Origin of the sequence: Amycolatopsis sp. NPDC051373, assembly GCF_040689465.1 — a bacterium.
Taxonomy (GTDB): Bacteria; Actinomycetota; Actinomycetes; order Mycobacteriales; family Pseudonocardiaceae; genus Amycolatopsis.
Map to the genome: position 1 here is coordinate 230,687 of NZ_JBFBAE010000005.1, position 42,919 is coordinate 273,605.

At 70.5% G+C, this 42,919-nt stretch carries 45 protein-coding genes and 1 tRNA gene (1 of these 46 only partly in view); 22 read left to right on the forward strand and 24 right to left on the reverse strand.

What is annotated here, in order from left to right; translation table 11 throughout:
• Positions 1-37, forward strand: the 3' portion of a protein-coding gene (locus tag AB0383_RS11490; RefSeq protein WP_220244907.1) for an aspartate-semialdehyde dehydrogenase. Its footprint begins 1,004 nt before the window's first position; 37 of the gene's 1,041 nt are visible here — the last part of the coding sequence; its start codon lies off the left edge, out of view; it ends in the stop codon at positions 35-37.
• 48 nt (positions 38-85) lie between these two features.
• On the opposite strand, the gene AB0383_RS11495 is transcribed toward AB0383_RS11490, so the two are convergent.
• The 4 genes from AB0383_RS11495 to AB0383_RS11510 form a co-directional block, all read right to left on the reverse strand.
• Entirely contained in the window at positions 86-1,309 is a 1,224-nt protein-coding gene (locus tag AB0383_RS11495; protein WP_366186773.1) for a hypothetical protein, read from the reverse strand.
• 66 nt (positions 1,310-1,375) lie between these two features.
• Positions 1,376-2,512, reverse strand: coding sequence for a DUF4034 domain-containing protein (locus AB0383_RS11500; protein ID WP_366186775.1), 1,137 nt, complete (start codon positions 2,510-2,512; stop codon positions 1,376-1,378).
• 10 nt (positions 2,513-2,522) lie between these two features.
• Entirely contained in the window at positions 2,523-3,995 is a 1,473-nt protein-coding gene (locus AB0383_RS11505; RefSeq protein ID WP_364170326.1) for a M48 family metalloprotease, read from the reverse strand.
• 186 nt (positions 3,996-4,181) lie between these two features.
• Positions 4,182-5,639 (reverse strand): M48 family metallopeptidase, encoded by a 1,458-nt coding sequence (locus AB0383_RS11510; RefSeq protein ID WP_366186777.1) that lies wholly within the window; start codon positions 5,637-5,639, stop codon positions 4,182-4,184.
• A gap of 172 nt (positions 5,640-5,811) precedes the next feature.
• Here AB0383_RS11510 and AB0383_RS11515 point away from each other — a divergent pair, with 172 nt between their 5' ends.
• Both AB0383_RS11515 and AB0383_RS11520 read left to right on the forward strand, forming a co-directional pair.
• Positions 5,812-7,002, forward strand: coding sequence for an RtcB family protein (locus tag AB0383_RS11515; protein WP_366186779.1), 1,191 nt, complete (start codon positions 5,812-5,814; stop codon positions 7,000-7,002).
• A gap of 50 nt (positions 7,003-7,052) precedes the next feature.
• Positions 7,053-7,430 (forward strand): hypothetical protein, encoded by a 378-nt coding sequence (locus tag AB0383_RS11520; RefSeq protein WP_364170335.1) that lies wholly within the window; start codon positions 7,053-7,055, stop codon positions 7,428-7,430.
• 108 nt (positions 7,431-7,538) lie between these two features.
• Here the strand turns inward: AB0383_RS11520 and AB0383_RS11525 are convergent, their stop codons facing one another.
• The gene (locus AB0383_RS11525) at positions 7,539-8,696 is read right to left on the reverse strand and encodes an MFS transporter (RefSeq protein ID WP_366186931.1); all 1,158 of its coding nucleotides are present in this window, start codon (positions 8,694-8,696) and stop codon (positions 7,539-7,541) included.
• Positions 8,697-8,850: 154 nt separating this feature from the next.
• On the opposite strand from AB0383_RS11525, the gene AB0383_RS11530 reads away from it, so the two are divergent.
• Entirely contained in the window at positions 8,851-9,444 is a 594-nt protein-coding gene (locus tag AB0383_RS11530) for a TetR family transcriptional regulator (protein WP_220244903.1), read from the forward strand.
• 492 nt (positions 9,445-9,936) lie between these two features.
• Positions 9,937-10,461 carry a hypothetical protein gene (locus AB0383_RS11535; protein WP_366186781.1) on the forward strand — a complete coding sequence of 175 codons (525 nt, stop codon included), beginning with the start codon at positions 9,937-9,939 and terminating at the stop codon, positions 10,459-10,461.
• Positions 10,462-10,534: 73 nt separating this feature from the next.
• Here the strand turns inward: AB0383_RS11535 and AB0383_RS11540 are convergent, their stop codons facing one another.
• Positions 10,535-11,596 (reverse strand): alpha/beta hydrolase, encoded by a 1,062-nt coding sequence (locus tag AB0383_RS11540; RefSeq protein WP_366186783.1) that lies wholly within the window; start codon positions 11,594-11,596, stop codon positions 10,535-10,537.
• Positions 11,597-11,717: 121 nt separating this feature from the next.
• Here AB0383_RS11540 and AB0383_RS11545 point away from each other — a divergent pair, with 121 nt between their 5' ends.
• From AB0383_RS11545 to AB0383_RS11555, 3 genes are all read left to right on the forward strand, one after another.
• Positions 11,718-12,284, forward strand: a complete 567-nt coding sequence (locus AB0383_RS11545; RefSeq protein WP_364170343.1) for an NAD(P)H-dependent oxidoreductase — start codon at positions 11,718-11,720, stop codon at positions 12,282-12,284.
• A gap of 132 nt (positions 12,285-12,416) precedes the next feature.
• Positions 12,417-12,839, forward strand: a complete 423-nt coding sequence (locus AB0383_RS11550) for an organic hydroperoxide resistance protein (protein ID WP_364170346.1) — start codon at positions 12,417-12,419, stop codon at positions 12,837-12,839.
• A gap of 49 nt (positions 12,840-12,888) precedes the next feature.
• Positions 12,889-13,365, forward strand: a complete 477-nt coding sequence (locus AB0383_RS11555) for a DNA starvation/stationary phase protection protein (protein WP_364170348.1) — start codon at positions 12,889-12,891, stop codon at positions 13,363-13,365.
• A gap of 58 nt (positions 13,366-13,423) precedes the next feature.
• On the opposite strand, the gene AB0383_RS11560 is transcribed toward AB0383_RS11555, so the two are convergent.
• Positions 13,424-13,669 carry a hypothetical protein gene (locus AB0383_RS11560; RefSeq protein WP_364170351.1) on the reverse strand — a complete coding sequence of 82 codons (246 nt, stop codon included), beginning with the start codon at positions 13,667-13,669 and terminating at the stop codon, positions 13,424-13,426.
• A gap of 71 nt (positions 13,670-13,740) precedes the next feature.
• Here AB0383_RS11560 and AB0383_RS11565 point away from each other — a divergent pair, with 71 nt between their 5' ends.
• Positions 13,741-15,222, forward strand: a complete 1,482-nt coding sequence (locus AB0383_RS11565) for a hypothetical protein (RefSeq protein WP_364170354.1) — start codon at positions 13,741-13,743, stop codon at positions 15,220-15,222.
• Positions 15,223-15,285: 63 nt separating this feature from the next.
• Positions 15,286-16,677 (forward strand): glutamate decarboxylase, encoded by a 1,392-nt coding sequence (locus AB0383_RS11570; RefSeq protein ID WP_366186787.1) that lies wholly within the window; start codon positions 15,286-15,288, stop codon positions 16,675-16,677.
• 206 nt (positions 16,678-16,883) lie between these two features.
• Here AB0383_RS11570 and AB0383_RS11575 read toward each other — a convergent pair whose 3' ends face one another.
• The gene (locus AB0383_RS11575; RefSeq protein ID WP_220244895.1) at positions 16,884-17,951 is read right to left on the reverse strand and encodes an NADH:flavin oxidoreductase/NADH oxidase; all 1,068 of its coding nucleotides are present in this window, start codon (positions 17,949-17,951) and stop codon (positions 16,884-16,886) included.
• 72 nt (positions 17,952-18,023) lie between these two features.
• Here AB0383_RS11575 and AB0383_RS11580 point away from each other — a divergent pair, with 72 nt between their 5' ends.
• Positions 18,024-18,650, forward strand: a complete 627-nt coding sequence (locus AB0383_RS11580; protein WP_364170359.1) for a TIGR03085 family metal-binding protein — start codon at positions 18,024-18,026, stop codon at positions 18,648-18,650.
• A 7-nt stretch (positions 18,651-18,657) separates the two neighbouring features.
• Here AB0383_RS11580 and AB0383_RS11585 read toward each other — a convergent pair whose 3' ends face one another.
• From AB0383_RS11585 to AB0383_RS11595, 3 genes are all read right to left on the reverse strand, one after another.
• Positions 18,658-18,837 carry a hypothetical protein gene (locus AB0383_RS11585; protein ID WP_366186789.1) on the reverse strand — a complete coding sequence of 60 codons (180 nt, stop codon included), beginning with the start codon at positions 18,835-18,837 and terminating at the stop codon, positions 18,658-18,660.
• A 396-nt stretch (positions 18,838-19,233) separates the two neighbouring features.
• Positions 19,234-19,635: a hypothetical protein gene (locus AB0383_RS11590; protein ID WP_364170362.1), complete on the reverse strand. Its 402-nt coding sequence runs from the start codon at positions 19,633-19,635 to the stop codon at positions 19,234-19,236.
• 88 nt (positions 19,636-19,723) lie between these two features.
• The gene (locus tag AB0383_RS11595) at positions 19,724-21,565 is read right to left on the reverse strand and encodes a prolyl oligopeptidase family serine peptidase (protein WP_364170364.1); all 1,842 of its coding nucleotides are present in this window, start codon (positions 21,563-21,565) and stop codon (positions 19,724-19,726) included.
• A gap of 40 nt (positions 21,566-21,605) precedes the next feature.
• Here AB0383_RS11595 and AB0383_RS11600 point away from each other — a divergent pair, with 40 nt between their 5' ends.
• Positions 21,606-22,292 carry a methyltransferase domain-containing protein gene (locus tag AB0383_RS11600; RefSeq protein ID WP_364170367.1) on the forward strand — a complete coding sequence of 229 codons (687 nt, stop codon included), beginning with the start codon at positions 21,606-21,608 and terminating at the stop codon, positions 22,290-22,292.
• 255 nt (positions 22,293-22,547) lie between these two features.
• On the opposite strand, the gene AB0383_RS11605 is transcribed toward AB0383_RS11600, so the two are convergent.
• Together AB0383_RS11605 and AB0383_RS11610 are read right to left on the reverse strand one after the other, a co-directional pair.
• Positions 22,548-22,621, reverse strand: a tRNA-Pro gene (locus tag AB0383_RS11605).
• Positions 22,622-22,650: 29 nt separating this feature from the next.
• Positions 22,651-23,619: a metallophosphoesterase gene (locus AB0383_RS11610; protein ID WP_364170370.1), complete on the reverse strand. Its 969-nt coding sequence runs from the start codon at positions 23,617-23,619 to the stop codon at positions 22,651-22,653.
• Positions 23,620-23,697: 78 nt separating this feature from the next.
• On the opposite strand from AB0383_RS11610, the gene AB0383_RS11615 reads away from it, so the two are divergent.
• On the forward strand, positions 23,698-25,473 hold the full coding sequence (locus AB0383_RS11615; protein WP_364170373.1) for a hypothetical protein: 1,776 nt from the start codon (positions 23,698-23,700) through the stop codon (positions 25,471-25,473).
• Positions 25,474-25,485: 12 nt separating this feature from the next.
• Here AB0383_RS11615 and AB0383_RS11620 read toward each other — a convergent pair whose 3' ends face one another.
• The 4 genes from AB0383_RS11620 to AB0383_RS11635 all read right to left on the reverse strand — a co-directional run bounded on the left by AB0383_RS11620 (position 25,486) and on the right by AB0383_RS11635 (position 28,703).
• Positions 25,486-25,761 (reverse strand): hypothetical protein, encoded by a 276-nt coding sequence (locus tag AB0383_RS11620; RefSeq protein ID WP_364170376.1) that lies wholly within the window; start codon positions 25,759-25,761, stop codon positions 25,486-25,488.
• Between the two features lie 39 nt (positions 25,762-25,800).
• On the reverse strand, positions 25,801-26,013 hold the full coding sequence (locus AB0383_RS11625) for a hypothetical protein (RefSeq protein ID WP_364170378.1): 213 nt from the start codon (positions 26,011-26,013) through the stop codon (positions 25,801-25,803).
• A gap of 150 nt (positions 26,014-26,163) precedes the next feature.
• Positions 26,164-26,439, reverse strand: a complete 276-nt coding sequence (locus AB0383_RS11630) for a hypothetical protein (RefSeq protein WP_364170381.1) — start codon at positions 26,437-26,439, stop codon at positions 26,164-26,166.
• A 119-nt stretch (positions 26,440-26,558) separates the two neighbouring features.
• Positions 26,559-28,703: a transglycosylase domain-containing protein gene (locus AB0383_RS11635; RefSeq protein WP_364170383.1), complete on the reverse strand. Its 2,145-nt coding sequence runs from the start codon at positions 28,701-28,703 to the stop codon at positions 26,559-26,561.
• Between the two features lie 345 nt (positions 28,704-29,048).
• Between AB0383_RS11635 and AB0383_RS11640 the strand changes: the two genes are divergently transcribed.
• Positions 29,049-29,345 carry a WhiB family transcriptional regulator gene (locus AB0383_RS11640; protein ID WP_364170386.1) on the forward strand — a complete coding sequence of 99 codons (297 nt, stop codon included), beginning with the start codon at positions 29,049-29,051 and terminating at the stop codon, positions 29,343-29,345.
• A 26-nt stretch (positions 29,346-29,371) separates the two neighbouring features.
• Here AB0383_RS11640 and AB0383_RS11645 read toward each other — a convergent pair whose 3' ends face one another.
• From AB0383_RS11645 to AB0383_RS11655, 3 genes are read right to left on the reverse strand one after another with little or no spacing between them, the layout of a single operon-like run.
• On the reverse strand, positions 29,372-30,496 hold the full coding sequence (locus AB0383_RS11645) for an ArsA family ATPase (RefSeq protein WP_364170388.1): 1,125 nt from the start codon (positions 30,494-30,496) through the stop codon (positions 29,372-29,374).
• Positions 30,496-31,500, reverse strand: coding sequence for an ArsA-related P-loop ATPase (locus AB0383_RS11650; protein ID WP_364170390.1), 1,005 nt, complete (start codon positions 31,498-31,500; stop codon positions 30,496-30,498). Before AB0383_RS11650 ends, AB0383_RS11645 begins: the two co-directional genes overlap by 1 nt.
• A 22-nt stretch (positions 31,501-31,522) precedes the next feature.
• Positions 31,523-31,771 carry a hypothetical protein gene (locus tag AB0383_RS11655; protein ID WP_364170392.1) on the reverse strand — a complete coding sequence of 83 codons (249 nt, stop codon included), beginning with the start codon at positions 31,769-31,771 and terminating at the stop codon, positions 31,523-31,525.
• A gap of 296 nt (positions 31,772-32,067) precedes the next feature.
• On the opposite strand from AB0383_RS11655, the gene AB0383_RS11660 reads away from it, so the two are divergent.
• The 7 genes from AB0383_RS11660 (at position 32,068) to AB0383_RS11690 (ending at position 36,476) form a co-directional block, all read left to right on the forward strand.
• Positions 32,068-32,229 carry a DUF4177 domain-containing protein gene (locus AB0383_RS11660; protein WP_006238837.1) on the forward strand — a complete coding sequence of 54 codons (162 nt, stop codon included), beginning with the start codon at positions 32,068-32,070 and terminating at the stop codon, positions 32,227-32,229.
• A gap of 11 nt (positions 32,230-32,240) precedes the next feature.
• Positions 32,241-32,696: a RidA family protein gene (locus tag AB0383_RS11665; RefSeq protein ID WP_220244881.1), complete on the forward strand. Its 456-nt coding sequence runs from the start codon at positions 32,241-32,243 to the stop codon at positions 32,694-32,696.
• Positions 32,696-33,325 carry a hypothetical protein gene (locus tag AB0383_RS11670; protein WP_220244880.1) on the forward strand — a complete coding sequence of 210 codons (630 nt, stop codon included), beginning with the start codon at positions 32,696-32,698 and terminating at the stop codon, positions 33,323-33,325. Before AB0383_RS11665 ends, AB0383_RS11670 begins: the two co-directional genes overlap by 1 nt.
• 37 nt (positions 33,326-33,362) lie before the next feature.
• Complete coding sequence (locus AB0383_RS11675; protein WP_364170397.1) at positions 33,363-34,508, forward strand: hypothetical protein; 1,146 nt, start codon at positions 33,363-33,365, stop codon at positions 34,506-34,508.
• 115 nt (positions 34,509-34,623) lie between these two features.
• Positions 34,624-35,448, forward strand: a complete 825-nt coding sequence (locus AB0383_RS11680; RefSeq protein WP_366186796.1) for an NUDIX hydrolase — start codon at positions 34,624-34,626, stop codon at positions 35,446-35,448.
• Positions 35,449-35,451: 3 nt separating this feature from the next.
• Positions 35,452-36,225 carry an MBL fold metallo-hydrolase gene (locus tag AB0383_RS11685; RefSeq protein WP_364170400.1) on the forward strand — a complete coding sequence of 258 codons (774 nt, stop codon included), beginning with the start codon at positions 35,452-35,454 and terminating at the stop codon, positions 36,223-36,225.
• Positions 36,222-36,476, forward strand: coding sequence for a glutaredoxin domain-containing protein (locus AB0383_RS11690; RefSeq protein ID WP_220244876.1), 255 nt, complete (start codon positions 36,222-36,224; stop codon positions 36,474-36,476). The genes AB0383_RS11685 and AB0383_RS11690 overlap by 4 nt, the downstream gene beginning before the upstream one ends.
• Before the next feature lie 59 nt (positions 36,477-36,535).
• Here the strand turns inward: AB0383_RS11690 and AB0383_RS11695 are convergent, their stop codons facing one another.
• Both AB0383_RS11695 and AB0383_RS11700 read right to left on the reverse strand, forming a co-directional pair.
• Positions 36,536-37,738, reverse strand: a complete 1,203-nt coding sequence (locus AB0383_RS11695; protein WP_366186798.1) for a carboxylesterase family protein — start codon at positions 37,736-37,738, stop codon at positions 36,536-36,538.
• A 5-nt stretch (positions 37,739-37,743) separates the two neighbouring features.
• Positions 37,744-38,595, reverse strand: coding sequence for a VOC family protein (locus tag AB0383_RS11700; protein ID WP_366186800.1), 852 nt, complete (start codon positions 38,593-38,595; stop codon positions 37,744-37,746).
• Between the two features lie 101 nt (positions 38,596-38,696).
• Here AB0383_RS11700 and AB0383_RS11705 point away from each other — a divergent pair, with 101 nt between their 5' ends.
• On the forward strand, positions 38,697-39,680 hold the full coding sequence (locus AB0383_RS11705) for an AsnC family transcriptional regulator (protein WP_366186802.1): 984 nt from the start codon (positions 38,697-38,699) through the stop codon (positions 39,678-39,680).
• A gap of 98 nt (positions 39,681-39,778) precedes the next feature.
• On the opposite strand, the gene AB0383_RS11710 is transcribed toward AB0383_RS11705, so the two are convergent.
• Together AB0383_RS11710 and AB0383_RS11715 are read right to left on the reverse strand one after the other, a co-directional pair.
• Positions 39,779-40,843 (reverse strand): DNA polymerase III subunit beta, encoded by a 1,065-nt coding sequence (locus AB0383_RS11710; protein WP_366186804.1) that lies wholly within the window; start codon positions 40,841-40,843, stop codon positions 39,779-39,781.
• 64 nt (positions 40,844-40,907) lie between these two features.
• The gene (locus tag AB0383_RS11715; RefSeq protein WP_366186806.1) at positions 40,908-42,170 is read right to left on the reverse strand and encodes an MFS transporter; all 1,263 of its coding nucleotides are present in this window, start codon (positions 42,168-42,170) and stop codon (positions 40,908-40,910) included.
• Positions 42,171-42,919: the final 749 nt, after the last annotated feature.

The window sequence follows — 42,919 nt, forward strand, 5'->3', positions numbered from 1 at the left end:
GGTGCAGATCGCGGAGCTGGTGGCGAGCAACCGCTGATTTTCTCGTGTGACCAGGGCCGTCTTCCTCCGGGAAGGCGGCCCTGTCTCATCGGGGCGAGCTCAGCTGCCGAACCGGCCGGAAGTCCGGTGGCACGCCGGAAACCACGAGCAGCATTCGCAGCGGCAACACCTCCGGCGTCAGCGCTGCCGCTTCGTCGAGCGCGGTCGTGATCGCCTCCGCCCCCGGATCGTCCACGACCAGCTCCGGCGGCCCGGGCCACGCCATGCGCCAGCGCACGACTCCCACGTCCGCCAGGGCCGCCGTGACGACCAGGGCCAGGCGGTAGCGGACGGAAGCCACGACGTCCGTGGCGCCGGGCTTCGCGAGGAACGCGAGCTCGCCCGCGGCCAGCCGGTCGAGCGCCGCTCCGAGGGTGAGGCCGCCGAGGACCTCCAGGGCCGAGCGCGTGACCTCGTGGCGCTGGGACAAATCGGCGAGCGTGTCCCAGTCGGCCCGCGGCATGGCGCGCTGCTCCTCGGAGAGCAGCTGCGCGAAGGCGTGGTCGAGCGTCTCGCCCTCGGCGAGCAGTGCGCTGGCCCGAGCCTCGTCGCCGAGGGGGAGCTCGGCGTCGAGCAGCCGCCGGAAGCCCGCCATCGGCCGCGCCGGCAGGAATCCCGCTCGCAGGCCGAGCGCGGCGTAGCGGACCAGGAAGAGCTCCCAGAGCTCTTCGATCACCTCGCGTTCCCACCGCACCTCCGCCGAGTCCGACGTGGTCAGCGCTTGTTCGGCGACGCGCAGGTAGTACGCGGTGAAGGCCCGCACCGCGGGCCGGGCCGGCGCGTTCCAGCGCGGCGTGCGGGCCAGGGTGTCGCGCGTGCGGGAGAGGAACCGCACTCCCCACGCGATCGCCGGCCGGAAGCGGACGTCCTCGCTGAGCGCGCGGCGCACCAACACGCTCAGCTGCCCCGGGTTCACCGCCGCGAGCAACGGGACTCCGATGACGAGCCGACGGCGCGACGCGAGCCGCACCGCGACGCCGGCGTCGAGCTGGACGGACGTCGGAGCCTCGACGCCGACGTCGTCCGCCGCGGAGTGCACCAGTTCCCACAGCCGCGTCGACGCGGGCGTGAGCCGGATCGTCGGCGTGGGGCCGGCGCGCGAGCACAGCGCCGTCACGAGTGTCGCGAGTCCTGGCGCCACGACGAGCAAGGCCAGCGACGCGGGGGACATCGCCACGCACAGCACGGCCTCCGCCGCGACGAACCCGCCGACGACGAGGACCACCGCCAGCCAGAACGCGACCAGGAGCCCCATGGCACGCAGTGCCATCCGGACCTCCTCCCCAGCCGAGCTCGGTCCTGTCGGATATCGCTCGTGGCGGGGACAACGTTTCCGTCACTCCACTGTGGACTTCGCCTTCTCGGCGAGGTGGCAGGCCAGGTACCGGATCTTCCGGAACTCGACGATCGGTCCCTTGTTGCTGTACGCCCACATATTGGCGTCCGCGTGCACGCCGAGGTACCGGAACTGTTCCACGGCCTCTTCGCCGCGCCCGAGCTCCACGAGCGCCCGCGCGGCGTACGCCCGGCTCGTCGCCGTGCCCGGCGCGTCGCGGCCCTCTCCTTCGAGCCAGGGCAGCAGCCGGTCGACGGCCGGCGCGACCAGCGGGTTCCGCCACGCGTCCTCGACCCCGCGGTACTCCGCCTCGTGCGCCGCGACCAGCGGCAGAACCGCCAGCTTCGGGTGCTTCGCCGCGCCTTCCTCGGCGAACGCCCACATCAGCTCATGCGACCCGAACCACTTCTCGCACCAGTACTGCAGCGCGGAGCTGTGCGCGGGCAGGTTCACCGGGTCGCGGGCGACCAGCTGCTCCCACACTTCGCGAAACGCGTCGTTGTCGTACTGCCGGCCGCGAGCGACCGCGAGCATCGTCACCCACGGCGTGGGGTCTTCGGGCGCCAGCGCCGCCACTTCGTGGGCCGCGGGCACGGCGGACTCGAGGATGGCGAAGAACTTCTGGAACTGCTCGCGGCTCACGTGCTCGGCCCCCAGCCCGCTGCGGACCTGCCAGGCCAGCTGCACGAGACTCTCGGCGTTGACGGCGGCGGCGTCCGCGTCGCCCGGCCGCTCGCTCTGCCAATGATCCAGCCCGATCTCGTCGTTCGCGACGACCTCACCGAGGTGGCGCACGAGAGTGACGCGCCGGTCCCAGTCGGCACCGATCTCGGAGAGCAGCTGCGCCGCCGGCTGCCAGCCACCGGTCACGAGCGCCTGCCGGGCCTCGTCGATCTCGCGGTCGCGGATGAACTCGGCCCGCGTGACGTCAGCGTCCGACGGCAGGCCGAACAGCGCCACGTCGGGCATCTCGACCTTGGGCGCCTTCTTGTCCGGCGCGACGTACCGGGCCAGGTCCTCACGGCTGAGCGAAGCGGTGAACTCGGCCACGCTCATGCCGCGTTCCCGCGCGGCTTTGGCCAGCGCCAGCGCGGTCTTCCGGCGTCTCGGATTGAACAGCAGGCTTACGAGTCCCATGGGTTTCCTCTCAGGAACGGATCGGGTCGGGTTCCGCCGCGGGCAGCAGCGCCCGCAGCCCGGCGGTGTCCCCGGTGACGGCGGCGTCGAGCGCCGGGTCGAGTGCTTTGTCGTACGCCTCGTCGAGCGCCAGCTCGGCCGGCCCGGACCACGAGAGCGTCCAGTGTGCGAGCCCGGCGGTGGCGAGTTCCGAGACGACCACAGTGGACAGTCGCTCACGGACGGACTGGCCGAGAAGCTCGCGGCGGGCCCGAGCGCCGGCGCCGGTGGGCACCTTCAGGCCGGGGTCGGCCACGTCGTCGAGCCGGCCGGCGTCGAGTGCGTCGAGCAGGTCGTGCGGCGAACGTCCGCGCAGGATCTTCGTGGCGTTCTCGCTGAACTGGTGGCGGGTGGCGGCGTCGACGAGGGTCGGCCAGTCCGTGGGCTTCTTCCGGCGGGCTTCGGTCGACAGGCCCGTGAGCAGGGTGGCGTCGAGAGTCTTGGCCGCCTCGCGCAGGATCTCGGTCGCCGGTCGCTCGCCGCCTTCCGCTACCGGCACGACAGGCGCCGCTTCGAGCAGTGCGATGCGCTCGAGAGTGGGCGGGTGGCTGTCGTACGGGGAGGTCTTGTGCTTCGGGGGATTGCGCCGCACCTTGTCGATCTCCTCGGCGCGACCGCCGTCGGCCAGCAGGTGGAGGTACCCCTCGGCCAGCCGGGCCGGTAGATAGCCTGCTTTCCAGCCCATCGTCGCATAGGTGTTCAGGAAAAACCGCCAGACGACGTCCAGCGCCTCGACCTCGCGCAACGCACTGCTCGCCGCCGCAGTGCCCGCGACCCGGGCGGCCGCGGCGTCGGCGGCGAGCTCGCGGTCGCGGCTCACCCGCATAGACACGGCGAAGTAGAGCTTGGCATAGGCGTGGAACAACTTCCGCAGCATATGGCCGAACCACGTGCTGCCGTTCAGTCCGTTCACGACTCGGCCGATCGCCTGCCTGCCACGGTAAGTCGTGCCGGCGAAGCGGGTGTCGCGGTTGCTGTAGTGCGCGAGTTCGTGGCCCAGCACCGAGCGGAACTGGTCGGTCCGCAGCCCGGCGAACAGTTGCGCACCGATGAACAACCGGCGACGTTTCACCCGCAGGCCGAGCCACCGCGTCTGCTCCTCGACGCTCGCGTTGACCTGCGGCACCAGGTAGATCTCGTCCGGCGGCCGGGTGCCGACGGCGTCGGCGAGCTCGTGGACGAGTGCCCACAGTTCAGGCTGCGCCTCGGGGGTCACCGGCAGGCCGGAGACTTCGTCGTCGCCGGAGCGTTCGATGGTGAAAAGGGCCTGCAGCAGCACGTAAACCACCGGTACGACGATGATCGCGAGCCGCAGCCCGATCGCGGGCCGGTCTTGGAACGCGTAGATCTCCAGCGCCACGAGCGCGGCGATGATCGCCAGCACGAGTACCGGGAACCCGGCCAGCAGGATGACAGCGAGCAATGCTCGCGATGAGTTCTTCATGGAAAAGCGGAATCCTCCCCGAGTGGCGCACCGAGCGCCGGGCTCGATCATCGTGCCCGATATCGGCCGGAACCTCGATTTCGTTTCGCTCACGAAACGAAGTTCTCCGAGTTAATCCGGCAAATCGTGCTATTCGGACGGTTCCCGGTTGATCCATTGTGGAGCGGACGCCGTTCGCCGCGGTAATCAAGCAGACGGAACGCGGCCGGGTTCGCTCAGGAGCGCGCGCAGGGCGGCAGTGTCACCGGCCACGGCGGCGTCGATCGCGGGGAAGAGCGTTCCGCTGTACCGCGGGGTCAGCCGGAGCGCGGTCACCTCCGACCACGAGATGGTCCACCGCGCGCCGCCCGCGCCGGCGGCCTGCGACAGGGCCACGAACGACAGCCGGATGCGAGCGGATTCGGACACGAGCTCCCGGCGAGTCCGCTGGTCCGCCTCAGCCGGGATCGGCAGGTCGGGATCGACCACGTCTGCCGGCCGCCCGGCGTCCAGCGCGTCGAGCAGGTCGCCCACCGAGCGGCCTCGCAGGACTTGCGCCGCCAGTTCACCGAACTCGTGCCGTGAAGAGACGTCGGCGAGTGTCTCCCAGCCGGTGCGCTGCTTTGCGCGGCCTTCGTCCGACAGCTCGGCGAACCACGCGGCGTCGAGGATCTCTTCGGCGTCGCGGAGGAGCTCGCTCGCCGGCCGGTCCTCAACCTCGGGCATCGGGTTGACGCCGGCCGCTTCGAGGACCCTGATGCGCTCGTCCGTGCGTGGATGGTTGTCCAACGGCGACGCCTCGGGTGGGTTCTGCCGCGGTCGTGCCGGTTCCTGGGCGCGGGTTTCGTCGGTCAGCAGCAGCCGGTACCCCTCGGCGGGCCGGTCGGGCAGGTAACCGGCGTTCCAGCCCATCACCAGGTACTGGCGGGTGGAAACTCGCCACACGGCGTCGAGCGCCTCGATCTCGCGAAGAGCGGCGGTCGCCGCCGCCGTGCCCGCGACCCGCGCCGCCGCGACGTCGGCGGCCAGCTCCTGGTCGCGGCTCACCCGACCTGACACGGCGAAGTACACCCAGCCGTAGACCTGGAACAGCGGCCGCAGCAGCCGGCTGAACCAGGACGCCCCGTCGAGTCCACTCAGGACTCGCAGGATCGCCACCCGGCCACGGTAGGTCGCGCCGGCGAACCGGGTGTCGCTGCTGCTGTAGTGCGCGAACTCGTGGCCGAGCACGGCCCGGAGCTCGGCCACCCCCAGCCCCGCGAACAGCGGGGCGCCGATGAACAGCGTGCGCTCCGTGACGCGCAGACCGAACCAGCGCGTTCGTTCGTGTACCGCCGCGTTCACCCGGTTCATGATCCGGACCTCGTCGGGCGGGGCGGTGCCGACGGTTTCGGCCAGTTCGCGGACCAGGGCCCGCAACTCGGGTTGGGTCTCCGCGGTGACCAGAAGACCGGGGGCTTCGCCTGCGCGGTCGAACGTGAGCAGCGCCCGCAGCAGCACGTAGGTCGCGGGCGCGGCGAAGACGGCGAACTCCAGCCCGTGGGAAAGCCGGTTGCGGAACGCGAACACCTCGACCACCACGATCGCGGCGACAAGCGCCAGTACCAGCACCGGAAACCCGGCCAGCAAGGTGACCGCGGCCGGCGCTCGAAACGAGTTCTTCATGGACGGACGGTTCCTCCCGCTGGGCGCTTCGGGCCCCGGGCCTGGCATCCTGCCCGATATCGCTGGGAGCCTCGATTTCGTTTCCGCCACGAATCCGCCGCGGAAAACCCGTGGCGCCATATCGCCCTCCGGGGGATGCTATTCGAAGAATCCCAGCCAGGAAAGGAAAGTCATGTACACGGCGGTAGACGGTGCTCGCGTCCCGATCCGGATGTGGGCCGACCCCACGTCGGTCGAGGAACAAGCCATGCGCCAGCTGCACAACGTCGCCAATCTGCCTTGGGTGCACGGCGTCGCGGTGATGCCGGACGTCCACTACGGCAAGGGCGCCACCGTGGGCAGCGTGATCGCCATGCGTGACGCGGTGTCGCCGGCGGCGGTAGGTGTCGACATCGGGTGCGGGATGAGTGCGGTGCGCACGTCGCTCACCGCGGCGGACCTGCCCGACGACCTCGGCCGGCTGCGGCGCCGGATCGAGTCGGCTGTGCCGGTGGGGTTCGGGCTGCACAAGACGCCCGTGAACCCCGCGAAGGTCCACGGCGTGGGCGGCTGGGACGCGTTCTGGAAGTCGTTCGGCGACCTCCACGAGGGCGTGCAGGGCCTGCACGACCGCGCGGCGCGCCAGGTCGGGAGCCTCGGCGGCGGGAACCACTTCATCGAGGTCTGCCTCGAACAGGGCGGCGCCGACGAAGGCCGCGTGTGGCTGATGCTGCACTCGGGTTCGCGCAACATCGGCAAGGAGCTCGCGGAGCGGCACATGGCCGTCGCGCGCAAGCTGCCGCACAACGCGGACCTGCCCGACCGCGACCTGGCCGTGTTCGTCGCGGACACGCCCGAGATGGCGGCCTATCGGCGTGACCTGTTCTGGGCGCAGGACTACGCGGCGCGCAACCGGGCCACGATGGTGGCGCTGGTCAAGCTCGCCGTCGCCGAGGTGATCCCGGGGACCACGTTCGACGACGCGATCTCGTGCCACCACAACTACGTCGCCGAGGAGACCTACGACGGCGTCGACCTGCTCGTCACCCGCAAGGGCGCGATCCGGGCCGGCGCGGGTGACCTCGGGATCATCCCGGGCAGCATGGGCACCGGCTCGTACATCGTGCGCGGGCTCGGGAACACGGCGTCGTTCGAGTCGGCTTCGCACGGCGCGGGGCGGCGGATGTCGCGGACGAAGGCGCGCAAGACCTTCACCGCGGCTGACCTCGCGGCCCAGACCGACGGAGTCGAGTGCCGCAAGGACACCGGCGTGGTCGACGAGATCCCGGCGGCCTACAAGGACATCGACGCGGTGATCGAGGCGCAGACCGACCTCGTGGCGGTCGTGGCGCACCTCAAGCAGGTCGTCTGCGTGAAGGGGTGAAGGTGCTCGCGGGGCCGGTTCGGGCCCCGCGAGCCCGCTACGCTGGATCCATGACGAGGTGGGGAGCGGTGGTCGCGCTGGCGGCCGCCGGAACGTTGCTGGCCGGATGCGACCAGGTCGACTCGGCGGTGGACACGGCCAACTCGACGGCCGACAAGGTCAGCGCGTGCACGCAGGCGCTGGGGCTGGCGGACCTCAATCCGCTGGTCGACCCCGACAAGCTGAAGGCCCGCGCGCAGGACAAGGAGCAGCGCCTGCGCGCGCTGGCGGCCGACGTGCAGGAGCAGGACGTGAAGAACGCGCTGCTCGGCATGGCGGACTCCTACGTCGAGGTGCAGAAGGAGCACATCCAGGACGCCGGTGTGGTCGCCGCGTGGGCCAAGCGGAACGTCGCGAAGCTCGACGCACTGCGTAAGGCGTGTAGCTGACCCCCACGCCTCGCCCCAGCACCCGACGGGGCAGGCGCGCGGAGCACCTCCGTTGACGGTGGTGGCGGGCGTGGCTGGAGCAACCAACGCCGCATGGGTGAGGTCTGGTCAGCGACGCGCCTGCACGGCCGCGGCCATCGCCGGCGCCGTGGCTGTCCGGCGCCGGTGCGTCCACAGCAGGCCCGCCGCGGCCAGGACCAAACCACCGGCGCCCGCGGCGACGAAGCCCCACGCCGGGCTCGAGTGGTCGATCGCGAAGCCCACCACCGGGCTGCCCGCGGCCAGCCCGAGCCGCGTCGACGCGTCCTGTAACCCCATCGCCTCACCGCGCACGGCGGGGGGCGCGATCGCGCTCACCGTTTCCGTGGTGGCGGCCAGTGTCGGCGCGCAGAGCAGGTTCGTCGGGATCAGCACCAGCATCAGCAGCCACCACGGCTGGTCCGCCAGCCCCACCGGCAGCACCAGCGCCGCGAGCAGCAGCATCAGCACTCCCTGCGGCAACGACTTCTTCACGGCGCCGTGCACGATCCCGCCGAGCATCGACGCCGCGCACATCACCGCGATGACCAGGCCGGTCCAGCCGACGTCACCGTGGGAGCGCAGCGCCGCCAGCGTCGCCACCTCCGTACCGACCAGGCAGAACAGGGCGCCCGCGGCCACCAGCAGCGTCGCGAGCAGGCGACCGGTGAGCCACGACCGCAGCGGCGGCCGGACGGAGCCGAGGGGGGCGAGCTCGTCCTCGTTCCGGATGGGCGGGTTGAGCAGGAAGATGAGCAGCGCCGTGCCGCCGAAGAGCACGCCGATGCCGCTGAGCGTGAACGTGGCCGACAGCGACGTGATCGCCGCGATGCCGGCCGCCGGGCCGATCATGAACGACGCCTCGACCAGAATCGTGTCGAGCGAGTAGGCCGCCCGCCGGTGCTCGGCGGGCACGAGCGCCGCCAGGATCTGACGCGCCAGCGAGCCCGCGGGCACGGACAGGAACCCGGCGGGCAGCGCGCACGCCACCAGCACCGCGTAGGAGAGGTGGGGCGCCGCGACCCAGAAGGCCGTGGACGCGACGCCGCAGACGCCGACCACCGGACGCAGGCCGTAGCGGTCGATCGTGCGCCCGAGCAGTGGCGCGCCCAGCGCCATGCCCAGCGTGGTGGCGGCGCCGACGACGCCGGCCGCGCCGTAGCCGTGGCCCAGGTTGGTGACCACGTACAGGGTGAGCGTGACGCCGGTCATCGTCATGGGCAGGCGCGCGAAGAACATCAGCGCCATCGACGGACGGACTCGGGACAGGGTCAGCACCTGGCGGTACGGCTCGAAGGGCACGTACCTCATGAGAGCAAATCCTGGTACGCGCGTGCAACTTCTTTTGAGGCGATCTTCGTGACAGTTGCTGTCAAACGAGAGCGACCGCGACAATCGCCGCATGACCCCGGCTGAACCGACAGGCCTGCGCGAACGCAAGAAGGCCCGCACGCGCGAAGCGATCCAGCGGCACGCGCTGCGGCTGTTCCAGGAGCAGGGCTACGCGACGACCACCGTCGAGCAGATCGCGGCGGCCGCGGACATCTCGCCGAGCACCTTCTTCCGCTACTTCCCGACGAAGGAGGCGACGGTCCTCTACGACCGTATCGACCCGCTGCTCGTCGAGGCCGCCCGCCGGCAGCCGGAGGACCTGACGCTGCTCGGGGTCGTCCGCGCGACCCTGCGCGAGGTGTACGACAGCCTGCCGCCCGAGGTGTGGGCCGAGGAGCGGCGCCGGCAGCTGCTCGTGTTCTCCGTGCCGGAGCTGCGCGCGAAGGTGATGGACAACTACGTCTCGGGCATCACGATGCTCGTCGAGCTGGCGGCCGAACGGACCGGTCGCGCCCGCGGCGACTTCGAGGTGCGCAACTGGGCCGGCGCGGTCGTCGGCGTGATCCTCTCCACGGCGCTGGCGGCCGCGGCGGATCAGAGCGTCGATTTCGTGGCGCTGCTGGAACGCGCATTCACGCACCTCGAAGAAGGCTTGCCGCTCTGAATCGGCGCAACTCTTGTTCTTGACGCGAAACAATTCGCGAATGTTTTTGCGAATTCGTGTGTTGACCTCGGTGTGCGCGGTCCGGTGCGCATTCGTGCGCTGTTTCCGCTGGTCTCCACGCCGGAGATCTGCCCGTGACCCGGCTACTCCACCTGTGGCGGTGCGTGCGTGGGGGACACCCCGACCGGAGCAGTGGCGACACGCGGTCCGACGGAGTGATCAGGGTAAACGATCACGCAATGCACCTGTACGGGTGAGCAACAGGGCCATTCGTGGCCGATCGGCTACTCCGAGTCCGATTCATGATCGGTCATGATGATCTTCAGGGGGATGGGCAAGCCGTCCACGTTAATCAATTGCGGGCATGTTCCCGAAAAACGGATTCGGCACGTAAGGGTTAGAAAACGTCCCTATCCGGTGATCGGCTGGTGCTGGGCCGATACGGCGGGTATCGATTTACCCGTCAGGTCTCCAGAGGCCAGGAGGTAAGGAATGAAAGGCAAGATTGGGCGGATCATCGCCTTGGTAGCCGCCGGCAGTCTGCTGGCCGTCGGCACCTCGGGGATGGCCTCGGCGAGCCCTGCGGGTGGCAAGGGCTCGTCGTCCACCGAAGTGGTCGGCGCGCAGGTGCTCCAGATGCGAGACGACCTGACGAAGGCCGCGTACGCCGGCAACGTCGGTCTGACACGTGCCGACCTGGACAAGCTCAGCCCTGTCCTCGGCGACCTCGCCGCGGGCAAGCGCTACACGATCCAGTCGGAGACGCAGCAGCTCTCGTCGGCGGCCAAGGGCCGTGCGGACGAGTCCAGCCGCCTGCTGTCCGACCCGTCGGCGTCGCCGCGTCAGCTCCCGCCGCTGCCGCTCCCGCCGATCCCGGACCTGCCAGGTCCGCTGAAGATCGTGAGCGACCTGCTCAAGGCCCTGCTGGGTGCCGTCACCGGCATCCTGGGCGGACTGCTCGGCTCCCTGCCGGTGCCTCCGCTGCCGGTGCCGCCGTTGCCCGTCCCGGGCGCGTAGCAACCACCCCCGGAACACGGGGTTTTCGGAGCCTGGTGCGGTTCGCCGCACCAGGCTCCGGTGGTTTCCGGGGTTATTTCTCCTTCTGCTGCCGCGCCAACCCCAGCCGCAGCGCGCCGGCCAGCTCGGCCGTCGCCTCGCGGAACCGGGAGCCGACGCCGGTGAAGTTCAGGAACCCGTGGATCAGGTCCGGCTGGCGGCTCACCGCGACCGGGACTCCGGCGTCGCGCAGCTTCTCCGCGTACGCCTCGCCCTCGTCTCGCAGCGGGTCGAAGCCCGCGGTCATGACGAACGCCGGCGGCAGTCCACTGTGGTCGGTCGCGACGAGGGGCGACAGGCGCGGGTCGGTCTTGTCGGTGCCGGCGGGGACGTAGTGGTCCTCGAACCAGGTCATCGACTCGTCGGTGAGGAACAGCTTCTCGCCGAAGATCTCGCGCGAGCGGCGGCGCGTCGTGAAGTCCACCGCGGGGTAGATGAGCAGCTGGAACGCCGGCGCCGGGCCACCGCGCCGGACCGCCGCCAGAGTCAACGCGGCGGAGAGGTTGCCGCCCGCGCTGTCGCCGCCCACGGCGATGCGGTCGGCGTCCGCGCCGAGCTCGGCCGCGTTGGCGTGGGCGTGGTCGAACGCCGCCAGTGCGTCTTCGAACGGAGTCGGGAACGGGTGTTCCGGCGCCATCCGATACTCGACCGACAGCACGCGCACGCCGGCGTGTTTCGCGAGGTAGCGCGCGGCGTTGTCGTGCGTGGCGCGCGAGCCGACGACCCAGCCGCCGCCGTGGAAGAACACGAGCAGCCCGGACGGTTCGGGCAGCCCCGCGGGCGCGTAGAGGGTGGCGTCGAGCGATGCGTCGCCGGACGGGATCACCACGTCGCGCACGGCCACGGGCTCGATCGTCTTGCCGCTCACCAGGTGGCGGCCGAGCTCCAGCCCGAGCCGCGAGCCCTCGACCGTCTCGCCGACGAGCGCGGTGCCGGTGAGCTGCTGCAACCGCAGCAGGAGCTGCGCGTCGAGGGCGAGTTCCTGCCCGTCGCGCCGCAGCGGCGGGCCGGCGATGAGCCGCCGGACGGGCCGGGGCAGCCAGAAGACCAGCTGCGCGGCGGCGGCCTGGGCGCGGACCTGGAGCGGGATCGCCATCGTTCCTCCTCGGCAGTGGACCCCGACGTTACTTGTCAGTAGATTGTGGGTCCAGCTGTGATCGAGAACTCCGTCCCAAATCCTGGTCCTCCACTTAAGTCGAGGGGTTAGCCTCGGGGACGTGACTTCAGCCAAAGCGGTCAGGGTGCTCGGGATCGGCGGTTCGCTGCGCGACGGCTCGCAGTCCGAACGCGCCCTGCGGATCGCGCTCGACTCGGCGGCCGAGCTGGGGGTGGACACCGAGCTGATCCCCGGGCCTGAGCTCGTGCTGCCGTTCTACGACACGGCCGCGGGCGAGCGCGACGACCGCGCGAGGCGGCTGATCGAGAGCATCCGCCGCGCCGACGGCCTGATCGTGGTCTCGCCCGGCTACCACGGCGCGCTGTCCGGGCTGGTCAAGAACGCCCTGGACTACGTCGAGGACCTGCGCGAAGACACCCGCCCCTACCTCGACGGCCGCCCGGTCGGCCTCGCTGCCGTCGCCTTCGGGTGGCAGGCCGCCGTCACCACGCTCGACCAGCTGCGCACGATCACGCACGCGCTGCGCGGCTGGCCCACTCCGCTGGGTGGTTCGATCAACTCCGCCGAGACCAAGTTCGACGAGTCCGGCGGCGCGTCCGACGACAAGAGCGTGCGCACACTGCGCCTGATCGGCCGCCAGGTGGCCGAGTTCACCCTGTCGCGCTGAGGTTTCATCTGCCGGACGCCGGGTATTCCCCGGCGTGATGCCTGCCATGCGGTGGCAAGGTTCCGCTGATGCGGAACGTTGTTATCAATGAGACGCTGAGTCGGGCGTCCCGACGAGGAGGTAGGCGAAAGAATGGCTGACGCGATCTACACCGCGGCCGCGACCGCGCGAGGCGAGGGCCGCAACGGCGAAGTGACTTCGTCCGACGGGGTCATCGACGAGTCGCTGGCGGTGCCGAAGGAAATGGGCGGCCCGGGCGGTGACAAGACCAACCCCGAGCAGCTGTTCGCCGCCGGCTACTCCGCGTGCTTTCACAGCGCTCTGCAGGCTGTGGCGCGCGCGGGGAAGGTGCAGCTGCCGGAGTCGACGGTCACCGCCGAGGTCAGCCTGTACAAGCAGGAAGTGGGCTTCAAGCTGGGCGTCGTGCTGAACGTCGCGCTGCCCGGCATGGACAAGGCCCAGGCCGATGAGCTCGTGTCGCAGGCGCACCAGGTGTGCCCGTACTCGAACGCGACCCGGGGCAACATCGAGGTCGCGCTCACCACCACGGTCTGACGCGTTCTGCGCCTGCTTCCCCCACCACGACAAAGGAAGGACACCCCCGATGGTCAACTCTCCCATCAAGAGCCCGCTCAGTGCCGCCGACAAGGAGATCACGGGCAACGCCCTCCAGGCGACGCTCGTCGACCTCGTGGACCTTTCGCTGATCGCGAAGCAGGCCCACTGGAACGTCGTGGGCAAGAACTTCCGCAGCGCCCACCTGCAGCTCGACGAGCTCGTCGCGACTGCCCGCCAGTACACCGACGAGGTCGCCGAGCGCGCCAACGCCATCGGCATCTCGCCCAACGGCAAGGCGAAGACCGTCGTCGAAAGCTCGGGCGCCCCGGACTACCCCGACAACTGGCAGTCGGTGGAAACCTCGGTGGCCGCCATCGTCGACACGCTCGCGACGCTCATCGAGCGCCTCCGCAGGCGCATCGACGAGACCGACAAGAGCGACCTGGTCACGCAGGACCTGCTGATCGAAATCACGCGCGCCTTGGAAGAGGCGCACTGGATGTGGCAGGCGCAGCAGGCCTGACGGATCTTGGCCGCACGGGCCGCTCACCCTTCGGGGTGGGCGGCCCGTTTTTTCGGGACTAGATGCGGTAATGAGAGCCGCAGAAGCCGGTGAGGGCGTCCATGAGCTCCAGCACTCGCTCGCCCGAAGGATCTTCGTACGCGTCACCGGTTTCCTCTTCCAGGTCGGCGAGGACCGCGTAGCAGGCCCGGACGATGTCTTCGCGGTCCGTACCTGCGGCGACGGCCTTGATGGCGATCTCCCGGAGTGCTTCGCGACGTACGCGCCGGGTTGTCGCCTCGCGCGAACGGCCCGTTCGTGCCATTTCGGCGCGAGGGGACCGTTCGCGCCACCTGACACGGGCTTTTCCGACCGCTTCCGTGTTCACTTGAGGACATGCCCGCTCTCCACCCGCCGCTGGATCGGCAGCAACTCGGTCACCTCAGACACTTCGACAACCTCTCCCGCCAGTTCCGCAACGACTGGTCCTTCATGCAGGGCAAGGGAACCGGCCAGGACGACTTCGGCGGCTACCGCTTCCAGCTCGCGTACATGGCGTACGCGCTGGCCCTGACGCACCGGCACCGGCTGCCCGCCGCGCCCGGGTTGTTCCGGCCGACACTGCGGCGGCTCGTGGAGAAGATCCTGCTGCCGGAGGTGTGGTTGTACTGGCGCGACGTCAGCCGCGGCGGGGCGGTGGTCAACGCGCACCTCGGGGATCTCAAGGAGGAGTGGGATCCCGTGGTGCGCGACAACATCATGTACAGCGCGTACGTGCAGTCGATGGCGCTGCTGCACGACTACCTCTTCGCCGCCGACGAGTTCGCGGCGCCGGGGTCGCTGACGTTCCAGCACTGGTCGTACTTCTGGGGTGGCGAGGAGAAGCGGTTCCCGTACGACCGCGAGTCGCTCAACGACCACATCTACTGGCAGATGGTGGAAAACGGCTACCTTGGCGTGGCGTGCGAGCCCAACTGCGTGTTCCAGATCTGCAACCAGCCCGCCATCCTCGGCTTCCGCCTCCACGACCTGATCACCGGCGGCAATCGCGCCGAAGAGGTCGTGGCCGGGTACGAACGCGCGTGGGCCGACTTCGGCCGGCTCGACGAATCGGGCCACTACAACATGATGATCACCGCCGACTCCAAGCGCGTGCGGCCGAACGAAGCGCCGTCGCCGTGGGTGGACGCGTGGTGCGGCGCGCTGATGAACATGTGGAACCGCGACTTCGTGCACGACGGTTACCCGGAGCAGGTCAAGCGGTTCCTCGTCGACGGCCCGGACGGGACCCTGTCCGTCCGCTCGGCGCCGGCGCGGGAAGTGATGGGCCAGCCCGTCATCACGGACACGTGCGACTTCGGCTGGGTGGCGGCGTGGGCCTCGGAGATGGGTGACGCCACCACGCTCGAAAGCCTGCTCGCCCACGCCGACCGCTTCATGAACCCGACCTGGCGCGAAGGCGGTCTGTACTACCCGCGCAACGACACCCCGGCCGACGCCGACGGAAACCGCACCGACATCGAGCCGATGAGCGGCAACGTCCTGCTCGGCTACGCCCGCCTCAACACCCCGGACGGCCTCTGGGGTCTCTACACCAACCCGTGGCCGGCGAGCCATTTCGAGGAACCGGCGCTGACCGTCGTCGATCGCGACGTCGAGGTCAGCCAGGCGGAGGTCGTCGACGGCGTGCTGCGCGCCCGGCTGCGGCGTACGCCGGACGTGCCGGGTGAGGGGACCGTGACGATCGGCCGTATCCCCGGGGCATTCAGGGCCCGGCTCGACGGGGTTGAACTTTCAACGCTGGACAGGACCGAAGCCGGCCTGGTCTTCCGGTGCGGCCCCGAAGCGCAGGTGCTGGAGGTGGAGCCGCTGGGCTGACGGGCCGCCCGGCCGGGTGTCGTGTGCTGTCGCGGGCGGGGGTGCGGCAGTACGGTCGCAAGCATGGTGCTGCACAGCGGGGAACAGAACGGATCGAACCGTCAATCGGGCACGAACCCCATGTACGCAGGGGCGAATCCCGCCCTGGCGGCCGACTTCGTGATGCCGCACAACAAGATTCGCGACACGTCGCTGCCGCCTGACTCTGCGTTGCAGCTCGTGCGCGACGAGCTGATGCTCGACGGAAACGCGCGGCTCAACCTGGCCACGTTCGTCACCACGTGGATGGAGCCGCAGGCCCGCGACCTGATGGCCGAGTGCGTCGACAAGAACATGATCGACAAGGACGAGTACCCGCAGACGGCCGAGCTCGAGCGGCGCTGCGTGAACATCCTCGCCGACCTGTGGCACGCGCCCGACCCCACGGACATCATGGGCTGCTCGACCACGGGCTCGTCCGAGGCGTGCATGCTCGCCGGGATGGCGTTGAAGCGGCGCTGGACGAAGCTCGGCCGCACCGGGAAGCCCAACCTCGTGATGGGCGTGAACGTGCAGGTGTGCTGGGACAAGTTCTGCGAGTACTGGGAGGTCGAGCCGCGTCTGGTGCCCATGGACGGCGACCGCCTGCACCTGTCCGCCGAGGAGGCGGTGAAGCGCTGCGACGAGAACACCATCGGCGTCGTCGCGATCCTCGGGTCCACTTTCGACGGTAGCTACGAGCCCGTCGCGGAGATCGTCGCCGCGCTCGACGACCTGCAGGCCCGCACCGGCTGGGACATCCCCGTCCACGTCGACGGCGCGTCGGGCGCGATGATCGCGCCGTTCCTCGACGAGGACCTGGAATGGGACTTCCGCCTGCCGCGCGTCGCGTCGATCAACACCTCGGGCCACAAGTACGGCCTGGTGTACCCCGGCGTCGGCTGGGTCGTGTGGCGCAACCGCGAAGCGCTGCCGGAGGAGCTGGTCTTCAACGTCAACTACCTCGGCGGCGACATGCCCACATTCGCGCTGAACTTCTCCCGCCCCGGCGCCGAAGTGGCGGCGCAGTACTACACGTTCGTCCGCCTCGGTCGTGAAGGCTTCCGTGCCGTGCAGCAGGCCTCGCGTGACGTCGCGCTCCACCTGTCCGACGCGATCGCCGGCCTGGGCCCGTTCCAGCTGCTGACCCGCGGTGACCAGCTCCCGGTCTTCGCCTTCACGACGAAGCCCGAAGTCACCAACTACGACGTCTTCGACGTGTCCCGCAGACTCCGCGAACGCGGCTGGCTCGTCCCGGCCTACACCTTCCCGGAGAAGCGCACCGACCTGGCGGCGCTGCGCATCGTCGTCCGCAACGGCTTCACCCACGACCTGGCCGACCTCTTGATGGACGACCTCCGCCGGACCCTGCCCGAGCTGGAACGCCAAACCGAACCCCAGCACGACGCGGCCACCTCGACGGCCTTCCACCACTGACGCCCGCCGGCTGGGCTTCGGAGCCGTCCGAAGCCCAGCCGCTCAGCTCCTCGCGGACGCTCAAACCCGCCACTTCTGGCGGGCGGGCCGGGCCACGGCGCGGAAATGGCTCAACGCAGCGAGGTTCCGGCGGGCCGCACTCAAATCGCGACTGCGGCCCGCGTCCGACGAGGGATCCCGCGTCAGTCGGACGTTCACGGGCCGGGTCAGCGGCGCGGCTTCGCGCGCAGGTACTGGTCCGCCCACTTCACCTCGGCGCCCAGCGCGTGCGCTGCGCGTTGCGGCCAGTGCGGGTCACGCAGCAGGGCGCGCGCGAGGAACACCGCGTCGGCCGAACCGGTGGCGACGATTTGTTCCGCTTGTTCCGGTTCGGTGATCATGCCGACGGCGCCGGTGGGCACGGCGGTCTCGCGGCGGATGCGTTCGGCAAAGGGCACCTGGTAACCCGGGCCGACGGGGATGCGGGGGTGGGGCACGTTGCCGCCGGAGGAGACGTCGACGAGGTCGGTGCCGCGGTCGGCCAGGAGCTTCACGAGGTGCACGGAGTCGTCGGGGGACCAGCCGCCGTCGGCCCAGTCGCTGGCGGAGATGCGGGCGAACAGCGGCACGTCGGGGCCGATCTCCTCGCGCACGGCCTCGGTGATCTCGAGCGCGAGGCGGGTGCGGCCCTCGAAGTCGCCGCCGTAGCGGTCGGTGCGGGAGTTGGACAGCGGCGAGAGGAACTGGTGGCCGAGGTAGCCGTGCGCGAGGTGCAGCTCGAGGACGTCGAAGCCGGCGGTGAGCGCGCGACGGGCGCCCGCGGCGAAATCGGCCGGGATGCGCGCGACCTCGTCGGTGGTCAGCGGACGGGCGGGGGCGTAGTCGCCGAAGGGCTGGTCATCGGCGCCGACGCTCTGCCAGCCGCCGTCGGACGCGGGCACGCTGCCGGTGCCCTCCCACGGCCGTCGCGTGGACGCCTTGCGCCCGGCGTGCCCGAGCTGCATGCCGATCGCCGTGCCACGCGCGTGCACGAAGTCGGTGATCCGGCGCCAGGCGGCGACCTGCTCGTCGTTCCAGATGCCCGTGTCCTGCGGACTGATCCGGCCTTCCGGGGTGACGGCGCTGGCTTCCGTGAGAATGAGCCCGGCGCCGCCGACGGCGAACTGTCCCAGGTGGACGAGGTGCCAGTCGTCGGGCACGCCGTCGGTGGCGGAGTACTGGCACATGGGCGAGACCCACGCGCGGTTCGGCAGCGTCAGGCCCCGCAGGGAGAGGGGTTCGAAGAGTCGGCTCACGATTCGATGAAACACCCAGTGGTGGTCGTCTCGTCCGGGCGTGGGGGTGTACTCGCGAGTAATGTCGGAGGCATGGGTCTTGCCGCAGACGAACGCCAGGCGTTGAGCACACTCTTCGACGAGGTCGGTCCCGACGCCCCGACCCTGTGCGAAGGCTGGGCGACGCGCGATCTCGCGGCCCACCTCATCGTGCGCGAACACCGCCTCGACGCGTCGCCGGGCATCATGGTGCCCGCGCTCGCCGGCTACACCAAGCGCGTGCAGGACGGCTACGCCGCCAAGCCGTGGCCCGCCCTCGTCGACCAGGTCCGCCGCGGCCCGGCCTGGTACTGGCCCATGGCCATCGGCCCCCTCGACGAGCTCACCAACGGCGCCGAGTTCCTCGTCCACCACGAAGACGTCCGCCGCGCCCAGCCCGGCTGGGAACCCCGCCCGGCCGACCCGTCTCGCGACGAGGCCGCCTGGCGCCTCGCGCGCCAATCCGCGAAGCTCAACCTGCGCAAGGCCCCCGTCGGCGTCGTCCTGCGCCACACCGACGGCCGCTCCGCCCAGGTCAAGTCCGGCGCCCCCGCCGTGACCGTCACGGGCGACCCCGTGGACCTCCTGCTGTTCGTCTTCGGCCGCGACGCCGTGCACCTCACCTACGACGGTGACCCCGCGGCGGTGGACCGGCTGCAGGCGTTGAGCCGCGGTATGTGACCTGCGCTCAGGCGTCGAGGTGGCGGGTGTCGCCGAGGCTGACGAGCTGGTGGCCGTGGAAGTAGTCGTCTTCGCGCAACGTGGTGATGCTGCCGGAGGGCGCCCGGAAACACCCACCACTCCCTCGACGTGGTGCGTGGCCTCGGGATGGGTGACGACGTAGATGCTGCACACCGGCGAGTGCCATCCTCTTAGCCCCCCGGCGGAGCGACTTCACCCCCGGGCGGTTTGACGCCCTGCCCCACCCGCGCGACGGCCGTAGACCCACCCTCCCGGGGGCCGCCCATGATCCATTCTACCGGGGTAGGGCGACAAAACCGGCTGCTCAGACAGGTTGTCCACAGGCCGCCACAGTTGTGGACAACTCGCTCGTGCGAAGCGCTCGGAGCGCACGCGCGCGGGACGCGGGGACCATCCGTCCAGCTCAGCGGGGTTCCACCACAAAGCCGGACGGCGGAGTCAAGCACCAAATGGCTACCCAGCCCGAAGCCGCGACGGCCAGCGAAACTCCAACGGCTCCGCCTGACGAGTCCACACCTCGACCAGTTCCGCCAACAACTCCACCGCTCCAAGGATATCGGCGTCACCGAAGGGATACGGTTCCGCCCGAATCACTCCCCAAGCCTCCCGCGCAGCGGCGAAGGGCGGTGGCCGGCGATGTTCCACCGCGCGATGCAGCACGCCGACCACTCTCCGCCACCGCGATGGACCCCGAAGCCGCCTTCAGAATCCGCTGGCTGCGCGCCCGGGCGTCATGGCGCGGTTTCCCCTGCAGCACAGTCATGTTGTCGAATACGCCGCCCGCTTCGATGCAGCCGAAGATGCCGCCGGACAGCTCCAGTGAACGCTCCACGGCAGCGTGCGCGAGGTCGTGCGGGACGCGATACTTGCGCGAATACGAAGGCAACCCGAGCACGACCCCGTCCCCGCGGGTTATGCGCGTGAAGGTTTCGCCGCGGGGGTCATGCATAAACACCAGGTCCACAGCCCGAAGCATCAACCCTGGAAAACTGAAAAACCAAGCGAATTTCCCCGGCCAGGGTCCCCCGAAGTGAGACCCCGGCCGGGGGAAATCACCGCAAAGCGCGCAAAGCGAAATCCACTTCGATCGACGTCTGCTTGATCGTCTCGGCGATCACCAGGGAGCCATGGCCGGCGTCGTAGCGGTAGAACTCGTGGGGCGCGTCGCGGGCGCCCAGGCGGTCGAGGTAGTTCTCGATCTGCCGGATGGGGCAGCGCGAGTCGTTGTCGCCCGCGAGGATCAGCACGGGTGCGGCGACGGCGTTCACGTAGGTAATCGGCGAACATTCCTTGTACACCGCGGGCACATCCTCGGGTGCGCCGCCGAACAGAGCACGATCGAAAGAGCGCAGTTGCTCCATCTCGTCCTCGTACGCGGCGACGTAGTCGGCCACCGGCACGCCCGCGACGCCCGCCGCCCAGCGCGTGGGCTGGGTGCCGAGCGCGAGCAGGGACAGGTAGCCGCCCCAGGAGGCGCCGTTGACGACGCACTTGTCCTTGTCGGACAGTCCACTTTCGACAGCCCAGTCGTGCACCGCCGCGACGTCTTCGAGCTCCGTCAGGCCCGGCCGGCCCTCGATGGCGTCGCGCCACGCGGAGCCGTAGCCCGTGGAGCCGCGGTAGTTGACCTCGACCACGGCGAAACCGGCGTCGAGCCACGTGGCGCGGTAGGCGGAGAAGCGGTCCTCGTCGGCGGCGTGCGGGCCGCCGTGCAGGGAGAACACCGTGGGCAACGGGCCGTCGGGCGCGCCGGCGGGACGCGACACCAGCGCGTGGATCTGCCCGCCGACGCCCTCCACGAACGCGTCGGTCACCGGCGACGAACCGGGCGCCTGGTCACCCGGCGGCGCCAGCAGCACGGCGTCGGTGCCGTCGGTCGCGCGGCTGCGCACCGCCGTCGGCTCCGCGGCGCTGGACCACGAGTACTCGATGCTGCCGTCGGGCCGCACACCCGCGCCGCCGATTCGGCCGGCAGGAGTGTCCACAGAGGACAGCGAACCGTCGTCGAGGTCGAACCGGTACAGCGAGCTGCGGCCCTGGTGGAAGTGCACCACCAGCAGCGCGCGGGCGTCGGGGTACCAGTCGGCCACAACCTCGCCGGGCAGGTCGATCTCGAGCTCGGTCTCGGTGTCCGCGCGGACGTCCCAGATCAGCAGCTCCTCCCGGCCGCGCCGCTCGTGCAGCACGAGCAGCCGCTGGTCGCCGGGCAGTGGCGAGAACTCCAGCGCCGAAAGGCCCTTGCCCTCGCCGTCGTACATCTGGGCGACGGTCGTGAAGCCGTCGGTGGCCAGTACGCGCAGCGCGGGATGGCGTGAGTCGCCGTGTTCGGAATGTGAGATCGCCACCAAGCTCTCATCACGAGAGAGCGACGCGATGCCGGCGTCGTCCGGGTGGCTGTAGAAACGCTCGGTCTTGTCGCCGATCTTCGCGAACAGCGCGCTGCCGTCGTCGGTCGAGACACCGACCGCGATCACGCGCGAGCCGAGCTCGAGGCCGGCCGGATAGCCGTCGTGGACCTCGGGCAGCGGTTTGGTGGCGGCCGAGCTGTCGCCGTCGAACGGCTGGCTCACCCAGGAGCCGAACTCGTCGCCGTCGGTGTCGTCGAACCACCAGACGGCCGAGCCGTCGGGGGCGGGGGTGGCGTGCAAGGTGCCGTTGGGCCGGTCGGTGACGCGGCGGTGACTGTCGGTGGCGCGATCCCACGCGTAGACCTCCCAGACGCCGCTGGCGTTGGAGACGTACACGTTGGCGTCGGGGGCGTCGCGGGCCCATTCGGGCACGGAGATGCGGGCCGCGTGGAAGCGGGCTCGCCAGCGGGACTCGGCGTCGGCGTCGGCGAACAGGCGGTCGGGGACCACCGCGGGCGGATATTTGTTGCCTGACTGCGTGCTCACCCCTCGATCCTGCCACCCTGGTGGCCGTACTGTGTGCCGGGTGCTGGAGGGATACGTGCGGGACGCGGCGTCGAGGAGTGCGGCACGCACGGCGGTGGAGCGGGCGGCGTTCGCGCAGGCGCTCTTCACGCCGGGCATGCGGGTGGTCGACCTGGGCTGCGGGCACGGCACGATCACGCTGGGTTTCGGGAGCGGCCAGTCCACAGTGGACTACGCCGTGGCCGATCCGCTCGACCTGCCGTTCCCCACGTCGTCCGCCGACGTCGCCTTCTCCCACGCCCTGCTGGAACGCCTGCCTGACCCGACGGGGGTGCTCGCGGAGCTGCATCGGGTCCTGCGACCCGGCGGCCGGCTCGCGCTGTCCACTTCGGACTGGAGCCGCGCGCGGCTGCGGCCCAAGACGGCCAACGTCGACGCTGCCCTGCGTGGTTACTACCTCTTGCTGCGCCGCTCAGGTGCCAACCCGTTCGCCGGTCGGACCATTGCCGAGCGGGTGTCCGACAGCGGCTTCACCGAGGTCGTCACGCGGACCCGGCACCGCTCCGACCTCGTCTACCGCGATCTGGCGACGTTCGTCGAGCAGGCACTGGCCAAGGCTCTCGCGGATCTGGACCACCCGGACCGCGACCAGCTCACGTCCGCCGCGCGTTCGGCCTACTCCTGGACGCGCACCGCCGGACCCGGCGACTTCCTCCAGTGCTGGACGGAACTCACGGCCACGAGGTGACACACCGCCCTCGGAACCGACAGTCCTGAGGCGACCCCGCGCCTTCGGGGGTCCAGGGGGCGGAGCCTCCCTACTCACGGCCACGAGGTGACACACCGCCCTCGGAACCGACAGTCCTGAGGCGACCCCGCGCCTTCGGGGGTCCAGGGGGCGGAGCCTCCCTGGCGGGGGTCTGGGGGTTCGACCCCCAGAGGACACACAAGAGAGGCCCTATATCCGCGCTTTCCGCGGATATAGGGCCTCCGGACTATCTTGTCGGGGTGGCGGGATTCGAACCCACGACCTCCTCGACCCGAACGAGGCACGCTACCAAGCTGCGCCACACCCCGAGGTACTGCTTAACGGGTCGTGGAGAAGTTTAGCCGACGGTCTTGGCGGGTTTCCTCGGGGTTGCCTTATGGCTTTCGAAGGCCCCGGAACCGCGCGGAACCAGCGTCAACAGGCTCGCTTCCGGTGGGCAGGCGAACCGCGCCGGCGCGTACGGCGACGTGCCCAGCCCGGCCGAGACGTGCAGCCACATGTGCGCGCCCCAGCGGGAGGCGCCGCGGGCGCGGGTGCGGTCGAGCTCGCAGTTGGTCACGAGGGCGCCGTAGCCGGGCACGCGCAGCTGGCCGCCGTGAGTGTGGCCGGCGAGGACAAGGTCGTAACCGTCCGTGGCGAACGGGTCGAGCACACGCGGCTCGGGCGAGTGCGTGACACCGAGGCGGACGACGGCGCCCGCGTCGGCCGGGCCGGCGATCTCGCGGTAACGGTCGCGGTGCAGGTGCGGGTCGTCGAGACCGGCGGCGAACACGGCCTGGCCCGCGACGTCGATCGTGTGGCGCGAGTGGGTGAGGTCGGTCCAGCCGTGCTCGACGAACGCGGCGCGCAGGTCGCGCCACGGGAGCTTCGTGCCGTGGATGCGCTTCTTCTTGCCCTTCGGCATGAGGTAGCGGGCGGGGTTCTTCGGCTTGGGCGCGTAGTAGTCGTTGCTGCCGAAGACGAACACGCCGGGCCGGTCGAGCAACGGGCCGAGCGCGCGCAGCACCGACGGCACGGCCGTGCGGTGCGAGAGGTTGTCGCCGGTGTTCACGACGAGGTCGGGTTCGAGCCGGTCCAGCGCGGCCACCCAGCGTTGCTTCGCGCGGTGTCCGGGGAGCATGTGCAGGTCGGAGACGTGCAGGATCGTGAACGGCTTCGAGCCGGGCGCCAGCACGGGCAGCTCGGCCCTGCGGAGGGTGAACCGCCGCCGTTCGACGCCCACGGCGTAACCGAGTGTCGCGGTCCCGAGCGCGAGGGTCCCCACAGCGAGCTTCTTGGCGATGCTGGTGTTACTGAGCGTGCTCACCACGCGAGGATACGTGGTCGGCCTGTCCCGGGGCTTGCGGGCAGCGGGAGGCTCTCGGGCGCGGCTAGGTTGAGTCCGATGTCGACCGAAGCGGAGTTGCGATTGGGCCTGGCGCGGCTGGTCGGCGCCCGCGTCACGGACGTCGGGCGCACCGTGAACATGGTCGAGGTCGGGTTCGCGATCGGCGACGTCGAGACGCGGTTGCACGCGCAGTGCCCGTTCCGCTTCGTCGGCGGAGACACCGTGCTGCTCGGTAGCGAAGACCTGGCGTACCCCGCGCCGCCGCCGCTGCTGTCCGCGGCGCGACGGGACCTGCCGCGCGCTCTCGACGACGTGGTGTCACGCGGCATGGCGAAGGACCCGGCCGACCGCCACCCCACGGCGGGCGCCTTCGCGGCGGCGGTGAACGCGGCGCTGGCCGGTACGTCCGGTCCCACCGCGACGAGTGCCGAGACGAGTGCGCCGGTGTGGCAGCGAGGGAGTCTCGGGGCGGCGGGTTCGGGTGGGTCGCCGGTCGGTGGCGCGCCGGGCTCGGGGTCAGAGGCTGGTGGGGCGCAGCCTGGCGGCGCGGGGTTGTCGCCTGGTGGTGTGCTGGACGGCTCTGATGCCGGAGCGGGTGGGTCTCAGCCGGATGGTTTGGCGGGCTCGGCTGGATCGGGTGCGTCGCAGCCTGGTGGTCCCTCGGTGGGGCTGGGGGTTGGTGGTGCGCTGGATGGTTCGGCTGCCGGACCGAGCGCGCAGACACCACCTCCTGGCTTCGCCGCCGCACCGAGCACACCGCCTGCCGGGCCGAACGGCACACGGCCTGGCGGCGCGGCACCGCCCTCGGGCTTCGCGACGGGCGCAAGCGCACCCCCGGGGCAGAGCGGACCACAGCTCGTCGGTCAGGCGCCTCTGGGCCTCCCTACGACTGGGCCGAACATGTCCGGCACCCGCGTGGGGTCGCCGACGGGCGTGAGCGGTCCGTTCACGCCAGGGGCCGGGTTCCCGAACGGTCCCGTCACGGCCGGCGGGCCACCGGGGTCGACGTCGCTCAACACGCCGATTCCGCTGGCCGCCGGGGGCCAGACGTGGCCGGGCCACCCGCCGACGCGGCCGGGCCGGCTGCCGGTGCCGCCGCCGAAGTCGAAGCGGGCGGCGGTCGTCACGGGAGTGGTGGCGGTCGTGGTGGTGATCGCGGTCGTCGCGACGGTGCTGATCATCCGCGGCCAGGGGCAGAACACCGCGGGCGCCGGGGGCACTCCGACACCGAGCCCGGCGTCGGCTTCGACATCCAGGTCGAGCAGCCCGCCGCCGTCGACCGGGGGCGGCTCGAAGTCGTCGCAACCGCCGCAGTCGCCGGAATCAGCGGGGTCGAGCGCTCCGCAGCAGCCGAGCGGGAATGTGCCGGTGCCGGAGACGTATCAGGGCACCGGCTGCACGGCGGCTCAACCCGTCCAAGGTGCCACTGCCGCGATGTACTGCACGAAGTCGCTCGCCGGCACCTTCCGGTCCGGCAACGTCACCCTCCGCGAGCCGACCCAGGCGCACTTCAACCAGTTCCCCGATGAAGCCTCGCTGGCCGCCTTCTTCGAAGGCATGGTCCAGGCCCACAACCTCACCCGCGACGACGACCACGGTGGCTGCGACGCCGTGGATCACCCCGGCATCTGGGGCTCCTACTACCGGCCCGACGCCAATGCCCCCCACCCCGGCGACTTCATCACCTGCTACGACGACACCTTCGTCTTCACCGACGCCCGCACCCACACCCTCGGCGTCCTCGTGTTCGACGGCGTGTCGACGCCTCAGGAACGCGACCAGATGTACCTGTGGTGGAACCAGGTCATCCTCGGGAAGCTGACGAAGTTCTGATCGGCGCCGGGCTCATCTCGGGCGCGGCTTTCCCGGTGAACGACCGAGCGCGATGAGGAACAGCCGCACGACAGTGATCAGCGACCCGGGTCCGAGCGTGCCGAGCCACAGCAACAGCGGCCAGTCGCCGGCCGGCCAGTCGTCCAGGCGGAAGAACGCCACCAAGGCCACCGAACCGAGCGGGATCGCCGTCAGCACCCAGACGTCGACGGGCCGGCGCCAAGGCAGCACCGAAAGAAACAATGTCGCGGCGAACAAGATGAGCAGAAACGCGAACGCGATGCCCACTTCACTCTCCAGCTATCCAGGTGACAACGCCGACACTGCTCAGCCGTCGAGCGTGACGTACTCCTTGGCCAGGGAACTGCCGGCGCTGGGTGGGCAGGCGCGATCCTCCATCCGGGCAGCCCCATCACGGGTCGACACGTACGCAATGCACAGCACTGCTTCCTGCTTGGCGTTCGGGATGTGTCCTTCGGAGGTGAGCCATACGGCGACCGTGAACCCCGTCGGCTTCTGCCCGTGCGTGCCAGTATTCAATATTCGATACATAAAGCGCTACACCGACTACGGCTGCGAGAGCCGCCGCCACGCCGACCACGATGATCACTGACTTCAATTCGGGTCGGCGCTTCCGACGAAGAGGAAAAGCGGAAAGAGCAGCGCGGGTCCTGCCATATCAGACCTCGGTCATTCGTTTGCGCGTCGGCCGAGGCGAAGGTTCTTGGTCCAGTGCGCGACGTCGATGATCAAGCGAGAGAGTGTGATGATCATGCCCCACATCAGGAGCACGAACCACATCTGCCAGGGGCCTTCAAGCGTGGTGATCAATACCCACGATGCGACGACGTGGGTGGCCATCACGGCCGAGCGCAAGAGTGGCGGTCGCAGGGGCAGGCACGCCACCCCGATGGATACGGCCAGTATCCCCAGTAATAGAGGCCAGACTGCCGCTGCTGCGCCCACGCGATGATCTTAGTGCTGGAAACGCCGGACGGGCAGCGGCCATTCAGGGCAAGAATTGCGTCAGCGCTCACACGAAAAAGCGCCGGCCGGGAGACCAAGCTCCCGGCCGGCGCAGAGCATCAACGACCTGTGTACTTCGGATCCTCCGGCGGCAGCTGCGCGATCGGCTGGTCGGCCATGATGTTCTTCATCGCGCCGAACCACGTCTGGGCGGGAGTCTTGCCGCCGAACATGTTGCCGGTGCCGCACGTGGTGACGGTGCCGACGGAGCGGAAGCAGAGGCCGCCGGTGCCGCCTTCGGGGCGGAAGACCATGGCGGCGCCGGCCATCTGCGGGGTGCCGGCGATGAAGGTCGCGGAGCCGTTGTTCTGGGTGGTGCCCGTCTTGCCGAGGATCGGGCGGTTCCAGCCCACGGCCGCGGCCGCTGCGGCCGAGGTGCCGCCCGGCTGGTCGTCCTTGCTCATGCCGACGACCATCGTGTTCGCAAGGCCCTCGGGGACGGCCTGCGTGCAAGCCTCTTCCTTGTACGACACCGTTTTCCCATTGCGGTCCGTGATGCCGGACAGCGGGGTCGGCGGGCACCAGACGCCGCCGCTCAGCAGCGTGGCCGCGACGTTCGCCATTTCCAGGCCGCTGGTCGGGCTGAAGCCGAGCGTGAACGCGCCGACGCCGGGGTTATTGCCCTTGGGGCCGTAGGCCTTCGCCTGGGATTCGGCCTTGTTGGGGTCGTTCGGGTCGACCGTGCCGCCGCCGGTGTTGCTCGCCATGGTGTTCTTCATGCCGAGCCGGATCGCCATGTCGATGCCCGGCGCGGTGCTGCCGAGCTTGTCTTCGAGTGCCACGAAGGCGGTGTTCGGCGAAGTCGCCAACGCGCCCTGCAGGGTGTTCGAAGCGCCGTAGTGGCCGGCGTTACCGACGCAGTACCAGTGCGTGTTCGGTGCGCCGGTGGGTGCGCACTGCGGCTGGCTGCCGGTGAAGACGTGGGACGTATAGCCGTCACCGACCGGGATATTGCTGTAGATCCCGGCAATCCCGCGGTCCAGCACAGCAGCCGTCGTGAAGATCTTGTAGCTCGACCCCGCCCCGCCCGTGTTGTACACGCCGGACGGCAACGCGAACGTCGTCTGCCCCTGATCCGCGTCGATCCCGTAATCCCGGTTCGCCGCCAGAGCCACCACTTCATGTCGCGTTTTCCCCGGCCGCACAAGGGAAAGCGTGTTCGCCACGTTTTTCTGCGTCTTCTTGACCTGCGTCTCCGCCGAGACCTTCGCCTCGTGGTTGGCCTTTTCGTCCAGGGTGGTCTTGATCGTGTACCCACCCGTGTACAGGTCGTCCTTGTCGAAGCCGGCCTTCAGGAGGTAGTCCTCGACGTACTGGCAGAAGAACCCGTTCTCCGGGCCGGCGCCGGTGCAGTTCGACGCGGGCTTGGCGGGGGCGTCGGGGACCACGCCCAGCGGCGAGGCCTTGAAGCGCTCCGCGTCGGCCTTCGCGAGCTTCCTGTTGTCCACCATGCGGTCGAGCACGAGGTTGCGGCGAACGGTGGCCTTGTCCGGGTGCTTCCACGGGTCGTTGTTGATCGGATTGTTCACGAGGCCCGCGAGCAGCGCCGCCTGGGGCACCGTCAGTTTCTCGGGCGTGGTGTTGAAGTACGCGTGCGCGGCGGCGCCGATGCCGAAGATCTGGCGCGAGAACTCGACGATGTTCAGGTACCCGGCCAGGATCTGCTGCTTCGACAGCTTCGTCTCGAGCTGAATGGCGATCCGCGCTTCCTTGAGCTTGCGCGCGAGAGTCTGCTCCTGAGCCTTCTCCTGGCCGACCTTGTCGCCTCGGTAGACCACGTTGATCAAGTAGTTCTTCACGTACTGCTGCGTGAGCGTCGAGGCACCCTGCGTGTCACCGCCGGTGCTGTTGGACACGGCCGCGCGCAGCGTGCCTTGCCAGTCGACGCCGTGGTGCTCGTAGAAGCGCTTGTCCTCCACCGACACCAGGGCCCACTGCATGGCCTCGTTGATCTCGTCGGCCGCCACCGGGATGCGGTACTGGTCGTACAGCGTCGCGATGGGCTTGCCGCCCGAGTCGGTGATCGTCGTCACCAGGGGTGGCGGGATGTCGGCGAGGTCGGACGATGTCTTCTCCACCGTCTCGCTCGCCTGATTCGACGCAACGCCGGCCGCGCCCACCACGGGGAACAGGATTCCGGCGACGAGCACCCCCGCGAGCAGACAGAGGCCGATGAGCTTGAAGAGACCGTCCGTTTTGCGCACGAAGGCCAGGGTACTGAAGGCCTGTAGTGCTCCCGTTACCTCACACCCGCCAGGGGTCGACAGTCGTGACAAAACGGACCCCATGAGGTGACTTCCGGTAACGGAATGCATGCTAGGTCTTGGCGGGGGGAACCGAGGGCCCCTACAGTCCGTCAACGTCTCACGAAAGATTTTTTGCCGACCGACGGCCCAGTGCGAGTGGGAGCTCCTCTGGACCGAACGGCGGCAGCGGCACCGGGGAGGTGCCGTCACCGACGTGAGAGCTAGAGGGAGACACGCTCGCGGGGGTGGGAGCGGGAGCTTCACCTTCGCTGGTGTCGAACACCAGGGTAGGGAGCTGGGGGTATGGAGACCAACCAGTCGAGCTGGCGCATGAGCGCGTCGTGCCGGGATGCGGATCCCGACGGGCTCTTCGTGCGCGGGGCCGAGCAGAACCGGGCGAAAGCCGTGTGCATGGGGTGCCCGGTTCGCACGGAATGCCTCGCCGAGGCACTCGACGGCCGGATCAGTTTCGGTGTCTGGGGTGGCATGACCGAACGCGAGCGCCGCGCGTTGCTGCGCCGGCGTTCCGATGTCACCAGCTGGACCGAGCTGCTGGAAGCCGCAAAGCGTGACGCGGTGGAAAGCGCGCAGGTCAGCTGACCGGCTCGTGAGTGGCTGAGCCGAGCTCAGTCACTCACGAGCTTGGTCCCGATGTCGCGCAGACCTTCGAGGTCGTGCACGTCACCGGCCAACGCCGGCACTCGCACCAGCGGCACTTCGGGATGTGCTTTCGTGAACCGCGCCAGCAGCCGGTTCTCGCGCTCGGCCAGCGCCACGCGGTCGGCGTGCAGCCGCAGCACGGCCTCGGCCAGCGGCGCGCTCGTGTCACCCTTCTGCAACGACTCCGCGGCCGCGATCGCCTCCGATGCCGAAAGCGACGCGAGTACCGGGTGCGTCCGGTTCGCGACGAGACCTGCGAGCGGCATCGACTCACCCGCGAGCCGCTCGACGAAGTACGAAGCCTCGCGCAGCGCGTCGGGCTCCGGTGCGGCGATCACGAGGAACGACGTGCCGCTGGAGCGCAGCAGCTCCGCCGTCTTGCGCGCCCGCTCGCGGAACCCGCCGAACATGCTGTCGAAGGCCTGCATGAACGCCGACGCGTCGGCCAGCAGCTGGCCGCCGATGATCGTCGACACGGCCTTCGCGAACATCGAGAACCCCGCGCTGACGACCTTGCGCAGCCCCCAGCCACCCGCCTTCGCGGGGCCGGTCAGCAGCCGGATCATGCGCCCGTCGAGCGCGCTGGACAGGCGCGTCGGCGCGTCCAGGAAGTCGAGCGCCGAGCGGCTCGGCGGCGTGTCGACGATGATCAGGTCCCAGTCGTCGGTGGCGGCGAGCTGACCCAGCTTCTCCATCGCCATGTACTCCTGCGTGCCGGAGAACGACGTGGAAATGGTCTGGTAGAAGGGATTCTGCAGCAGCTGCTCGGCGCGCTCGGGGCCGGCGTGCACGCGCACCATGTCGTCGAACGTGCGGCGCATGTCGAGCATCATCGCCCACAGCTCGCCCTTGGGCTCGAACCCTTCCACCCGCACCTGACGCGGGTGGTTGCCCAGCTCGCGCAGCCCCAGCGCCTGTGCCAGCCGGCGCGCCGGGTCGATGGTCAGGACCACCGTCTGCCGGCCGCGCTCGGCCGCGCGCAACGCGAGCGCCGCCGCGGTGGTCGTCTTGCCGACACCGCCGGAGCCGCAGCACACGATCACGCGGCTCTCCGGGTCGTCGAGCAGGGCGTCGACGTCGATCAGCGTCATCAGCGCACCCCCTGGTCCAGCAACGCTTCCGCGAGGTCGTAGAGCGATGCCACGTCCACGCCGTCGGTGACCTCCGGCAGCTTCAGCGTCGGCAGGTCCGCCTCGGCGAGCTGCTCGCGCGCCCGCTGCTCGGCGGCCACGCGCACGGCGTGCTCCACGGTCTCCTCCACCAGCGCGTCGAGCGTCCCGTCCGGCAGCTTCAGCCCGGCCGATGCGAGGCCCGAGCGCACGCGGCCGGCGTCGACGCGACCGTCGGCGGCCGCCGTGACGGAACGCGCGGGCAGGCGCGGCGGGCGCACGCGGTTGACCAGTACGGCGCCGGGACGCAAGTCGGCACCGTCGAGCTCCGCCACGGCATCCACCGTCTCGCGCACCGGCATCTCCTCCAGCAGCGTGGTGAGGTGGATGGCGGTCTCGCCCGAGTGCAGCAGCCGCACGACGCCGTCGGCCTGGCCGCGGATCGGGCCGGTTTTGGCGAGGTCGGTCAGGGCCTTGGTGACGTCGAGGAACTTGACCACGCGGCCGGTGGGCGGCGAGTCGACCACCACGGCGTCGTAGGTGTGGCGGCCGTCGGACTCCGTGCGGCCCACGCACTCCTTGATCTTCCCGGTGAGCAGGACGTCACGAAGACCCGGCGCGAGCGTCGTCGCGAACTCGATCGCGCCCATCCGCCGCAGCGTCCGGCCGGCGAAGCCCAGGTTGTAGAACATCTCGAAGTACTCGAGCAGCGCGGCCTCGACGTCGATGTGCAGCGCGCGCAGCTCGCCCCCGCCGGGGACGGACGCGATGCGCTGCTCCGCGTACGGCAACGGCTCCGTGTCGAAGAGCTGGGCGATGCCCTGGCGGCCCTCGACCTCGATCAGCAGCACCCGGCGGCCCTCGCGCGCGAGGGCCAGGCCCAGCGCCGCGGCGAGGGTGGTCTTGCCGGTGCCGCCCTTGCCGGTGACGAAGTGCAGCCGGGCCCGGGTGAGCTCGTCGGGCCAGCCGGCGGAGGGTGTGGTCACACCGTCAACACTAAACCGGCGCTCAGCCGGCGAGCACCATGACGCCGACCGCAGCCGCGACCGCCGCGACGAGGATCCAGGTGAGCGCGCCGGGCAGCACGGTGAGCGTGAGCACGGCCACCACCACCAGCGCCGTGAACGTGATCGCGCCGCTGACCGCGACCCGGGCCGAGCTGTTCACGTGGTCGCGCACCTTGGCCATCACCACGAGCACGAGCGGCAACCCGGCCGCGCCGAGCAAGGCGGTCGCGACGATCCGCCACGTCTCCACCCCGCCAACGGTAGCTGCTGTGACGGGCGCCTTCACGGACGCAAAGCCTCCAAGGCGCCCTTCACCGATCTACCTGGCCAAACCAGCCCAACCACACCGCGAGATCGCGCCGGCTCCAAGGCGATCTCGCCCGCCCCGGCGGAGCCGGGGCCAAAAACCCTGTGAAGTGGACCACATTCACCGACGGTCGGTGAGTCGTTCACCTGGACGGGTGCACCTGTGTTCCCCTGAGCGGCCCGGCCGTTGGACGGCGGCGGCCATGACCGCCCTTGCCCGCTTGGCTACGCTCCCGGGTCATGAGCGCCACCAAATGGGAGTACGCGACCGTCCCCCTGCTGATCCACGCGACGAAGCAGATCCTCGACCAGTGGGGCGAGGACGGCTGGGAGCTGGTCACCGTGCTGCCGAACCCGAGCGGCGAGCAGCACGTCGCGTACCTCAAGCGCCCGAAGAACTGAGGGGACCCGTCGTGACCTGGACTTCCCGGCTCGCCGAGCTCGGCATCGAACTGCCCGGCGTCGCCGCGCCGCTGGCCGCCTACGTGCCGGCTGTGCAGAGCGGCTCGCACGTCTACACCTCCGGCCAGCTGCCCTTCGTCGACGGCACGCTCGCCGCGACCGGCAAGGTCGGCGCGGAGGTCAGCCCCGAAGAGGCCAAGGGCCACGCCCGCACCTCCGTGCTCAACGCGCTGGCCGCGGTACACGCGCTCGTGGGCATCGACTCGGTGACGCGGATCGTCAAGGTGGTCGGCTTCGTCGCGTCCGCGGAGGGCTTCACCGGCCAGCCCGCGGTGATCAACGGTGCGTCCGAGCTGCTCGGCGAGATCTTCGGCGACGCGGGCAAGCACGCCCGCTCGGCCGTCGGCGTCGCGGAGCTGCCCATCGGGGCGCCCGTGGAGGTCGAATTGATCGTGGAGGTGAAGTGATGGACCCCGACATCGAACAGTCGCTGCACGAGCTGCTGATCCGGCTCGCGGGCCGCACGCCCGACCAGCTCCTGTGGCGGTTCCGCGACTGGCTGGGCGAGGGCGCGATGGGCACGCTCGCGCGCACGCTGCCCAGGTCTTTGCTTAAGCACAGGATCGATTTGGACCAAACCGAGTACCGCCTGCTCGTCGCGGGTCTCATCCCGCACGGCGCCGACTGGCACCAGGTGAGTTCCACCCTGGGGGTAGACGACGTCACCGAGACCAGGTACACATTCACACCGAGTGCGCCCGAATGGGTGAACTCAGTCGACTCTGTGTCCGTCTTGCTCCACGCAACGTTGCGAGGACGCGCGGATGTGGGGGAAGTGCGGCAAAGCTGGCGACACCTCGGTGTGGTCGGTGAGGGTGGGGCCAAGCGAGTCCTGCTGGTGACGGCGACGTCCGGGCTGCCGAGGCTCACCGGCGAACTGCAGCGCGTGCTGCGGGTGCTGGGGGACGAGGAACCGAGCGTCGAGGTCATCCCACCGCGCTTCGACCTTCCCGGGTACCACCGGGCCGCGCTCGCCAATTCCGAGCTGGTCTGCGTCGGCGCCGCGGGTTCCGGTAATCGACTCGTCGCCGCTTAACGCTCGAGCCGCCAGGCGAGCTGGGAGGAGCAGAGCAATGGTGGAGGTTCACGAAGGCCCGCCCATGGACGGGTTCTCGGTGCCCCTGCGCCTGCACAACTTGTTGCTGGCCCTGGCGGGCCGCATCGACGACAGCGCGCTCACCGAAGCGCGCGAGCTGATCGCCCGCGCGCACATCGACGAAGCCGTGGAACTGACGACCGGCACGCTCATCGCGGGCCGCATCTCCGTCAGCTCGGCCGAGCAGCGCGAGCTGGCGCTGGTGCTCGAGATGAGCCGGTCGGACGCGACGCTCGCCAACGACCTGCTGGTCGACGAGGCCGAGCAGGTCCACAGCCACCGTTTCACCGGCGACAACCAGCCGGAGTTCGGGCTGGCCGAGGCGCTCGACCGCACCCTGCAGGTGCTGCCGGACGTCCGCTCGGTGCACGCGGTGTGGCGCAACACCCCGGCGGGTTCCGTGCCGGGTGCGCTGCCGCAGCGCGTGGTGCTGGTGGAGCTGGGCCCGGAGGGCAACCCGCCCGCGGTCGCGTTCCGCGTCGACACGGCCCTGCGCCGCGCCGGCATCCGCTCGGTCGTCGAGGTCAGCGGCCCGGGTGTCGCGCGGTCCGCGTACCACCAGTCGGCCGCGTCCGTAGCCACGCCGGTGTGGGTCACCGGCAGCACGCACACGACGACCTCGGACTACCGGCCCGAGCCGGTCGTGACGCCATCGCCGGCTCCGACTCCGGCACCCACCCCGGTGCCGACGCCCGTGGTGGAGCCGGTGGTGATGGAGGCTCCGAGCCGGCACAGCATCCGGCAGGCGCCCGAGGCCGTCGCCCCCGTGGTGCCGATCGTGCAGAACGCGCCCACCCCACCGGTGGACAACTCGCGCAAGTCGCGGTCGGAGACGCGCGCCGAGCGCACCGCCGACCTGACGCCGGCCGAGGTCGCCCAGCTGCGGCAGGCGCTGGCCGAGGACCCGGAGAAGGGCCGCGAGATCGCCGCGGGCAAGCCGAGCATGCACGAGGTCGTGGAGCTGCCGGCGCTGGACCTCGACGACCCGAGCCTGTCGGAGCGCGACCGGGCGCTGCTGCGGGAGCTGCACGAGGAGTTGGCCGAGCGCGAACGCGCCGAGGCGGCCCGGCTGCGGCTCAACGGCGCGTCCCGTTCGGGTGGCGACCGCTGGTCGTCGTCCTGAGGTTCTGACGTTGCGATCGCAGCCCCGGGCCCCGCGTGGGTCCGGGGCTGCGGTGCGTCGGTGACATGTCACAACTTGTGGGCGTGAGGTCACGGGTGCGAGGTATGTTGCCTCGGTGGATCGGCCGCGTGAGTTCCTTTTCGACATCCCCGTAGGGGCCGGAGTCAGCACGAGGGCGAACGCCGACGGCCCACCTGTGAAGCCCAAGGACGCCGCCACGGTGATCCTCACCCGCGACGGCGCGGACGGTCTCGAAGTCTTCCTGCAGCACCGCGTGAAGGGCATGCCCTTCGCCGGCGGCATGACCGTGTTCCCCGGCGGCGGGGTGGATCCGCGCGACGCCGACGCGTCCGTCGCGTGGGCCGGACCGCCGCCGAGCTGGTGGGCTGCGCAGTTCACGTGCGACGAGAGCCTCGCCCGCGCGCTCGTGTGCGCGGCCGTGCGCGAGACGTTCGAGGAGTCCGGCGTGCTGCTGGCGGGCACGGAAGACGCGGTGGTCGCCGATGTCGCGCCGTACGCCGAAGCCCGGAAAGCTCTGGAGAGCAGGGAAATCTCGCTCGCCGCGTTCCTCGCCGACGCCGGGCTGACGCTGCGGGCGGACCTGCTGCGGCCGTTCGCCCACTGGGTCACGCCGCCGCAGGAACCGCGCCGCTACGACACTCGCTTTTTCTCCGCGAAGCTGCCCGAAGGCCAGCGCGCGGACGGTGCGACCTCCGAGGCGCACGCCACGGGCTGGCAGCGCCCGTCGGCCGCGATCGGCGACGCCCGCGAAGGCCGCCGCATGCTGATGCCCCCGACGTGGCTCACGCTCGTCGAGGTCGACGAGTTCGCCTCGGCCGAAGCCCTGCTGGCCGCTCCGCGCGAGATCGTGCGGACCATGCCGACGCTCATCAAGGAAGGCGACCGCTTCCGCGTCGTCCTTGACCTGACGGAGGTCTGACCGGTGACTGCTCCCGCGTACGGCGTGCTTCGCCGCGTCTCCGAGACTGCGCAGGTGCTGCTGGAGAACAACCCGTCGACGATGACGCTCGAGGGCACGAACAGCTGGGTCCTGCGTGGTCCGGACGCGTCGGCCGGCGTGGTTGTCGACCCCGGGTACCACGACCTGGAGCACCTGGAGAAGCTCGCGGCTGTCGGTGCCGTGGAGCTCGTGGTCCTGACCCACCACCACGCCGACCACGCCGAGGGCGCGCCGTGGTTCGCCGAGCGCGTGGGCGCGCCGATCCGGGCGTTCGACGCTTCGCTGTGCGTCGGCGCCCCGGCCTTGGCCGACGGTGAGGTATTCACCGCGGGCGGGCTCGAGTTCCACGTGCTGCACACGCCCGGGCACACCGACGATTCCGTCTCCCTGCACGTCGCCGGCCAGATCCTCACCGGCGACACGATCCTCGGGCGCGGCACGACCGTGCTCAAGGACCTCGGCGATTACCTGCGGTCGCTGCGCAAGCTCATCGAGCTGCCCGACGGCACGCCCGGCCTGCCCGGCCACGGCCCGGACGTGGCGGATCTGCCCGCGACCGCACGCGAATACCTGGCCCACCGGGAACAGCGGCTGGACCAGGTGCGTTCCGCCTTGAAGGTGCTCGGGGCCGACGCGTCGCCGCGACAGGTGGTCGAGGTGGTCTACGCGGACGTCGACCGGGCGCTGTGGGCGCCTGCAGAAATGAGCGTGCGGGCGCAGCTGGACTACCTACGTGCTTCGGAGGACGGGCGATGAGTGACGTCGAGGTCGAGTTCTACTGGCGGCCGGGCTGCGGCTTTTGCGCGGCGCTGCGGCGGCCGCTGATGGCGAGCGGCCTGAACGTCAAGGAGATCAACATCTGGGAGGAGCCGGGCGCGGCCGAGCGTGTACGCGAGGTGGCGAACGGCAACGAGACCGTACCGACTGTGATCGTCGGGTCGACCGCGATGGTGAACCCATCGTTCGCCGAGGTCGAGGCGGCGGTGAAGGCTGCTTCGGCGGCCTGACGGCTTGGAAAGGGCCGCTCACCGGGCTGGTGAGCGGCCCTTTCCGCGTTCGGAACCGATCAGAACGCGGTGAGCAGCGGGGTGTCGACGACCGGGCGTTCACCGTGGAGGAACTGAGCCCACACTCGGCGTAGGTCGTTGATCTCGGGCAATCCTTCGGGGGCGCCCGCGAGGCAGGCGGCTTCCGGCACGGCGTCGTGCGTGCCGAAGAGGAACGGGACGTCGAGGCAGTGGCAGGCCCCGTACGGATTACCGGGGGCGGACCAGTCGAAGCGCACGAGGGTCGCGTCTTCGTCGAATTGCTTGGTCAGCCGTGGGAGGTCGCCGCTGAAGAGGGCGGCCGTCTGCTGATCGACTTGGGCTTGGGGCGCTGCGGGATCGTAGGCGCGGACTTCGTCGCGGGTCCAGCTGACGAGAGCGCGGCCGGGTTTCGCGGCGGCGATCAGGTCCTCGGCCACGAGGTCGTGGTCGGCGACGAGCTGGAACGGCGGCGCGATCCCGGTCTTGACCTGGGCGGCGAGTGTCTTGAGGCCGTCGAGCAGCTGAGCCGTGGGCATCGTCGTGAGCTCTTGGGCGCTGGTCGCACCGAGGGCGTGGAGGTACTTCTCCGCCCAGCCCGCGGCTTGGTCCGGGGTCTGCGGCGCCAGGCCGACCGGCGCGCTCTGCAGCCCGATCTGGTGCATCAGGCCCTGCGCGCGAGCAGCGGACCAGAGGGTGAGCGTCGACTGCGCACCTGCCGACTGGCCGGCGAGCGTCACGCGTGCGGGGTCGCCACCGAAGGCCGCGGCGTTGTCGCGCACCCACTCCAGCGCGGCGAGCTGGTCGGCGATGCCGAGGTTGGGCGGCGCGACGCCGTCGAGCGGCAGGAAGCCGAACACACCGAGGCGGTAGTTGAGGGAGACCACGACGACGTCGGCCTCGTTCGCGAGGCGCGTGCCGTCGTACCAGCCCTGGCCGCCGGAGCCGGTGAGGAACGCGCCGCCGTGGATCCACACCAGAACCGGGCGCGAGCCGGTGGTCGAGGGCGTGAAGACGTTGAGCGACAGGCAATCCTCCGACTGCGCCAGCGTCATCGGCCCGACGACGGGCTCGAGACGCGACGGCAGCTGGATCGCCGCCGGGCCGGGTTCCAGTGCGTCGCGCACGCCTGTCCACGCGGGGGCTTCGGCCGGCGGCTGGAAGCGTTCCTGACGGGCGTAGGGGATCCCGCGGAACGCGCCGCCCGCGCCGCGGACCAAGCCGGCGGTCGTCTCGATGATCATCACGTTCACCTTTCCACGAAACCGAGGGCCGCACCGCCCGCGTGGGCGGCGGGGACGAAGAAGCCGCCGTCGCGAAGATCGACGGTCGGAAGGCCGGCGTCGGCGGCCAGTTTCCTTGCGGGAGTGAGGGTTTCGACGGCGACGGTCTGCGCCGCGAAGTACGGCAGGCGGGGCGCCTGCTCACCCGGGAGAACGTCGTCGAGCCGGGTCGCGGGGACGAGGTCGAGCCGCCCCGTGCTCAGGGCGAAGGAGTTGTCGGTGGGCTTCTGGTCCAGGATCTGTTCGTAGCGCCGGGTGTAGGCGGGCAGGTCGGCGTCGGCGACGACGAGCTGGACGCTGTCGAGACCTTTCGCCGTGTTGGCATGGCTGAGGAACTGCGGCTGGAACACGTACTCCGGCGTGAGGTGCTCGGCCGTGTGCAGGATGCCTTCCGGCGTGCGGTCGCGGAGCAGGTGGACGCTGCGGAACCGCGCGGTGCGGGGTCCTTCGGGGGTGTCGACGTCTCGTTGCAGGGAAAGCACGCCGGACTTCGACAGGCCGGCCTCGCGCAACCGGCGCTCGGCGGCCTCGGTGTCGGGGACGCCGAAGGACACGCCGTGCAGGCCGTCGCCGCGCGCGACGATCGGCAGCACGTGCCACGGGTCGCCCGCCTTCGCGTCGACGATCCCGATCAGCTCGACGAACGAGCCGCCGAAGTAGGCACAGCGGTTGGCCGTGCAGCTGAGCGTCGGCTCGCTGCCGCTGGTGCCCGCGGCGAAGTGGCGCGACGGTGGGCTGAGGGTGAAGCCGAGCTGCTCGTAGAGCTGCCAGACGCGCTCGTAGTGCTGGGCCAGGAAGACGGTGTGGTCGAGGTTCATACGCGGCTCCTTTCGGTGACCCCGACTCTCGTCCGTGCTGGTGATTCAGGGTGCTCATTCGCTCCAAGTGCTCTGAATTCGACAGGGAATAGGCTGATCCGGTGGATTCACCTCAGCTCGACGACCTCGACCGCCGGCTGACGCACGCGTTCCAGCTCGACGGGCGCGTGCCGTTCAGCCGCCTGGCCGAGGTGCTGGGCGTGTCGGACCAGACCGTGGCGCGCCGCTACCACCGGCTGCGTTCGGCGGGGGTGGTGCGGGTCGTGGGCGTGCCGGAGGTGACGAGGCTCGGGCGCGTGCAGTGGCTGCTTCGCGTGCGCTGCATGCCCGACGCGGCCGGCGTGATCGCCACGGCCCTGGCGCGGCGCGACGACACGTCGTGGGTCAGCCTGACGTCCGGCGGCACGGAGATCGCCTGCTACACCTCGGCGCCCCGGCAGGAGGCCGACGAGGGTCTGTTGCTCGGGCAGCTGCCGCGCACGCCGCGCGTGGTGTCGGTGACGGCGCATCGGCTGCTGCGTCGCTTTGCCGGTGGTCCGGCGGGCTGGCCGGGCCGGGCGAGTGCGTTGGACGCCACTCAGGTCGCCGCGCTGACCCCTGTCTGGGACGGCCGCGCCAGTGAAGGCACCGTGTCGCCGCGCCTGGAACCCGGTGACGACGCCCTCTTCGCCGCCTTGGCCCACGACGGCCGCGCCTCGCTGGCCACCCTCGCCGCCGCGTCGGGACGCTCCGAAACGACCGTCCGCCGCCGCCTCGAGCACCTGCGCGCCACGGGCGCCCTGTACTTCGACGTCGAGGTCGACGCCGCCCTGCTCGGCGCGTCCCTGTCGGCCCTGCTGTGGCTTGGCGTCACCCCGTCCCGCCTCGACGCCGTCGCCCGCGAGGTGGCGACCTACCCGGAAGTCGCGCTCGTCGCCGCCACCACCGGTCCGACCAACCTGACCCTCAGCATCGGCTGCCGCGACGACGACGCCCTCTACAACTTCCTCGCCACGCGCCTCGGCGCCCTCCCCGGCGTCCACCAGGTCGAGACGGCGCCTATGATCCGGACGATCAAACGCTCGGGCAGCTGGACCGGCTGGTGAGTTCGCTCAGCCGGAGATGGCGCCGATCGAACCGCCGGGCCAGACTCCACTCCACTCCACTCGACCACGCCCGCGTCGGCGCAGCCGACGCAAACGATTCAGCGCAGCATCGGCATGAGGTAGTACGTGAGGCTCACCTCCTGCGCCTCTGCCGCCGTCAGGACGCACGCGCGCAGCCCCGGCTGGATCGACAGCCGCACGGTGGAGTCCGCGAAGGGCGCGAGGGCGTCCAGGAGATAACGCGCCTGGAACGACGGCGAGGTGCGGCCACCGCAAACGTTTGCCTTCAGGGTTTCCTCGGCTTCGCCCGTGTCGGCGCGAGTGCTGGCGAGGCGGACGTGCGCGTCGCCCACCTCGAGGGTCAGGACGCGCCGGTCTTCGGCGTAGACGCCGACGCGGCGGATGGCCGCGGCGAGGACGTCGGCGGGCAGCTCGACCTCCGTGTCGACCTCGCCGGACGGGATGGCGTCGGCCGACAGGAACCCCGCGTCGAGGACGGCGGTGGTGACGGTGCCGCCGGCCCAGCCCAGGCCGAAGTGGCCGGTGTCGGCGTGAAGGGTGAGCGTGCCGGCGGCGTGGCGCGTGGCCTCGGTCAGCAGGCGCGCGGGCACGAGCACGTCGAGCGGCCCCCACGCCGCTCGCAACGGCACGCGCCCCACGGCCATCCGGTAGCGGTCCGAGGCGGTGAGCACGAGCGTGTCACCGGAGCTCTGCACGCGCACGCCCGTGAAGAGCGGCAGCGGATCGTCCTTGGCGGCCGTGCCCGCGACCGTGCGGACCGCGGCCGCCAGCAGCTCCCCGTCCACTCCGGACAACCGCGGTGGCTGCGGGGGCTCCACGCGCGCACCCCGGTCCAGCAGCGGCAAGGCGAAGCGCGCCCCTGCCACGCGCACCGCCAGCCGGCTGCCTTCGACGACCAGGCGCACCTGGTCGACGTCCAGCATCTTCAGCGTCTCGGCCAGCGGCGCCGCCGGTACGAGCACCTCCCCGTCGGTGTGGGACGTCGCCGGGCACGCCAAGCGCACGGACAGGTCGCGGTCGCTGCCGGCGACCTCGAGCCCGTCCGCGTCGGTGCGCAGCCGCAGCGCGGCCTGCCTCGGGAGCAGGCGCGCGGCGGCGTTCACGGCCGTGGACAGTGGCCGTGCCGGTGACGTCAGATCCATGCCCGCGAAGCTAGCGCGGGCCACCGACAAAAACTGGCAACGATACCGCTGACCTCCTGAAACGTCAGTGGCCGGCGCCCACGAGCTCACCCGAGCCGGTCGGCTCCGCGGCCGGCGCGCGCACCGTGCCGCGCATCAGCCACACCACGACCGCCAGCGCCACCCCGGCCACGCCGGCGGCCAGGAACGACGCGCTCGGGCCCGAGTGCTCGACCAGGTAACCGCTCACCGACTGGCCCGCGGCCAGCCCCAGCGTCACCGCCGTGAGGACCCAGCCGAAGGCCTCCGCGGCCGTACCACGCGGCGCGACGTTCTCGATCGCCGTCGAGTGCGTGGTCGACTGCGGCGTGATCAGCGCGCCCGCCAGCAACATCAGCAGCGCCAGCGCCCACAGCGACGACGGCAGCGCCAGCAGCGCCACCAGTGCGCCGAACCCGCCCAGCAACGCGGGCAGGCGCAGGCCCAGCCGGCGCGGCCACGGGTGCAGGCTGTACGCCACGCCGAACGCCACCGACGTCAGTGACCACGCCGAAAGCAGCAGCCCGCTCAGCGCCGCGTGCCCGGACTCCGTCGCGGCGGCCGGCACGGCCACCTCGACGAACCCGATCACCACACCGAAGCCCAGCGCGGCCACGGCCAGCGTCCGCATGCCCGGGCTGGCCAGCGCACCCAGCAGTCGCGTCTTCGCGCGCGGAGCAGGACCCCAGGCGCGCACGGCGGGGCTCAGCGCGAACACCGTCGCGCCGGTGACCATCGCCGCGGCACCCGCGACCATGCCCGTGCCGGCCCAAGGCGCCGTGATCAGCAGACCCGCGATACCCGGGCCGAGGATGAAGAACACCTCCATGCTGATCGCTTCGTACGAGAAGGCCGCGTTGCGCGCGGTGCCTTCCGGAATCAGCTTCGTCCACAACGCACGCGAGGCCGACCCGATCATCGGCTCCGACAGACCCGTGGCGGCGGCCAGCGCGACCAGCAGGAACGTCGGCGCGTGGGCCTCGATCGCCAGGGCCAGCGCGACCATCGACAGCGCGAACAGTCCCACCGTGACCAGCAGCGGACGCGTCGGCCCGTAGCGGTCGATGAGGCGCCCCTGCACCACCGCGCCCACGGACACGCCGGCGAGGGAGCTGGCGGAAACCAGCCCGGCGGCGGCGAACGAGCCGGTCTCGCGCTGCACGTAGAGCAGCGCCGAGATGCCGATCATCGCGATCGGCAAGCGGGCGAGCACCGACGCGAAGACCGGGCGGCGAGAGCCGGGGGCCCTCAGCGCGGCACGGTAGTCGGCGAGTGTGGTGCGACCTTCGGAGCGAGCAGAGTGGGACACGCGTACCAGTATGCCTGCGAGTGGTACGGAAGTACCAGTTGTTTTGCGGTCAGGTGCGTCACCTCCATCGAACGGCTTCGGTTACGCCGCAGAGGTCTCGATCCCGTAACGCTCTATGGATTCTCAGTGAACTAGTGCAACGAAACGGCCGAAGCGGCGTCCTTGAGAGTGAATGGCCTTGAATTCGTGGGTAGTGGCCATGATGGTTGAGAAACAGCACATCCCAACTCCCTCCGGCATACGGGTCGGGGCCTGAACCGGAGGGCGGGGAGCGCGGGTCGTCGGGGGATGGTCCGCGCGAGGCAAGGAGCCGGTGCGCCACGTCGGGGGTGGCGCCCGGCTCCCTGTCTTTGGCGGTGTCTTTGGCGTCGGCTCCGCCGCCGCGTGCGGGATCGCCTCAAGCCGATGTCTTCGCTTCTGCCTTCGCCGGCTGGGGCCGTCGAAAGCAGAAGCGAAAACACCGGCGCGATCCCGCCGGGTGGTCCACTCAGTTTCCCTGTTGTGGAAGAAAAACGCGCCGCGACACGGCCCGGTCGACAGGACGCCGCTCGTGTGGGGGACGCCCATAAAGTCTGGAGCCCAGCTGTAGCCCCAAAAGCCTCAGAAGCGACGAAAGCCACCCGGCGCTGTTACGGCGAGGGTGGCCTTCGCTCAACGAAGAGTGGGGGCGTGGTGACCACAGCCGCGGGTTGCGACCCCCAACAGGACAGAGCCGCTGTTGTTGGGGGCGGGGGGGGGCCGCACCCCCG

What these genes read in the sequence shown, in the direction of transcription:
- AB0383_RS11660 (WP_006238837.1), top strand. Translation starts at nt 32,068, where the DNA reads ATGAGCGCCACCAAATGGGAGTACGCGACCGTCCCCCTGCTGATCCAC.
- AB0383_RS11700 (WP_366186800.1), bottom strand. Translation starts at nt 38,595, where the DNA reads ATGAACCTCGACCACACCGTCTTCCTGGCCCAGCACTACGAGCGCGTC.
- AB0383_RS11505 (WP_364170326.1), bottom strand. Translation starts at nt 3,995, where the DNA reads ATGAAGAACTCATCGCGAGCATTGCTCGCTGTCATCCTGCTGGCCGGG.
- AB0383_RS11560 (WP_364170351.1), bottom strand. Translation starts at nt 13,669, where the DNA reads ATGGCACGAACGGGCCGTTCGCGCGAGGCGACAACCCGGCGCGTACGT.
- AB0383_RS11675 (WP_364170397.1), top strand. Translation starts at nt 33,363, where the DNA reads ATGGTGGAGGTTCACGAAGGCCCGCCCATGGACGGGTTCTCGGTGCCC.
- AB0383_RS11585 (WP_366186789.1), bottom strand. Translation starts at nt 18,837, where the DNA reads ATGGCACTCGCCGGTGTGCAGCATCTACGTCGTCACCCATCCCGAGGC.
- AB0383_RS11530 (WP_220244903.1), top strand. Translation starts at nt 8,851, where the DNA reads ATGACCCCGGCTGAACCGACAGGCCTGCGCGAACGCAAGAAGGCCCGC.
- AB0383_RS11670 (WP_220244880.1), top strand. Translation starts at nt 32,696, where the DNA reads ATGGACCCCGACATCGAACAGTCGCTGCACGAGCTGCTGATCCGGCTC.
- AB0383_RS11495 (WP_366186773.1), bottom strand. Translation starts at nt 1,309, where the DNA reads ATGGCACTGCGTGCCATGGGGCTCCTGGTCGCGTTCTGGCTGGCGGTG.
- AB0383_RS11525 (WP_366186931.1), bottom strand. Translation starts at nt 8,696, where the DNA reads ATGGCGCTGATGTTCTTCGCGCGCCTGCCCATGACGATGACCGGCGTC.
- AB0383_RS11500 (WP_366186775.1), bottom strand. Translation starts at nt 2,512, where the DNA reads ATGGGACTCGTAAGCCTGCTGTTCAATCCGAGACGCCGGAAGACCGCG.
- AB0383_RS11515 (WP_366186779.1), top strand. Translation starts at nt 5,812, where the DNA reads ATGTACACGGCGGTAGACGGTGCTCGCGTCCCGATCCGGATGTGGGCC.
- AB0383_RS11710 (WP_366186804.1), bottom strand. Translation starts at nt 40,843, where the DNA reads ATGGATCTGACGTCACCGGCACGGCCACTGTCCACGGCCGTGAACGCC.
- AB0383_RS11570 (WP_366186787.1), top strand. Translation starts at nt 15,286, where the DNA reads ATGGTGCTGCACAGCGGGGAACAGAACGGATCGAACCGTCAATCGGGC.
- AB0383_RS11520 (WP_364170335.1), top strand. Translation starts at nt 7,053, where the DNA reads ATGACGAGGTGGGGAGCGGTGGTCGCGCTGGCGGCCGCCGGAACGTTG.
- AB0383_RS11555 (WP_364170348.1), top strand. Translation starts at nt 12,889, where the DNA reads ATGGTCAACTCTCCCATCAAGAGCCCGCTCAGTGCCGCCGACAAGGAG.
- AB0383_RS11615 (WP_364170373.1), top strand. Translation starts at nt 23,698, where the DNA reads ATGTCGACCGAAGCGGAGTTGCGATTGGGCCTGGCGCGGCTGGTCGGC.
- AB0383_RS11565 (WP_364170354.1), top strand. Translation starts at nt 13,741, where the DNA reads ATGCCCGCTCTCCACCCGCCGCTGGATCGGCAGCAACTCGGTCACCTC.
- AB0383_RS11535 (WP_366186781.1), top strand. Translation starts at nt 9,937, where the DNA reads ATGAAAGGCAAGATTGGGCGGATCATCGCCTTGGTAGCCGCCGGCAGT.
- AB0383_RS11695 (WP_366186798.1), bottom strand. Translation starts at nt 37,738, where the DNA reads ATGATCATCGAGACGACCGCCGGCTTGGTCCGCGGCGCGGGCGGCGCG.
- AB0383_RS11550 (WP_364170346.1), top strand. Translation starts at nt 12,417, where the DNA reads ATGGCTGACGCGATCTACACCGCGGCCGCGACCGCGCGAGGCGAGGGC.
- AB0383_RS11580 (WP_364170359.1), top strand. Translation starts at nt 18,024, where the DNA reads ATGGGTCTTGCCGCAGACGAACGCCAGGCGTTGAGCACACTCTTCGAC.
- AB0383_RS11645 (WP_364170388.1), bottom strand. Translation starts at nt 30,496, where the DNA reads ATGACGCTGATCGACGTCGACGCCCTGCTCGACGACCCGGAGAGCCGC.
- AB0383_RS11540 (WP_366186783.1), bottom strand. Translation starts at nt 11,596, where the DNA reads ATGGCGATCCCGCTCCAGGTCCGCGCCCAGGCCGCCGCCGCGCAGCTG.
- AB0383_RS11690 (WP_220244876.1), top strand. Translation starts at nt 36,222, where the DNA reads ATGAGTGACGTCGAGGTCGAGTTCTACTGGCGGCCGGGCTGCGGCTTT.
- AB0383_RS11510 (WP_366186777.1), bottom strand. Translation starts at nt 5,639, where the DNA reads ATGAAGAACTCGTTTCGAGCGCCGGCCGCGGTCACCTTGCTGGCCGGG.
- AB0383_RS11640 (WP_364170386.1), top strand. Translation starts at nt 29,049, where the DNA reads ATGGAGACCAACCAGTCGAGCTGGCGCATGAGCGCGTCGTGCCGGGAT.